At 37.6% G+C, this 57,671-nt stretch carries 52 protein-coding genes (1 of these 52 running past the window's edge); 32 read left to right on the top strand and 20 right to left on the bottom strand.

What is annotated here, in order from left to right; all coding sequences use genetic code 11:
* The 6 genes from H6F62_RS02195 to H6F62_RS02170 form a co-directional block, all read left to right on the top strand.
* On the top strand, window positions 1-739 hold the 3' portion of the coding sequence (locus H6F62_RS02195; protein WP_190371227.1) for a glycosyltransferase. The gene continues 497 nt to the left of window position 1, outside the view; only the last 739 of its 1,236 coding nucleotides appear in the window; its start codon lies off the left edge, out of view; its stop codon occupies window positions 737-739.
* 47 nt (window positions 740-786) lie between these two features.
* Window positions 787-1,941 carry a glycosyltransferase family 1 protein gene (locus H6F62_RS02190; protein WP_190371226.1) on the top strand — a complete coding sequence of 385 codons (1,155 nt, stop codon included), beginning with the start codon at window positions 787-789 and terminating at the stop codon, window positions 1,939-1,941.
* A gap of 212 nt (window positions 1,942-2,153) precedes the next feature.
* Complete coding sequence (locus tag H6F62_RS02185; protein WP_137907188.1) at window positions 2,154-2,414, top strand: hypothetical protein; 261 nt, start codon at window positions 2,154-2,156, stop codon at window positions 2,412-2,414.
* Window positions 2,415-2,546: 132 nt separating this feature from the next.
* Entirely contained in the window at window positions 2,547-3,956 is a 1,410-nt protein-coding gene (locus H6F62_RS02180; protein ID WP_137907189.1) for a hypothetical protein, read from the top strand.
* Window positions 3,953-5,215, top strand: a complete 1,263-nt coding sequence (locus H6F62_RS02175; protein ID WP_137907230.1) for a glycosyltransferase family 4 protein — start codon at window positions 3,953-3,955, stop codon at window positions 5,213-5,215. The genes H6F62_RS02180 and H6F62_RS02175 overlap by 4 nt, the downstream gene beginning before the upstream one ends.
* A 39-nt stretch (window positions 5,216-5,254) precedes the next feature.
* Window positions 5,255-6,382, top strand: a complete 1,128-nt coding sequence (locus H6F62_RS02170; protein ID WP_190371225.1) for a glycosyltransferase family 1 protein — start codon at window positions 5,255-5,257, stop codon at window positions 6,380-6,382.
* An 812-nt stretch (window positions 6,383-7,194) separates the two neighbouring features.
* On the opposite strand, the gene H6F62_RS02165 is transcribed toward H6F62_RS02170, so the two are convergent.
* Together H6F62_RS02165 and H6F62_RS02160 are read right to left on the bottom strand one after the other, a co-directional pair.
* Window positions 7,195-7,572 carry a hypothetical protein gene (locus tag H6F62_RS02165; protein WP_137907191.1) on the bottom strand — a complete coding sequence of 126 codons (378 nt, stop codon included), beginning with the start codon at window positions 7,570-7,572 and terminating at the stop codon, window positions 7,195-7,197.
* A gap of 97 nt (window positions 7,573-7,669) precedes the next feature.
* On the bottom strand, window positions 7,670-8,731 hold the full coding sequence (locus H6F62_RS02160) for a D-alanine--D-alanine ligase family protein (protein WP_137907192.1): 1,062 nt from the start codon (window positions 8,729-8,731) through the stop codon (window positions 7,670-7,672).
* 527 nt (window positions 8,732-9,258) lie between these two features.
* Between H6F62_RS02160 and rpsB the strand changes: the two genes are divergently transcribed.
* From rpsB to recG, 4 genes are all read left to right on the top strand, one after another.
* Complete coding sequence (gene rpsB, locus H6F62_RS02155) at window positions 9,259-10,032, top strand: 30S ribosomal protein S2 (protein WP_137907193.1); 774 nt, start codon at window positions 9,259-9,261, stop codon at window positions 10,030-10,032.
* Window positions 10,033-10,129: 97 nt separating this feature from the next.
* Window positions 10,130-11,074, top strand: a complete 945-nt coding sequence (gene tsf / locus H6F62_RS02150; RefSeq protein ID WP_137907194.1) for a translation elongation factor Ts — start codon at window positions 10,130-10,132, stop codon at window positions 11,072-11,074.
* A 244-nt stretch (window positions 11,075-11,318) separates the two neighbouring features.
* Window positions 11,319-12,143 carry a hypothetical protein gene (locus tag H6F62_RS02145; protein WP_190371224.1) on the top strand — a complete coding sequence of 275 codons (825 nt, stop codon included), beginning with the start codon at window positions 11,319-11,321 and terminating at the stop codon, window positions 12,141-12,143.
* A gap of 159 nt (window positions 12,144-12,302) precedes the next feature.
* On the top strand, window positions 12,303-14,768 hold the full coding sequence (gene recG / locus H6F62_RS02140) for an ATP-dependent DNA helicase RecG (RefSeq protein ID WP_137907196.1): 2,466 nt from the start codon (window positions 12,303-12,305) through the stop codon (window positions 14,766-14,768).
* A 422-nt stretch (window positions 14,769-15,190) separates the two neighbouring features.
* Here the strand turns inward: recG and H6F62_RS02135 are convergent, their stop codons facing one another.
* From H6F62_RS02135 to H6F62_RS02105, 7 genes are all read right to left on the bottom strand, one after another.
* Complete coding sequence (locus H6F62_RS02135) at window positions 15,191-16,867, bottom strand: iron uptake porin (RefSeq protein ID WP_190371223.1); 1,677 nt, start codon at window positions 16,865-16,867, stop codon at window positions 15,191-15,193.
* Window positions 16,868-17,267: 400 nt separating this feature from the next.
* Entirely contained in the window at window positions 17,268-17,936 is a 669-nt protein-coding gene (phoU, locus tag H6F62_RS02130) for a phosphate signaling complex protein PhoU (protein WP_137907231.1), read from the bottom strand.
* 41 nt (window positions 17,937-17,977) lie between these two features.
* Entirely contained in the window at window positions 17,978-19,288 is a 1,311-nt protein-coding gene (locus H6F62_RS02125; RefSeq protein ID WP_190371222.1) for an ATP-binding protein, read from the bottom strand.
* Window positions 19,289-19,341: 53 nt separating this feature from the next.
* The gene (locus tag H6F62_RS02120; protein ID WP_137907199.1) at window positions 19,342-20,094 is read right to left on the bottom strand and encodes a response regulator transcription factor; all 753 of its coding nucleotides are present in this window, start codon (window positions 20,092-20,094) and stop codon (window positions 19,342-19,344) included.
* A 165-nt stretch (window positions 20,095-20,259) separates the two neighbouring features.
* On the bottom strand, window positions 20,260-20,736 hold the full coding sequence (locus H6F62_RS02115; RefSeq protein WP_190371221.1) for an SET domain-containing protein-lysine N-methyltransferase: 477 nt from the start codon (window positions 20,734-20,736) through the stop codon (window positions 20,260-20,262).
* A gap of 21 nt (window positions 20,737-20,757) precedes the next feature.
* Window positions 20,758-21,762, bottom strand: a complete 1,005-nt coding sequence (locus H6F62_RS02110) for a DMT family transporter (protein WP_190371220.1) — start codon at window positions 21,760-21,762, stop codon at window positions 20,758-20,760.
* A 306-nt stretch (window positions 21,763-22,068) separates the two neighbouring features.
* On the bottom strand, window positions 22,069-22,638 hold the full coding sequence (locus H6F62_RS02105; RefSeq protein WP_190371219.1) for a pentapeptide repeat-containing protein: 570 nt from the start codon (window positions 22,636-22,638) through the stop codon (window positions 22,069-22,071).
* 98 nt (window positions 22,639-22,736) lie between these two features.
* On the opposite strand from H6F62_RS02105, the gene H6F62_RS02100 reads away from it, so the two are divergent.
* Window positions 22,737-23,324, top strand: a complete 588-nt coding sequence (locus H6F62_RS02100; RefSeq protein WP_190371218.1) for a hypothetical protein — start codon at window positions 22,737-22,739, stop codon at window positions 23,322-23,324.
* Between the two features lie 8 nt (window positions 23,325-23,332).
* Here the strand turns inward: H6F62_RS02100 and H6F62_RS02095 are convergent, their stop codons facing one another.
* Complete coding sequence (locus tag H6F62_RS02095) at window positions 23,333-25,477, bottom strand: DNA phosphorothioation-associated putative methyltransferase (RefSeq protein WP_190371217.1); 2,145 nt, start codon at window positions 25,475-25,477, stop codon at window positions 23,333-23,335.
* Between the two features lie 388 nt (window positions 25,478-25,865).
* Here H6F62_RS02095 and H6F62_RS02090 point away from each other — a divergent pair, with 388 nt between their 5' ends.
* The gene (locus tag H6F62_RS02090; RefSeq protein ID WP_028085144.1) at window positions 25,866-26,084 is read left to right on the top strand and encodes a hypothetical protein; all 219 of its coding nucleotides are present in this window, start codon (window positions 25,866-25,868) and stop codon (window positions 26,082-26,084) included.
* A 17-nt stretch (window positions 26,085-26,101) separates the two neighbouring features.
* On the opposite strand, the gene ribD is transcribed toward H6F62_RS02090, so the two are convergent.
* Window positions 26,102-27,280: a bifunctional diaminohydroxyphosphoribosylaminopyrimidine deaminase/5-amino-6-(5-phosphoribosylamino)uracil reductase RibD gene (ribD, locus tag H6F62_RS02085; RefSeq protein WP_137907203.1), complete on the bottom strand. Its 1,179-nt coding sequence runs from the start codon at window positions 27,278-27,280 to the stop codon at window positions 26,102-26,104.
* 5 nt (window positions 27,281-27,285) lie between these two features.
* Window positions 27,286-27,903: a rod shape-determining protein MreD gene (gene mreD / locus H6F62_RS02080; protein WP_137907204.1), complete on the bottom strand. Its 618-nt coding sequence runs from the start codon at window positions 27,901-27,903 to the stop codon at window positions 27,286-27,288.
* Window positions 27,904-28,075: 172 nt separating this feature from the next.
* Between mreD and H6F62_RS02075 the strand changes: the two genes are divergently transcribed.
* The gene (locus tag H6F62_RS02075) at window positions 28,076-29,122 is read left to right on the top strand and encodes an alcohol dehydrogenase catalytic domain-containing protein (protein WP_190371216.1); all 1,047 of its coding nucleotides are present in this window, start codon (window positions 28,076-28,078) and stop codon (window positions 29,120-29,122) included.
* Between the two features lie 239 nt (window positions 29,123-29,361).
* Window positions 29,362-29,562, top strand: coding sequence for a hypothetical protein (locus H6F62_RS02070; protein WP_137907206.1), 201 nt, complete (start codon window positions 29,362-29,364; stop codon window positions 29,560-29,562).
* A 68-nt stretch (window positions 29,563-29,630) separates the two neighbouring features.
* Here the strand turns inward: H6F62_RS02070 and glnA are convergent, their stop codons facing one another.
* The gene (gene glnA / locus H6F62_RS02065; RefSeq protein ID WP_190371215.1) at window positions 29,631-31,046 is read right to left on the bottom strand and encodes a type I glutamate--ammonia ligase; all 1,416 of its coding nucleotides are present in this window, start codon (window positions 31,044-31,046) and stop codon (window positions 29,631-29,633) included.
* 371 nt (window positions 31,047-31,417) lie between these two features.
* Here glnA and apcB point away from each other — a divergent pair, with 371 nt between their 5' ends.
* The 3 genes from apcB to H6F62_RS02050 all read left to right on the top strand — a co-directional run bounded on the left by apcB (window position 31,418) and on the right by H6F62_RS02050 (window position 33,777).
* Window positions 31,418-31,927, top strand: coding sequence for an allophycocyanin subunit beta (apcB, locus tag H6F62_RS02060; protein ID WP_137907208.1), 510 nt, complete (start codon window positions 31,418-31,420; stop codon window positions 31,925-31,927).
* 277 nt (window positions 31,928-32,204) lie between these two features.
* On the top strand, window positions 32,205-32,864 hold the full coding sequence (locus H6F62_RS02055) for a DUF1361 domain-containing protein (protein WP_190371214.1): 660 nt from the start codon (window positions 32,205-32,207) through the stop codon (window positions 32,862-32,864).
* Between the two features lie 94 nt (window positions 32,865-32,958).
* Complete coding sequence (locus H6F62_RS02050; RefSeq protein ID WP_137907210.1) at window positions 32,959-33,777, top strand: TlyA family RNA methyltransferase; 819 nt, start codon at window positions 32,959-32,961, stop codon at window positions 33,775-33,777.
* A 286-nt stretch (window positions 33,778-34,063) separates the two neighbouring features.
* Here H6F62_RS02050 and H6F62_RS02045 read toward each other — a convergent pair whose 3' ends face one another.
* On the bottom strand, window positions 34,064-34,318 hold the full coding sequence (locus tag H6F62_RS02045; protein WP_137907211.1) for a Calvin cycle protein CP12: 255 nt from the start codon (window positions 34,316-34,318) through the stop codon (window positions 34,064-34,066).
* 645 nt (window positions 34,319-34,963) lie between these two features.
* Here H6F62_RS02045 and H6F62_RS02040 point away from each other — a divergent pair.
* The 6 genes from H6F62_RS02040 to H6F62_RS02015 all read left to right on the top strand — a co-directional run bounded on the left by H6F62_RS02040 (window position 34,964) and on the right by H6F62_RS02015 (window position 39,637).
* Window positions 34,964-35,137, top strand: coding sequence for a hypothetical protein (locus H6F62_RS02040; RefSeq protein WP_162501174.1), 174 nt, complete (start codon window positions 34,964-34,966; stop codon window positions 35,135-35,137).
* Entirely contained in the window at window positions 35,134-37,206 is a 2,073-nt protein-coding gene (locus H6F62_RS02035; protein ID WP_190371213.1) for an AAA family ATPase, read from the top strand. Before H6F62_RS02040 ends, H6F62_RS02035 begins: the two co-directional genes overlap by 4 nt.
* 26 nt (window positions 37,207-37,232) lie before the next feature.
* The gene (locus H6F62_RS02030) at window positions 37,233-37,871 is read left to right on the top strand and encodes a Uma2 family endonuclease (RefSeq protein ID WP_190371212.1); all 639 of its coding nucleotides are present in this window, start codon (window positions 37,233-37,235) and stop codon (window positions 37,869-37,871) included.
* Window positions 37,872-37,916: 45 nt separating this feature from the next.
* Window positions 37,917-38,477, top strand: coding sequence for a Uma2 family endonuclease (locus tag H6F62_RS02025; RefSeq protein ID WP_137907214.1), 561 nt, complete (start codon window positions 37,917-37,919; stop codon window positions 38,475-38,477).
* 97 nt (window positions 38,478-38,574) lie between these two features.
* Entirely contained in the window at window positions 38,575-39,048 is a 474-nt protein-coding gene (locus H6F62_RS02020) for a DNA phosphorothioation-associated protein 4 (RefSeq protein ID WP_190371211.1), read from the top strand.
* A 40-nt stretch (window positions 39,049-39,088) separates the two neighbouring features.
* Window positions 39,089-39,637, top strand: coding sequence for an HNH endonuclease (locus H6F62_RS02015; protein WP_190371210.1), 549 nt, complete (start codon window positions 39,089-39,091; stop codon window positions 39,635-39,637).
* A gap of 4 nt (window positions 39,638-39,641) precedes the next feature.
* Here the strand turns inward: H6F62_RS02015 and H6F62_RS02010 are convergent, their stop codons facing one another.
* Window positions 39,642-41,246: a DGQHR domain-containing protein gene (locus H6F62_RS02010; protein WP_190371209.1), complete on the bottom strand. Its 1,605-nt coding sequence runs from the start codon at window positions 41,244-41,246 to the stop codon at window positions 39,642-39,644.
* A 184-nt stretch (window positions 41,247-41,430) separates the two neighbouring features.
* Between H6F62_RS02010 and dndC the strand changes: the two genes are divergently transcribed.
* The 8 genes from dndC to H6F62_RS01970 all read left to right on the top strand — a co-directional run bounded on the left by dndC (window position 41,431) and on the right by H6F62_RS01970 (window position 49,968).
* Entirely contained in the window at window positions 41,431-43,044 is a 1,614-nt protein-coding gene (gene dndC / locus H6F62_RS02005) for a DNA phosphorothioation system sulfurtransferase DndC (RefSeq protein ID WP_190371208.1), read from the top strand.
* Window positions 43,045-43,340: 296 nt separating this feature from the next.
* The gene (gene dndD / locus H6F62_RS02000) at window positions 43,341-45,329 is read left to right on the top strand and encodes a DNA sulfur modification protein DndD (RefSeq protein WP_137907219.1); all 1,989 of its coding nucleotides are present in this window, start codon (window positions 43,341-43,343) and stop codon (window positions 45,327-45,329) included.
* Window positions 45,330-45,377: 48 nt separating this feature from the next.
* Window positions 45,378-45,740 (top strand): four helix bundle protein, encoded by a 363-nt coding sequence (locus H6F62_RS01995; protein WP_137907220.1) that lies wholly within the window; start codon window positions 45,378-45,380, stop codon window positions 45,738-45,740.
* A 59-nt stretch (window positions 45,741-45,799) separates the two neighbouring features.
* Window positions 45,800-46,195: a DNA sulfur modification protein DndE gene (dndE, locus tag H6F62_RS01990; protein ID WP_137907221.1), complete on the top strand. Its 396-nt coding sequence runs from the start codon at window positions 45,800-45,802 to the stop codon at window positions 46,193-46,195.
* Window positions 46,196-46,754: 559 nt separating this feature from the next.
* Complete coding sequence (locus H6F62_RS01985; protein WP_190371207.1) at window positions 46,755-48,041, top strand: AmpG family muropeptide MFS transporter; 1,287 nt, start codon at window positions 46,755-46,757, stop codon at window positions 48,039-48,041.
* Window positions 48,026-48,430: an ABC transporter permease gene (locus H6F62_RS01980; RefSeq protein ID WP_190371206.1), complete on the top strand. Its 405-nt coding sequence runs from the start codon at window positions 48,026-48,028 to the stop codon at window positions 48,428-48,430. Before H6F62_RS01985 ends, H6F62_RS01980 begins: the two co-directional genes overlap by 16 nt.
* A gap of 222 nt (window positions 48,431-48,652) precedes the next feature.
* Entirely contained in the window at window positions 48,653-49,138 is a 486-nt protein-coding gene (locus H6F62_RS01975) for a GNAT family N-acetyltransferase (RefSeq protein WP_242025892.1), read from the top strand.
* A 71-nt stretch (window positions 49,139-49,209) separates the two neighbouring features.
* Entirely contained in the window at window positions 49,210-49,968 is a 759-nt protein-coding gene (locus H6F62_RS01970; protein ID WP_137907225.1) for a HEAT repeat domain-containing protein, read from the top strand.
* Window positions 49,969-50,008: 40 nt separating this feature from the next.
* Here the strand turns inward: H6F62_RS01970 and H6F62_RS01965 are convergent, their stop codons facing one another.
* Window positions 50,009-51,454 carry an addiction module component gene (locus tag H6F62_RS01965; RefSeq protein ID WP_190371205.1) on the bottom strand — a complete coding sequence of 482 codons (1,446 nt, stop codon included), beginning with the start codon at window positions 51,452-51,454 and terminating at the stop codon, window positions 50,009-50,011.
* 402 nt (window positions 51,455-51,856) lie between these two features.
* Between H6F62_RS01965 and H6F62_RS01960 the strand changes: the two genes are divergently transcribed.
* Window positions 51,857-52,711 (top strand): Uma2 family endonuclease, encoded by an 855-nt coding sequence (locus tag H6F62_RS01960; protein WP_190371204.1) that lies wholly within the window; start codon window positions 51,857-51,859, stop codon window positions 52,709-52,711.
* Window positions 52,712-52,951: 240 nt separating this feature from the next.
* Here H6F62_RS01960 and H6F62_RS01955 read toward each other — a convergent pair whose 3' ends face one another.
* The 4 genes from H6F62_RS01955 to H6F62_RS01940 all read right to left on the bottom strand — a co-directional run bounded on the left by H6F62_RS01955 (window position 52,952) and on the right by H6F62_RS01940 (window position 57,337).
* Window positions 52,952-54,103, bottom strand: a complete 1,152-nt coding sequence (locus H6F62_RS01955; RefSeq protein WP_190371203.1) for an LptF/LptG family permease — start codon at window positions 54,101-54,103, stop codon at window positions 52,952-52,954.
* 173 nt (window positions 54,104-54,276) lie between these two features.
* Window positions 54,277-54,660 carry a hypothetical protein gene (locus H6F62_RS01950; protein ID WP_190371202.1) on the bottom strand — a complete coding sequence of 128 codons (384 nt, stop codon included), beginning with the start codon at window positions 54,658-54,660 and terminating at the stop codon, window positions 54,277-54,279.
* Window positions 54,661-54,929: 269 nt separating this feature from the next.
* Window positions 54,930-56,258 (bottom strand): TIGR03279 family radical SAM protein, encoded by a 1,329-nt coding sequence (locus H6F62_RS01945; protein WP_137909667.1) that lies wholly within the window; start codon window positions 56,256-56,258, stop codon window positions 54,930-54,932.
* 152 nt (window positions 56,259-56,410) lie between these two features.
* On the bottom strand, window positions 56,411-57,337 hold the full coding sequence (locus tag H6F62_RS01940) for an undecaprenyl-diphosphate phosphatase (RefSeq protein WP_137909666.1): 927 nt from the start codon (window positions 57,335-57,337) through the stop codon (window positions 56,411-56,413).
* Window positions 57,338-57,671 lie beyond the last annotated feature (334 nt).

Genomic DNA, 57,671 nt, shown 5'->3' with positions numbered 1-57,671 from the left:
TATCTCAGGTAATCACGATGGGGCGGAAATTATGTGCCGTTGGGGTTACAAGGGTTTATTAACCGTGATGCCGCAAATGGGTGTTGATCCTGAATTTTTTGCCCCTTGCCCACACCGGATCACTAGAGGCGATAGCGAAGCGCTGCTGCAAGCAGTTCGCCCATTCCAGATTGGATTTCTGGGACGATTAACCCACAGTAAGGGAATAGACCTGATTTTTGCTGCTGCTCACCAGTTGCGGGAACAGGGTTTCAACTTCCGCATCCTGATCTGTGGATCTGGTCAACATGAAGCGGAACTAAACCAGATATCCCAAGAACAAGAGGTGGCAGATTGGGTAATCTGGCAGGGCGCTGTCCGTCATGAACAAGCACCAGAGATGATTAGTCAGTTTGATGTCCTAGTGTTACCTTCCCGTACCACTCCTGAATGGAAAGAGCAATTTGGTCACGTCCTAATTGAAGCTATGGCAATGGGAGTTCCCGTAGTTGGTTCTAACAGTGGGGAAATTCCCAATGTCATTGGACGAGAAGATTTAATTTTTCGAGAAGAAAATACTCAGGAATTGGCCGCCATATTAGCACGTCTGATTAGTGAACCCCAGTGGTGTCAAGAGATTAGTAATTATTGTATTCATCGCGTCAATCAACTTTACTCCCATGAACGGATTGCTTCTCGTCTAAATATTTTATGGCAGAAAGTATTGGGGCAAAAAAACAGTGAACTTGTTCTGAATTAAGAGGTGAAATAAATGCCACAGTATGTCTTTTGGGAGATAGATCATCAATGCGGTTAGTGATCGTTCGTAGAGAACCTGGTGTTGCCCTGAGTATGGATGTCTATGCTGACAATTTAGTTGCCGAATTAAAAACAATCCGTCCAAATTGGGAAGTTGTCGAGGTTGCACCCCAACCTTGGAGCAAAAGCCAAGAAAACCTGTGGCACTCTGGCACTGGTATCCGCAAGTTTTATGAACGCTATTGGCATCATCCCCAACAAGTTTGTCAGCTAGAAGGAGACATTTATCACATTATTGATCATACCAATGCTCATGTTGCTTATTGGTTGAAAAAGAAAGGCAAACCTATTATTATTACCTGTCATGACTTAGTGCAGTTTGTCTATCCAGAAATTCTCAAAGGACAATCCCGTTTTCCCGCTTTCAGTATGGCATCCTGGCAATTTTCAGTTAAAGGAATGTGTTATGCTAATTGTGTCATTGCTGTTTCCTCAAATACAGCTAAGGATGTTCATAAAAGGCTGGATATTGAATTAGAGAAAATTTTGGTAGTTCCTAATGGAGTTGAAGCATCGTTTCAGCGATTACCATCAGAGGAAATAAAATATTTTCGGCAAAAATATCAGAGATCCCCTGAAGAAATCTGTTTACTTAATGTTGGTTCAACTCACCAAAGAAAGAACATTATTACTGTGTTGAAAGTGCTAAAAACTCTAAAACAGAGCGGACTATCAGTGAGTCTTTGGCGTTGTGGTGGTAAATTCACACCCAAGCAAATAGACTTTATTAAAGAACATAATCTTGGGCAAGATATTCTGGATTTTGGTATTGCTGATAAAAACATTCTCATTCAACTTTACAATGCAGCCGATGTTCTCTTAGCACCATCACTTTATGAAGGTTTTGGTTTGACAGTTATCGAGGCAATGGCGTGCGGATTGCCCGTAATTACTTCTAACGTTTCATCCATCCCAGAAGTAGCTGAGAATGCTGCTATCATGCTTAATCCCATGGATATTAAAAGTATGGCTTCTGCTATCTATCATCTTCACATTAATCCTGTCTACCGCAAGCAATTAATAGATCAAGGGCTACTTAGATCAAAATCTTTAACATGGAAAAGGACATCTGAACAAATAGCTTTAAATTATGAAAAAATAATTGGCTTTTTTCCGCAAAGGTTAACTGAAACAATTTTCTAACTTTGTATTACCAGTCTAGATAAAACTTAATGGGTCAGGTTTACATTTTTATCAATAAATTGACTGCATTTAAAGGTTATCAAAATAGCTGATTAGGATTATAAACAAAATTAGGAGTAGAGATAATTTTATGATGAAACTACCTAGACTAAAGATGGTTAACCGAGATGATTGGTTAGTGGATGCCTGTCGTAAAAAACGGGTATTACATATTGGGTGTACTGATTACCCAATTACCACATACTTATGGTTTTTCAGGATATGAATATGTTCATCCTGATCATAGTGCTTATTATTCAGTCGCAACCTTGTCTTGCTTATTGTCTCGTTATGGACTAAATGCCAAAGAAATTTATATGTTTCAATGGCATAACCCAACAATCAAAAATAGGTTAGTAAATACATTCTTATGGCCTATTTTGTACTTATCTGGAGGACGTTTATGTGATGAAATTGCCTTAGTTATTGACTAGTATTACCAACTGTCAAAATCTCAAATCCTGAAAATTGTATCAATGATTACTAGCCTGCCAAATATGGATTTATCAAATCATAAAATATATTTTCAAAAATCAGAAAATTAAGGTTCTGAGGTATTCAATATCATGTATTTGCAGTCACCTACAAGTAAGAAACAGAAAAAAAATGGAGTAATTGATAATACCAGCTTAATTATCTTGGCCTTTTCTGTAGTTTTTTACTCTCGCATTTTTTGTGCAATTACTCATGCTCCCTCAATTCTTAACCTTGCTCACTTCGTAGTTGTTCCCTTTGTTTTAGGAGTTATATTATTCACAAGTCGCTCAAAAGATCACAAACAGATTGCAATTGCCTATTCTTTCTTATTGGGAATTTTCATTTTTCTCGTCGCAGTATTGGCTAGTGCTTTATGGAATAACACAGGCTTAATTAATGCCATTGTCTCTTTCATGATGCTTTGCGAACCCTTCATTTTCCTCTTGTCCATCGCGTGTATTCCCATGTCGGCTAAATCTGTTACACGCATCAAAAATTGGTTGATCTGGTCTGTTTTAATTAACTTTGTTCTCGCTGCTGTCCAAAAACCCCTAATTGATGCCGGAAAACTCTATGCTAACGGATTTAATGGCACCGATGGATGTGGTGGAGTCTTTTTCGTTTCCGGTGCGGGAAATTATGTATCGGCTTCGGTATCAGTTGTCTTTGCTCTTTACTTCTTCACTAATGAAAAAACTTTTCCATTATGGATGAGAATCGTGGCTATTATCGCCGCTTTCTGGCAGATTCTATTTTCTGACTCCAAACAAATTGTACTTGCTTATTTGATTGCCTGGGTTCTTTTAATCTTGGTGAATTCAAAGGATTTTGGTAAAACTATCAAACTTCTGAGTGCGATCGCTATCTTCGGATTTGGATTTGTTTGGTGTGTACAAAACTTAGAGGCATTTGCCGCATTTACATCTTGGGCGCGACCGGAACTTTATGGAGCAGATGGTTATGCTTGGTATACAAAATTTTACTCAGTGCGTTCCATTTTATCTCATTACCAATCCCCTCTAGATTGGTTATTTGGTCTAGGTCCAGGGCATACTGTCAGCCGCCTTGGTGTATGGTTTCTTAAAGATTATTCGTCTATACTCGGACCACTAGGTGCTACCACCAATCCAATTGGTCGGGAAGGAATGGAATTTTGTGTTAGTTCTTGGCTTTGTTCTGGTTCAAGTCTCTTCAGCCCCATTTTTGGCTGGGCTGGAATATGGGGAGATTTAGGACTTTTGGGTCTAGGAGCATACCTATTCCTATCCTATTTAGCTTGGCAACACTTTCGTTTAAATGATTCTTTAAAAGTTACTTTACTGGCTGTTTTTGTCATGGGTTTTATTTTTACTCAAATGGAAGAACCAGGCTTCATGCTTTCTATCGCTTTTATTCTAGGACTAGCATGGCAAGAACGACAATTGAAGAAAAAAATACAGACAGTCAGGAGAGAGAAAGAATTTCCCAATTACCAATTACCAATTACCAATTCCCTATGAAGATTTTAATGTCTGCTTACTCCTGTGAACCAGGTATGGGTTCTGAGCCTGGTGTGGGTTGGAATATTGCCCGCGAAGTTGCCAAATATCATGAAGTATGGGTACTTACCCGACCCGATGAGAGTCAGGATATTATTAACGCAGAATTGGCACGCCACCCCATTCCCAATCTTCACTTTGTTTACTTTACTCTCCCGTTCTGGCAGGATAGTAGACGCTGGGGACAGTCTGGGGGAATGCAGCTTCACTATTACCTCTGGCAAATTCAAGCCTATTTTGTCGCCCGTGACTTACATCAGAAAATTGGCTTTGACTTGATCCACCATGTCACCTTTGTTAAGTATTCCAGTCCTTGCTTCCTGTCACTCCTACCCATTCCCCTGGTTTGGGGTCCTGTAGGCGGTGGAGAATCAGCACCAGCGAGCTTTTGGCAGGATTTTAGCTTAAATGGCAAAATTTATGAAATTGCTCGTAGTGTTGCTCGCCGGCTAGGAGAGCAAGACCCATTTGTCCGTCTTACTGCTCAAAGAAGTGCTGTGGTCCGAGCCACAACTAAGGATACAGCCCAGCGCCTCTATAAAATGGGTGTGAAGTATATGCAGATTTTGCCGGAATCAGGGTTATCAGCAGCAGACATAGAGCATCTAAATCAATATGAAATCCCTAATGAGCCAATAGTGAAATTTATCAGTATGGGTAGACTGTTACACTGGAAAGGGTTTCATCTGGGACTACGTGCTTTTGCTCAAGCAAATCTACCAAATACAGAATACTGGATTGTGGGAGATGGACCACAATGGCATCAACTCCAAACTTTAGCATCACATTTAGGAATTGCTAAAAAAGTTAAATTTTGGGGTAGGTTGCCCCGTGAAAAGGCTTTAGATTTGTTAAAGGACTGTCATCTACTAATTCATCCCAGCTTACATGATTCTGGCGGGTGGGTGTGTATGGAAGCAATGGCAGCGGGTCGTCCCGTTATCTGTCTAGATTTAGGCGGACCTGCTGTTCAAGTTACTGAGGAAACTGGCTTTAAGATTGCTGCTGATGAACCATATCAAACTGTCCGTGACTTAGCGGCCGCAATGATTTATTTAGTTCAAAATCCAGAACTCATAGTTAGTATGGGTCAGGCTGGCCGGAAATTAGTCAATGAAAACTACAGTTGGCAAGTTGTCGGAGAACGGTTGCACAAACTTTATTTAGAGGTTGTCACCAGAAAAGTTTCAAAAAACTCAAGTTGGACTCAAGTTTTTTGAAACTACTTTTAAGTAATTAATTTTTCGGACTTTGACAATATGCACATACTAATTCCCGCTTTACATAGGCCTACAAAACCAACAGGTGTTTGCCGATATGCTGCAAATCTGGCTCAATGTCTGGCTGATAGTCCAGAGGTTAATAAAGTGACCTTAATTGTCGGAGTATGGCAAAAAGATTACTTTGAACTATTCTTTAATTCCCACAAAATTCAGTTAATTAGTATAGAGATTCAAAATAGTTCATTGGCAAGAAATCTCTGGTTTTTATTTGGTTTACCAAAATTAGCAAAACATTTTAGTCCTGATATTGTTCATTTATCATTCCCATTTCCTTTTATACGTCCACTTTTTTCTTGTCCTGTTGTTGCGACAATACACGATTTGTATCCTTATGAAAAACCAGAGGTTTTTGGATATCCAAATGTTATCTTTAATCGGTTTTTTTTAAAACAATGTATAGAAAGTAGTGATAGTCTTACCTGTATTTCTAAATCCACACTCAGCAGTCTTAAATCATACTTTCCAAATATTCAATTAATCAAACCCATGAGTGTTATTTATAATTATGTAGATTTTAGTGCTGTTATTGCTGAACCACCTACTAAGTTAGATATTAGTAATAATGATTCTTTTTTGTTATGTGTTGCACAACACCGAAAAAACAAAAACATAGATTTGTTAATTCAAGCTTTTTATTTTTTGTATAAGAATGAATCTCTAAAAAATGATACCAAACTAATTATTGTTGGTAATACAGGACCAGAAACAGAGAGGTTTTTCAAGCTAATTCATGATCTCTCTCTTCAAGATCAGGTGATATTTATTCATGCAATTAAAGATAACGAATTATGTTGGTTGTATCAAAAATGTCAACTTTTTATTGCTGCTTCCTCTCAGGAAGGATTTTGTTTGCCTTTAGCGGAAGCTCTATACTTTTCTTCTCAGGTAGTTTGTTCTGATATTCCCATATTTAGAGAAATTTGTGGTTTTAACTGTTGTTATTTTGATCTTCAAGGTAATGCTGTTAAAAATCTCTCACAAGCCATTATTTCTACTTTAGAACTGCCTTTAAATAGAACTACTGATAATTTTCATTTTTCTAAATTAGATATAGCAGATCAATATCTAAAATTTTACAGTAACACTTATCGGCTCAACAAGTAGCGGTAGTAGAGGAAAATAAGTGAAATAATGAATCCCTTAATTTTATTTTTTATATTATTTTTTATACTGCATAAAAATACATTTTTTTAGGACTTACGGACAAGTTACGGAATAAACGAACAGAGAACCCAGAGAAATGGGGGTTTAGGGAGAGATATTTTGCGTAAGTCCTGTTTTTATCAAAAATTTAAGTTTTAATACTTAATCATTAAACCCTTATTAAAAATAATTCTTGTAATTCTTGAAAAGGCTCATACTACATTGTGAAGTGCGGAATGTGGGTTTTTAGTCTAAAGTCCACTAACCACTATAAATAAAAAGAGAGTGGGAGAAGGCATACCAAAAGCCTAAAATCTCCCACTCTACATTTACTGCTGTAGCGTTCAGGAATATATAAATACTGCCAGTTATTTAGGGGGGTTGATATAATAAAGACAGTATTTATAGGGGGTGAGTAGATTCCCATTGCAGTAAATGTCAAACCTGATTATTGTTATTATTTTTGAGCCAATAAATGCCAAATTAATTATCTACAAATCATTGTTATTTATGCTTAAAAAATGTTACCATAAACTATGGTGTTGCCTAAAAAAAATCAATATGTAATAGCCTTTAATAACCACAACATTGAATTTCTTTATCTGGAATCAATGTAACTTAGGTAATTAAAACTTGGTTGCCAAGTTGGCACTTTCTCAAAAGTCTTATATTTTCAGGTTTTTAGCGGTGTGTTGAGATATATTCAACAAGTCTCTGACTGATTCCACATTGGTAATGGGGGGTATGGGATTTTCTCAGGTGGCAAAAAAAAATTATAGCGGATTTTTGCTGTCAGATGATGAAGAGGAGGAATTTCTGGATTTATGACGTTTTTGGGGGTGCAATTTTTGACTGTTGCGAGTGCGTTGAGTGGTTTTTTGTGTCTCTATTGAACTTTGAAGTGAGTAAAAAATTACAAAAGAACCCGCAGCACAACAAACAGCGATCGCTATTACCAACCATGGAGGGATAGAATTACTAGAATCGGAAAATGTGGCAATAGGGTATTTGTGAATAGATAAAAATGGGGCTTCTTCCTGTGCTTTCTGTGGCACATAGCCAACATAACTCAATTGCTGATAGGCAAAAATCGTCATTCCTATAGGAATGAGAAATAAGCTAAAGAACCAGATCCAAGGGTATTTTATCACTATATTTCCTATAGTTTTTATCCATCACCTTAATCTTAATCACACAAATCATAGTCAAAACAAGAGGAAAATAAATATTTCCCCTTGCTAGTCTTTGTTAATTAACTGGAGAATGTCTTTCAATTGCTAGTTCAATCAATTGATCTACTAATTGGGCAAATGGTATACCAGTATTAGCCCAGAGTTGGGGATACATACTTGTGGAGGTAAACCCTGGTAAGGTATTAATTTCATTGATGAAAATTTCTCCCGTAGTTTCCACATAGAAAAAGTCTACTCTAGATAAACCAGCAGCATCAACAGCAGCAAAAGCTTGTAAGGCCATTTCTTGAATTTGCTGTGCTACTAACTCTGGTAAATTTGCGGGAATGAATAAATCCGCTTTACCAGGTGTATATTTAGTTTCGTAGTCGTAAAAATCACTATCAAAAGTAATTTCACCTATGACTGACGCTTTCGGGTTATCATTACCTAAAACGGCACATTCAACCTCTCTAGCGACAACTCCAGCTTCAACGATAATGCGTCTATCATAAGTAGCAGCATTATCTAATGCTACCTCTAATTCTTGACGCGATCGCACTTTAGCAATTCCCACTGATGAACCTAGATTAGCAGGTTTGACAAAACAAGGATAGCCCAATGTGGCCTCAATTTCATCACACAATTTCGGAAATACACAAGGATTTGACCAAATTTCCGCTCTGGTGACAGTTTTATATTTTACTTGAGGTAATCCCGCTTGAGCAAAAGCCATTTTCATGGCAATTTTGTCCATTCCCGTTGCTGAACCCAATACCCCAGAACCGACAAAGGGAACTTGTGTTAAGGTTAATAAACCCTGTATTGTACCATCTTCTCCATTCGGACCATGAAGAATGGGAAACCAAAGCTCAACTTGTGCGGTTTCGGGTGGGAATTGCCATAAATTAGGGGTTGTAGATAGGATTTCTTGGGGAACACCAGATTCTAGAACTTGTTGGGCCATAACTCCAGATTGCCAAACTCCATCTTTTTGGATATAAAAAGGCAAAATTTCGTATTTATTAGCATTTGCTTCTAATTTTAGACCTTGAGCGATCGCCCTTGCAGAAATTATTGAAACTTCATGTTCCCCGGAACGTCCACCAAATAGCAAACCCACCCGTAGCTTATTCATTTTCTTATATATCTCCAAAACCCGCAATTTCCATTATTACCAAAGAAGAGCCACTGTTAATTAACCCCCCCGTCATGGATCTCTACCTCATCTATATTATCTTTTATAGATATTTATTCGCATTCGCGCTCATGATAACAGATTTTAAATCAATTGTCAACTCTCCTAAGTAGGGGAAACGCAGCTAAATTGTACAATCCTAATATAACTAAATCTTGTGGTGCGGGCATCCTGCCCGCTAAATTATACAAATTAAATGCAGTACAGCTTAATACTTTGTTCTCTATTGGAGGCAGAGCCTCAAAGTCTACTTCCCAGCCTCCGGCTGGGAAGTAGTAAATAAAGCTGTGTGACAACTAATAAAAATCTTGACTCTCACAAAAAAATCCAGGTTCAGTGGCAAAGTGAATATATTTGTGTTACCCTAGTACAGTTGTCAAAAATTCCGCACATCCAGGAATTCGGGTGTTTCTTAATTTGAGAAATGCACCTGGGTGGAGGTTTAACCCGAATAGGAGTAACAAAATATGCCAGTAGTTTCCTTGGCTCAATTGATGGAGTCTGGTGTTCACTTCGGTCATCAAACCCGACGTTGGAACCCGAAAATGGCTCCTTATATCTACACCTCACGCAATGGTGTACATATCATAGACTTGGTGCAAACAGCCCAGTTGATGGATAACGCGTATAATTATATGCGAACCCAATCAGAGCAAGGTAAAAAATTCCTGTTTGTGGGAACTAAGCGCCAAGCAGCGGGAATTATTGCTCAAGAGGCTCTGCGTTGTGGTTCTCACTATATTAACCAACGTTGGTTGGGGGGAATGCTGACGAATTGGGCAACAATTAAAACCAGAGCAGAACGTCTCAAAGATTTAGAACGGAGAGAAGAAACCGGCGCACTGGATTTATTACCCAAGAAAGAAGCTTCCATGCTACGTCGGGAAATGACGAAGCTACAAAAATACCTAGGCGGTATTAAGAATATGCGGAAAGTCCCGGATATTGTGATTATTGTTGACCAGAAACGGGAATATAACGCAGTTCAAGAATGCGAAAAATTGGGTATTCCCATTGTGTCTATGTTGGATACAAACTGTGACCCAGACGTAGTTGATATTCCTATCCCAGCCAATGATGACGCAATTAGATCCATTAAGCTAATTGTTGGTAAATTAGCAGATGCTATTTATGAAGGTCGTCACGGTCAGCTAGAAGTGGAAGAAGATTACGACGATTACGAAGATTACACTGACGAATACGACGAAAGTGATGTCACTGAGTCATCAGACGAAGAATAAACATCTGTAATCAGGATTTAAAGATTCTAAGATGAGTCCTGATCATCTTAGAATCTTAATTAATATTTGTATCTGTCAAGTTAGGAATTGAGGCAACATGGCGGAAATATCTGCAAAACTCGTCCAAGAGCTACGCCAAAAAACCGGTGCTGGCATGATGGACTGCAAAAAGGCGCTGAAGGAAAATGATGGTAATATCGAGGCGGCCACAACCTGGCTACGGCAAAAAGGTATTGCTAAAGCCGACAAAGGTAGTGATCGTATTGCCGCAGAAGGTCTGGTAGACACCTATATTCAGCCCGGTGGTCAGGTAGGTGTACTCATAGAGGTAAACTGTCAAACGGACTTTGTTGCCCGAAATGAGGCTTTTAAAGCCCTAGTGAAGAACTTGGCTCAACAAGCTGCAACTGCTGATAGTATTGAGTCTTTATTGGCTCAACCCTATACTGAGAAGCCCAGCGCCACTGTTGAGGAATTCATCAAAGAAACCATTGCTACTCTTGGTGAAAATATCCAGGTACGCCGCTTTGTCTCTTTTGCCCCAGCACAAGTCACACCCGGAATAGCAGACAGCTATATTCATACTGGTGGTCGTGTTGGTGTATTAGTGGAATTAACCGCTGAAACTGCTTCAGCAGTTGCTAATGAAGAATTCCAAGGCTTGGCCAAAAATGCTGCCATGCAAGTTGCCGCTTGTCCCAATGTGGAATATGTTAGCGTGGACAAAATTCCTGCCGAACTTGTCCAAAAGGAAAAAGACATTGAAATGGGTAAGGACGACTTGGCTAACAAACCAGAGAACATTAGGGAAAAGATTGTTCAAGGCAGAATTGAAAAGCGCTTGAAAGAAATGACTTTACTAGATCAACCTTATATTCGTGATCAGAGTATTTTGGTAGAAGATTTGGTGAAGCAAGTACAATCTCAAGTTGGTGGAGAAGTTCAAGTAAATCGCTTTGTCCGCTATGTCCTGGGTGAAGGCATTGAAAAGAAAGAAATTAGCTTTGCTGAGGAAGTTGCCGCCCAAATGGGTGCTAAGTAATTTAATCAGTATTCAGTAGTCATTAGTCAGTTGCTAAGAATATATACTTAATGGGTTGCTGTTGATGATAGACTTTTAGTTCTGATTCATGACTATTTGTATTTACAGGTCAGGGAGAATGCGCTGGCCTGTATTTTATTAAGTAATGATTATTTTCTCAGAAATACCTATATTTGTAGTAGGGGGCAATTAATTGATCGTTGACAACGGACAAAAGACAAAGGACTATTACCAGTCTAAAATTATGACGAGAGCAATTGAACGGATAGAAAAAGACATTATTGCATTAAAAGAGGCGACCAGAGCGATCGCTCAACAACTCAATTTAGCTTATGCTAGATATATAAATACCTTGGGACTGGCTTTACAAAAACAATTGATTTTAGCCAGTTATTACCTGTGTACCCAAGGACATCCTGATGAATTTCTTAACTTATCACTAAATCAGCGGCAAAAATTACAACAAAGTATTCGTAAATTAAGTCAACAAGCCGCTCAGGAATTAATTAGTTATATTCAGCCCCCAGAAGTTACCCAAACAGAAGTAGTTTTAGAAACTGAGGAAGAAGAAGAAAAGGACGAACAAGAAGAAAAGGAACAACAGCCTCAAGCTTTAGATCCTTCTAATCCTATAGAACTGGTAGAATGGCAACAAGAGGTAGAAGAAGGAATTGAAGAAACTTTAAAAAAAGTCTCCCAAGGGGCTAATATTCTCATCCAAAAAACAGGGGTTTTACCCAAAAAACTACCAGAACCGATTTTAACCGCTGCAACTGCTGCCTCAGAATCTTCTAGTGATATGATGCCCAGTCTTCCCAATATATTAAACTTAGTTATAGAAATTAGTGATCAGGAAGATTCGGAAGATTCTATCACTCAGATTATGGCTATTCACTTGCGACTGGGAGAAATAGAATTTGCTGATGTGACACTATTGACAGAGCGCAAGAGAATTCGTAATATCTTAATGCAACTGAGTAAAGTAGGAAAAGAGTATCAAAAAAGACAAAAAGAACTGAAAATTGCTGAAGCTGAAGCTGCTTGGCGTGCTAGTTGGTTCGAGGATTAGTCAGCCTTTAGGGGAATTAAAAATGTAAACTTAAAAGTTAAAAAATATATGAGAAGATCTATGAAGAAAGTCTATTTTTCAAGCCTCGATAATCTCTTAACTAATAACTAATAACCAACAAGTAATAACTAATAACCAATGACCAACAACTAATGACCAATGACTAATAAAACACCTGATTGGATAAGATTGCATAAAGCCTTAGCATTTGAAGCGGAAAATGGCTTTATAGATTTACTAGGTAAGCAACACCGCTTTAGTGAATTTTTGAGTTTGACCTTTGGTAAATTTCCTCCAGGTTTACCCCAAAAAGAACGTTCTCGTTGGCAAGAAATAGCAATACAATTTGCCAATTATCCAAATTTGGCATTAGCAGAAAAAAAGGATTTAGTAGCAGAAGTTAGAAAATATCTGAATCAACTAGAAGAAGAATTAGAAACAAAAACTCCCCCCAAAATTTACGAACTTAAAAATCAAAATCCCACCACTCCAATTGTTGCCGAAGTCAGTAAAAAACTAGTTCCCAAAATTGATCAAAAACTCAGCATTTTACCAGAAATCGGTATTAAAAAAGCTGAAAGTTTAGCCCGATTAGATTTACATACCGTCCGTGATTTATTATTTTATTATCCTCGTGATCATATTGATTATGGCCGTCAGGTAAATATTAGTGAATTAACGGGAGGGGAAACAGTAACTATCATAGCGACGGTAAAACGGTTTAATTTCTTTACCAGTCCTAAAAATAAAAAATTATCAATTTTAGAATTAATTCTCAAAGATAATACAGGACAAATTAAAGTTAGCAGATTTTTTGCAGGTGCGCGTTTTACTAGTCGTGGTTGGCAGGAAACCTTAAAACGCAACTATCCCGTAGGTAGTATGTTGGCAGCTTGTGGATTAGTCAAAGGCAGTAAATATGGATTAACTTTGGATAACCCAGAATTGGAAGTTTTAGCAAATCCTGGAGATCCTATTGATTCTTTAACTATTGGGCGAGTTGTGCCTATTTATAGCTTAACTGAAGGGGTAGTAGCTAATACTGTCAGACAGGCTGTAATGGCGGCTTTAACAGCAGTAGTTAATTTAAAAGATCCTTTGCCTAAAGGTTTACGAGAAAAATATGATTTAATGGAATTAAAAGAAGCTATTCCTAATATTCATTTTCCTAAAGATAGTGACTCTTTAAAAACTGCTCGTCGTCGCTTAGTATTTGATGAATTTTTCTATTTACAAGTTGGTTTGTTACAACGTCAAAAACAAGCTAAAGCAATTCAAACTGGTGCTGTTCTTACACCCAAGGGAAAATTATTAGAAAAATTTCAGAAAATTCTCCCCTTTAAATTTACCGGCGCACAGCAACGAGTTATTAATGAAATTCTCACCGATTTACAAAAACCTACACCCATGAATCGTTTAGTTCAAGGTGATGTTGGTTCAGGTAAAACTGTTGTTGCTGTTATGGCTATTTTAGCTGCAATTCAATCAGGTTATCAAGCGGCGTTAATGGCTCCCACGGAAGTATTAGCAGAACAGCATTATCGTAAGTTAGTTAGTTGGTTTAACCTGCTACATTTGCCTGTTGAATTATTAACAGGTTCGACAAAAATAGCTAAAAGACGAGAAATTCATTCTCAATTAGAAACCGGTGAATTACCTTTATTAGTTGGGACTCATGCCTTAATTCAAGATAAAGTTAATTTTCAAAGATTGGGTTTAGTGGTAATAGATGAACAGCATCGTTTTGGGGTACAACAAAGGGCAAAATTACAACAAAAAGGCGAACAACCTCATGTTTTAACAATGACCGCTACTCCTATTCCTCGCACTTTGGCATTAACAGTACATGGAGATTTAGATGTTAGTCAAATTGATGAATTACCACCAGGAAGACAACAAATTAAAACCACTTTATTGACTGGTCATCAAAGAACCCAAGCTTATGATTTAATCCGTCGAGAAGTTGCCCAAGGTAGACAGGTTTATGTAGTTTTGCCTTTGGTAGAAGAGTCGGAAAAATTAGATTTGCGTTCCGCTGTAGAGGAACATCAAAAATTACAAGAAAGCGTTTTTCCTGATTTTCAAGTTGGGTTATTACATGGACGCATGACTTCAGCGGAAAAAGAGGAAGCTATTCACAAATTCCGCGATAATGAAACTCAAATTATCGTTTCTACCACTGTAATTGAGGTGGGGGTAGATGTGCCTAATGCTACGGTAATGTTGATTGAACACGCGGAAAGATTCGGTTTATCACAATTACACCAATTACGGGGGCGTGTAGGAAGGGGTGCAGCGCAATCTTACTGCTTATTAATGAGTAGTTCCAGAAGTGCAGATGCCCAACAACGTTTAAAAGTATTGGAACAGTCTCAAGATGGGTTTTTTATCTCTGAAATGGATATGCGGTTTCGCGGTCCGGGGGAAGTGATGGGAACTCGCCAATCAGGTGTAGCAGATTTTACCTTAGCTAGTTTGGTGGAAGATGAGGATGTTTTGCTGTTAGCACGACAAGCAGCGGAAAAAGTGATTGATATTGATGCAAGTTTAGCCCGTTGGCCATTAATGCAGGATGAGTTAAAGTATAGGTATGGGCGGTTAATGGGTGGCGCGATTTTGACTTGATTTAGTAAGTTCAAATCATTATTTTAATTTGTGTATTGACATACTCACCGACCTAAAGGCACGATGATTTTTGACACTTCACAGAAAAAAGTAAAGTTCTCTGGTGTCGTTTCTTGTTGTTTTTCTTTTCTATACATTTTAATTGACTTTGGTGCAGGGATTTTTACTTATTTTATCCTTTTTTCTCCCACTTTATTCACTTTTTATCCTCCTGTATCTCTTCCTTTGTCTAGCTTTTCAGCTTATTCAGCAAGCCCTATTTAGCATAATTTAAAAATTGAAAAAATTAAAAAAAAATTGAAAAATTAGTGATCTTTTCTTGATCTGATCAAGAAAAGATCACTTTTCTTTTCTTCTTTACCGCCGACTTTGAAAACCCGCTGCCAAGGAGGGGGTGAGGGAGGGGTTAACCACGGCTAATTTTAGAAAGTGAAAGTGGTCCGTAAAGTACCAACGTATTCGGCGCTGTTCTTGTCGTTATGCTCAGGATTCAAGATGACTATTACACCTGGAGTAACAAGGATATTATCAGAAAGCTTCACCTTGTAAAGACCTTCTATATGATAAGAAGTGTTAAAATCTCTGGTAACATCTTTACCACCGGTCAATTTAGGTGATTGACCGACGATTAAACCCAAAGTATTACCTTCTTTAATGAAGTCCTTAATACCCAAGGTAGCAGCCCAGTACCAGATTTCTCCACTCTTGGTAGGACCGGTTAAAGTGCTGGCGGCGGTATAACCACCCCAACCACCTAGGGTGATATTCTTTGTGGGTTGGAGCGTAGCTTGTATACCGTAGTTACTTGCCTCTGCCGCAACACCACTAAAGGGATTATTTGCCCTACGGCTGCCAGTAGAACCCAAGAGATTACTAGATACATTCTCAGTTCTATTGCCGTCGTTATCAACATCATTGACATCAACAATGCTTTTTTGATAAGTGTGAGCGTAGGTCAAACCAATGTTGATAGCGGGGATAGGCTTGAAAGCTAACTGACCGAAAATAGTATTATCACCGTTGAATAGTCCATTACCAGGAGCAGGATTATTAGCAGCAGTTCTATCTGATAGCCCTTGAGCCATATAAGCTGCACTCAAGCCCAATTTACCATTAGGATTGATGTTAACAGTGATACCTGCACCGTCACCTGCTTGACGATAAATGGGGCTGAAACGTCCGTAGCGAGATAAAGCGCCCGAACCACTGCTTCTAAAGTCAGGGTTGAAAACATTGACGTTCTCGTTTAACTCAGCACCAGTAGCATCAATTTTGACACGAATGTTGTCTTTTAAATTGAAAGCGTAGTTGAGTTTGTCAATAGTTACGGCGTTCTTTTCATCTTCACTAGCATCATAACCCAAACGAGTCATGTTAGTACCAGTGATATTTCTATTACTGACAATATTCCGACCTTGCAAACGAGTTTGTAATTGGTCTGTACCAGTGAAACTGCTGTTCAAACTCAACCGCACCCGGTCAGATAAGGTTGAGCTGTTGCCTAACTTTTGATTCGGTGTGTTACCAGCAGCAGTAGATTGAACCGCTACCTTATCCCCAAAGGCTTGGGAGACGCTGAAAATAGCTTCCCCAGATAGTTTGGTGGTGGTAGAAAATTGATTAGCTTCTAGTTCGCCGGTACGAGCTTCTAAAGCATCTACTTGACCGCGCAGAGTTGCCAATTCAGTAGAAAATTCTTCTTGTAACCGCTGTAAAGTGGCTAAATCCTGCTTACTTACCATTTCAGCAGTAGCAGTAGCAATAAGTTCATTAACGCGGTCTAAGCAGGAATTTAAACCAGCGGCAAATTCATAACGAGTTAAAGAGCGATTACCACGGAAAGTACCGTTGGGATAACCAGCCGCACAACCATAACGTTCAACTAAGGATTGTAAAGCTTGAAACGCCCAATCTGTGGGCTGTACGTCGGAAAATTTAGAAACAGATGTTACTTGACTCAGGTTGTTGGACTCTTGGGACAACTCAGCAACACTTGTCACTTTACCATTAACTTCACCAGCAAAGGCGCTGTTACCGGCCAGTAAGGTTAAGGCCACAGCAGGGCTAACTTTGAGGATATTCCAGAAAGCTTTTTTCATAAATTTTAATTTCTCTCACACCTAAACGAACTAAGTTTATGGTAAAGTCCCTCTTCAGGAAGTTACACATAAGTTTTATGATTTGATTCTACATCATAAATAACACTTAACACAACTGAACATCAAAATTTTTATACGAAGTTATAATTTTTGTATTTTTTCATCTTATGATTATGATTGGGTAAACACAGGGTTATGAACCAGACTTTATTGTCAAAAATAGTCTATAACATGGGGGGGGTGAAAATCAAATCCGTAACCGATAATTATCAAGCGTTGGGTGCGTCAAGCGTTGGGTACGTTACTAATCGCTAACACACCGGACGTGATGTATAAGATTTTGGTGCGTTACTAATCGCTAACACACCCTACGTAAATTAATTTCTGCCCGAAATCCAATTTAACAACGTTGACCAGTTACAATATATGTAACTCGTTGGGCAATGTTGGTAGCGTGATCTGCCATGCGTTCTAAACACCGAATTGCTAAGGTTAAGAGTAAAATTGGTTCAATTACTCCCGGAAAATCCTGAATGTGGGCAAAAGTTTGATAAAGATGCTCATAAGCATTGTCTACAGCATCATCTAACTGATTCATCCGTTGTCCACCAGTTTCGTCCAAATCGGCTAAAGCGACTAAGCACGTTGCTAACATTGCTTGGGCGTGTTGAGACATAATAGCAATCTTTGGTAAAGAACTATGGGGGGGATAGGGAAAGATTTTAATGGCAATATCTGCTAGATCTTTGGCATAATCCCCAATGCGTTCTAAATCGCGGACTAATTGCATAAAAGCACTTAAACACCGTAAATCCTGTTCCGTGGGTGATTGATGGGTGATAATGGTGGTGCAGTCTGATTCTATTTGCCGATAAAAGCGGTCAATTTTTTTATCTAGTCGGGGTATTTGTTCCGCTGCCATTAAGTCGCGGTTAAATAGGGCTTGGTGACAGAGCCGAAATGATTGTTCTACTAAAGCACCCATACGTAATAAATCCCGCTCTAAACGCCTAATGGAACGTTTTATTTGGGGTGTTTCATGATTTGCTGTATAAAGTACAGTTTCCACGCTGATCATATTAAAAAAAGTATATATTGTCTTAACTATAGTCAAGACTGAGGTGAATTTGTGATCATTTGCGGAAATTGAACTTGTATCCAAGCACCACCAGTGTCTGGATGGTTCATGGCCTGAATTGAACCACCATGGGCAATAACTATTTGCTGGACAATGGCCAAACCTAAACCACTACCAGCAATTCCCGTGGGAGAATTTACTTTATTGACTGGTGAACGATAACGAGCTTTATCCCCTCGATAAAACCGTTCAAATACATGAGGTAAGTCACTAATAGCAAAACCAATACCGGAATCAATAATATTGATTTCCATTATATCACCATTATCAGTAGAAATTATTTTAGTCTCAATGCGAATAGTTGTCGCAGGGGGACTATATTTAATGCTATTATCTAGTAAGTTGACAAATACTTGATAAAGTCGGGATTTATCTCCTTGAATTTCAATACTTTCTAAACCAGAATAGGCTATACTTAGAGATTGAAGTTGGGCAATTGGTTCTAGGGTTTGCCATGCTGAGGCGATAAGCGATCGCATTTCCACCATTTCTAAATTTAACTGCATGGAGGGGTTATTTTCTATTTGTGTCAGTTCTAACCAACTTTGTACTAAATTAATTAGTCGGTCAACTTCTTGCATCAGCCTATTAACCCAACGATCTAAGGGTGGTTCTAACCGAGTTAAAAGGGTTTCCACTACTAGACGAATTGCAGTCAGGGGTGTTCTCAGTTCGTGAGCTAAATCGGAAAAAGAGCGATCGCGTTCTTGCTTGATATCTAACACCGGCTGGCAATTTTCCAAAAATACGCCTACTTGTCCGGTTGGTAAAGGTAAAGTAGAAGCCCGTAGGAACATAGACTTTAATTGTGTCATCACCTTAGCATCTTCACAAGGGGGATGAAAAACCCATTCTTGTACCTGCGGTTTTTGCCAATCACGAGTTTGTTCAATTAACTGATCTAATTCGTAGGATCTGACCAATTCTAATAATAACCGGACTTGTCCTGGTTGCCATCTTTGGAGATATAATATTTCCCGTGCTTGCTGGTTACACCACAGGAGTTGGTTCTCTTCGTCTACCTGTAAATATCCCAGGGGTGCAAAATCCAGCAATTCCTGATAGGTAGATAGGGACTGCTGTAGATATTGTCGCTGTCTATTGACTATAGTAATTTCCTGACGTAAGCGAGGTCTCAGCAGCAGTTTGATATTCGTCATTTTCTGGGAAGGAGAATTGAACGGTTGCAGTAATCGCTCTAGATACCAGTTCAGATGAACTAGTTGCCAAACCCAAAAACCAAGGCCGACAGCTAAACCCAGTAAAAATCCCAGTAAGAACATGGAAGTTGTTAGTTGGTGTATTATCACTCAAAGCTAACAACTATCTTGACCAATTACCCAAATCTGTAACCAAAACCTCTCACAGTAACAATACATTCTGGATGACTGGGATCTATTTCTAATTTTTCTCGTAACCAGCGGATATGAACATCAACAGTTTTGCTATCCCCAACAAAATCAGGTCCCCACACCTGATCTAGTAATTGCTCCCGTGACCATACCCGACGGGTATAATTCATAAAGAGTTCTAACAGCCGAAACTCTTTAGGAGACAAATTTACCTCCTCTCCACGCACCATAACCCGACACTCTCGAGCATTTAAAGTTATATCTTTGTGCTTGAGGATAGGGATTTGTGGTAGTATGCTTAAACGTTGGCGACGAAGTAACGCCCGACACCGCGCTACTAATTCCCGCATACTAAATGGTTTGGTGAGATAGTCGTCAGCACCGACTTCTAAACCTAGCACCCGGTCGGTTTCACTACCTTTAGCACTGAGCATTAAAATCGGTACTGAGTTACCTTGATGACGTAAAAAACGGCAAATATCGAGACCATTGATCTGGGGCAACATTAAATCTAATATCACTAAGTCTAAAGATAATTCCTCGGAATTATGTTCATAACTTTTGAGATATTCTACCGCTGCCCGGCCATCACTAGCTGTGATGATATCATATCCTTCCGCCTCTAAGGACACAACTATCATTTCTCGAATCAATTCTTCATCTTCGACTATGAAGATACGGCTGGTTTTTCCAATGTCCGCTTTCGCAGAATATTTAGCTAATTCGCTGGTATACATTAATTTTTTAAGTGTATAACAAAGCCTAGTATATGGGAAATCATGCCCAGAAGTGATTTTAATTTTTTCTATTTGGTTTATTTGTAAATTTTTGTATCACTGTCTCCCAAACCCTTCCTGAAAAATCTTCTCTTGTCAAGAAGGGTTTTAGTAAAAAACCACTATTTATTTAATAGTCAATTGTGTGACACTTTCAGGGATGTTTATTTTCAGGTAATCGGCGATATACTCACCATACTTTTTCTTGATTTCGAGAGGGAGAAACTTGAATCCTCTGATATTTAATCTACATTGAGGAGAGCCACAACAACACTCTGGAACTGCAATACTAATATACTCTGTTGTCTCATAATCCCAGGTAATCTCAGTTCCAGCAGGAATATCAACCAATGCTACAAAATCGTAGCCTCCAAATTTATTATTCCGAACTCCTGTATTTGGGTTACAAGAATGATTGAGTAATCGTCCCGGCTCATTGAATTCTACATGGAGATCAAAATCCATTTGTAAAGAGTGCATAGTTCTTTCTGACAGGATTTCCACTTTTCTTCCAACCACCACAGTCTCACCTTTGCGGAAGTATCGGTTGGCAAAAACGCTCTTGCCTTTATTTGTTACTTTTACCAAGGTATCTAAGTCCATGATCATATTTTTTAGTAGAGATTACAAATCTAAACGCGATTCTATCAGATTGCCATTGAGAAGCGACACTGGAACATTAATTGACTCAGTATCAGCAGGTGAAAGTGCGGCAACAATAGGCTCTTTAACTTCTATTCCCCTATCCTGCTCAGTTTCCTGGGATTTGGTCTGACCAAAAACCATTGCAACCAACACAAAAGTTGCGCCAATTAGACCACGTATTCCCAGTTGCTCTCCTAGTATTAGAAACGAGAAAACCGCTGCAAAAATTGGCTCAAGAGTATACATTAGAGCCGTTTCGTAAGCGTTAACCCATCTTTGAGCTAATACTTGGAGAACAATAGTAGCAGCAGTATCAATCAACCCTAGATACAAGATTACACCAAAGTTTGCACCTATTACCTCCTGCTGTCTAGCCAAATCTGGCGCTCCCCAGATTAAAGACACTATTGCTATTACCCATATCTGGATCGCCGTTAGTGGCAAAATAGGGTGGCGCAACGTAATAGACTCAAGCTTGAGAATGTAAATCGAGTAGAGAAATGCGTTGCCTAACATCAAGAAATCGCCAATTACTATCTGTTCACTCTCCCAACACATCACTCCCACGCCAAAGATGGCAATTGCTGCGGAGAGAAAGGTTTTCAGAAATACTTGCCGACCTAGTAGTTGTCCCAGTAGAGGAACTAGAATGACGTTAAAACTGGCGATAAATGCAGCATGATTGGCAGAGGTAGTCTCCAGGGCAACTGTTTGCAGGGTTAAGGTACTAAAAATTATCAGTCCCAATAAAACTCCATCCCGTAGCAGGGGAAGATTCAGAAAACGCAAATAGGGGGTGAAAGGTAATGCTGCTACTACAAAACGAGTTGCAAATATTACTGAAGGAGAAAGACTACTAAGGGCTGATTTAAGAATTGGGTAGCTCGTACCCCAGATAAGAGTGACGAAAAGCAACACTGCTATACCCCAAGCATGGAGAGTGTTTGGTGATTTCTCAGAGTAATTATTTAATCCTATGGTCATTAAGCACAACGTCGTAAAAAACTGCCCTGATCATGTTAACATACTAATTCTAAATAATACAAGAATTTCCAAAAAATCAATATTTTCTGTTTATGATTTTAAAATAATAAAACTCGCAAATATACGCAACATAAAAATACTTCGTTTATGCACTCTCATTTGCATAAACTTACGTATATCTGCGGTTACAAAACTTAATGCACTAACTCAATAGCCCGCTCAGTCAACGCTTCCGCAGTCAAGCCATTAAACACCATCAACTCACTCTCATTGAACCTAGTTTACCCACGCTTACAGACAAAAAAGTCAACTATGTATGCTACCATCAGGCATAATGGCACCTGTTAAGAATGTTTCGCTCATATCTGTAGCATTTAAATTTGCACCTGTTAAATTAACTTCGCACAAATTAGCCTCGCTTAAATCAGCACCGCTCAAGTCTGCTCCTTGTAAGTCTGCTTTCCACATTCTCACACCCCCCATTTTCGCACCACTCAAGTTTGCTCCCCGGAGATTTGCAGCAGAAATTGAGGCCATGTGTAAATTAGCATCACACAAGTTAGCACCACTTAATAATGCCCCGCTGAGGTCGGATTCGTTTAAATGTGCCATTTCCAATGTAGCTTGAGTTAAATCAGAACCACAGAGAATAATTTCAGATAAGTGCGCTCCTTTTAATTTTGCTCCTTGTAAATTTGCTTTACTCAAATTAGCTCCACTTAAAAAAGCATCTGTCAGATTTGCTCCTCTTAAATCTGCTCTACCAAAGTCCACACCACCCAAGTTGACTCCTTCTAGGTTTGCTCCTTTTAAGACAATGCCATTAAAACTTCTTTCTCCTGTCGCGTATCTAGCTAAAAGTTCTTGAACATTCATATATAGACCTTGATAAAGGGAAGAGGGAAATTAGTATACATCTTTGATTATCAATTAAATGATACAATATAACAGCTAACCTTAATGCTTCTGTATTCATGAATAATAGCAGTTTAAAACTAGGCAAATATCTAACTTTAGAAGAATTTTGTACCTGCACTCAAACTTATCATAAATACGCCCAAAATATCAATCCCTATCCACAAAATCTACCGGAAGTAATTCCGGCTTTACAGGATTTAAACAAATTTATCATTGACCCAATTATAGATTATTTTGGTAGAGATAAATTTGATCTTACCTACGGTTTTTGTTCTTCAGACTTAAAAAAGTATCTTGAGAAAAAAGACCCAGTTACAGGTCAAAAAAATGGGCGTGTAGCCCCAAATATTGACCAACATATTAGCCATGAAATTAACAAGAATGGTCAATATTACTGTCAAAGATTAGGTGCGGCTTGTGATTTTTTGATTATAGACTTACCCAGCACAGAATTAGTACAATGGATATTACAAAGTAAACTACCTTTTGATTCCCTATATTTTTATAGTAACTATCAACCAATTCACATTAGTTATGGACAACAACATAAACGGGATATTTGGACATTTAATAACTTAGGAACACCGACAAAAAAAGGAATTGAAACCTGGATAAAACTAGCAAAACAAACAAAACAAACTTAAAGAAACCTCTATTCCTCCTCTGTGCGACTCTCGGAGCGTGCGTGAGTAACATTCTTCTTTTTTTGTCGAGTTTTCAAAGCTGCTTTAAGTGCTTTTAACTTATAAGCATCCGCATCCTTGCACCAACTTAACCTATAACCGTTAATAACAGTGCAATTTTCTTTTAAGCATTTTTTCCAACCAGAAAGATGACTAATACTGTGCCAATTATCCAAAAGTCCTCTGTTTTCTTCTTGACGAGTTAATTTAGCAAATTTCTCATATTGGGGATAATCGGGAGTGACTAAAGTATCTATTTGGTGTAGTATTGGTGGGTCATCTTCTAGATCATAATCTTGATAAGTAACTTGCAAGTCTCTTAAATCAATTGTCATCACTTTTGATAACACTGGGTGGGGGTTGGTATCAAAATCAGGGTAAAATAAATAGGATATTTTCGGTGTTTTTAGATGGAATTTAATCACATTTGCGGATTCTAATCTGCCAATGGTACGACTAGCGCAGCCTTCATAAAGCCGTAATAAGGGGTCTATTGCTTGTAATGCGGAAATATGTACCAAAAGGGAATTAGGAAGTTTTTTACCTACTTTGCTTTCTTGACAACGTTTAATGATTAGTTCTGTATTTCCTAAACTACGTAACATTTGATCAGCGTCTAAACAAGCTTGTTTATAACTACTATATAAACCAATTATGTCCTCCTTTACCGCTGGTGCTAATTGTCCTAATCTGGGACGACGGCTAAAATTACACAGTGCTAAATAAACCATTAGATCTTGACGGCGTTTGTCAGCGATCGCTTGCCATTCTTCTGAGTCAGTTGCCTGTATAATGACATTAAAAGCCCGGCGTAAACTCCCAAATTCCTGAGCAATTTCCGCCTCTTGGGGTAATTCACCTTTAATCGGAAGTCTTCCCCGTTCTGTGATAAAATTCATCAGGGGAGTCAATAATTCTTGGTATTCCTGAAACTGTTTCACACAATTACGTATTCTAGGGGTAGTAGCACGAGACCGGAAACGAGAAACCCGAAATAACTCCGCGTTAGCTTCATCTCGAAAGACAAAATAAATACCCAAGTCCACGGGAATAGCATCCACTCCTAACACTTGGTCAATGTAAATTTTTAATTCTTCTTGTTCATAATATTTCTGAAATGTGTTACGATTAGTGATCACTCCGTCGCCATAGGCAATGACACCGCGTTTAATGTCGGCTATCAACACCTGAGCGGCTACTAACAGTACCCTTTGAGTGAGTTCCCAGGCTTGAATTAGGGCTTCCCGGCGCTCGCTAGTATTTTCAATGACATTGATCACAAAACCAATATTGACAATATCCGCAGCCATGCGGGGTGTGTCTGGGGAATAGTACGGGTCCCAGCCAGAACTTATATAACCTTGTTCAGCCATACGAGTCACATCTCCACCATGTCCACAACCGTAATCAAAAAAGGTGGTTTCTGGACTAAATAAGCCAGATTCCAGGGCTAAACGGACGGGACGGGATAAATCAGGACGGATAATTGCGGCTTTGTGACGCTCTATTTTTGGGACTATGGTTGTGTCTACAGAACGGCTTTCCCGTTGAATTAAGTGATGTCCCTGAATTTCCACTCCAAAAATTTGTAGCCTTTGTTCCCAACCTAACTTAGTACCAATGCCTTTAGTATGATTAAGTAGACCTAAAGCTACTTGAGTGCGAGTTAAGGCGGCGAACTCTGCATACAAAGGATATTCTGGGGTAACAAAAGTTTCTTTGCGGTGTAAAATGGGGGGATTTTCCGAATCGCTGTAATCCCGATAACCAACCTCTAGAGTTGCTAAATCCACCTGAATACTATAGTGTAAAGATGGATGAGGGTCTGTATCAAAATCAGGATAAAATAAATAGGAAATTTTCGGTTTATTGGTGCTAAATTTAACTATAGTTGCTGACTGAACTTGAGGTAAAGCCCTACGAACGCAACCTTCATATTCTTGCAGCCAAGGGTCAAGAGTATGTAATGCTAAAACATGAATGTAAAAAGCATCAGGTAAAATTTTGCCAAAGGGACTATTTTGGCAATATTGAATTATGTTACCGAGTTCAAGAGGATAAAACTTGGAGAGGTTTTCCTCAAGGGTATGGGTGATATTGTCAGGTTCAAACATGAATCTGTCATCTTGTAAAAATAGAGATAACCTGATTAAAATTACTTTAGTACAAAAAGCTGAAAATGGGAATAAAAAACGTAATAACTTAGACAAAAACCGATCAAAGCCTGATTTCTCTCCGTCCTCTGTGTCCTCTGTGTCCTAGTAGGTTCGTTCTTATATTCATCAAATATAGCAAAAAGAGCGAAAAGGCCAGAAACAAAAATTTGAGATGAGTAAAGTTTTGTTAATTCATATAAATTGACAATTCTTGATTAAAATTAAGATATTTGTCTAATTATTAAATTTTTAATAATACTTATATCTAGTTGTGGATTTATGCAGTCACTTAATATGAGAATTGTGTAATCTGAAAACAACTAACTAATGATTAAATAGAGGTCTAATGACTCCCACAATCATGCGTCAGCTTTGGTCTATAATTGAAGCTACCCACACAGTAACGCTTTTGCAGCTTGATGATGATAGTTTAGTGCAGTGGTTGGTAAAACAAATCACTAATCAAGCCTTCTTAGATGCCAGTGAGATTGATTTCCTCTGTGATTATATTCAATCTCGGCTGAGTCTGATTCGTGATTTAGCTTATGAACGTCAACAAACATGATTAAGTGTCTATGCTATTTATTTAATTACTGATGGTAAATAACCCTCTACTAAGCAGTCAGAACCAACAATTCGCCAACTTACCCGTTCCAGAGGTAAAGCTTGAGTCATACTGGTTAAACCTAAATCTCCTACAGGTGTGGGAGCATGATTTCCACCAATAATTTTGGGGGCGATAAATGCCATAATTTTTTGGACTGCGCCTTGAGCGATCGCATTAGCTGCTAAAATACCACCACATTCCCATAGCACGCTACAAAAACCGCGCTCATATAAATGAGTCATAACTTGTTCTGGAGTCAGTGATCTAAATTCCAATACCTCCACCCCTTTTTCCCGCAGCATATTTTGAAAAGTCTGTGAGCTACCAACCTCCGTAAAAACTAAAGTTGGAGCTTCCCGAGTATCCCACAAGCGAGCTTGTTCTGGTAAATTCAGACTTCGACTCATCACTACTCGCAGGGGATTGTGAGCATTACTGTTATGACTAGTTAAATAAGGGTTATCTTGTATCACAGTGTTTCCACCGACAACAACAGCATCACAAGCGGCTCTGAGGCGATGAACCTCCGTGCGGGCATCTTGATTTGTTACCCAAGTACTATGACCGGAAGTAGTAGCAATTTTGCCATCTAAGGTCATAGCATATTTCAAAATCCCTAAAGGCCGCTGATAGAGAATACGATGAATAAACCCTTCATTTAATCGCCGACAAGCTGCTTCTTCCACGCCGACGACAACTTCTATACCAGCGGCACGTAATCGCGCCATACCGCCACCAGCGACTAGGGGATTAGGATCAACCATTCCCACCACCACCTTAGACACTCCAGCATTAATTAATGCTTCTGAACAGGGGGGAGTGCGTCCATAGTGGTTGCAGGGTTCAAGACTGACATAAATAGTGCTGCCTCGCGCTCGTTCTCCCGCTGCTCTGAGGGCAAAAACTTCTGCATGAGGTTCACCTGCACGGGGATGAAACCCTTCCCCCACAACCTCCCCATTTTGAACAACTACCGCCCCGACTAAGGGATTTGGTGAAGTCTGCCCCAAGGCCATAGCAGCTAGTTCCAGACAGCGTAGCATCATCGCAGAATCAAAGTCATTAGCGATTATTTCTGTGACTACAGGCTGTTCTACAAGAGGATCTTCAGGAAAAGATAGGGATGTTGGCGAGATTTCCGGGTGCTTATCCATTGGACTTATGAGTTACGAATTAATTTTATCTGCTGCCACCAGCGATTAAGAGGATAATAAACTACCGGTGCCCACAAACTGCTAAGAATTGCCGATGCTAGGGTAACACGCTGGTAATAGATCCAAATGCTGGCTACATGACGATTTCCTGCCAAGGACAACTGCACAGCAAAAATAGTATCTGCGACCACAGCCATCCCAAATACAATTAAAGCAATAGAAATAAAGTCTTCTTGAATAAACCGCTGCTTTTGGATTAGTGCCGTTAACATCCCTATTATTCCCAAACCCAAGGCATGAGTTGGATCTGGTGATGTCATTGCGTCTTGCAATAGCCCCAAAATAATACCTGATAGTATGCCAGATAATACTGAGCGATTTACACTCCAAGATACCACCCAAATTAGTAGCCAGTTAGGAGCTATGCCTAATAACTCCATACCGGGGAGGCGAGTTGGCAACATTAGTAAACATAACAGCACTGTCCCGAATGTGATCATCCAATCTATAAATTGACACCACCAAGGATGCCATTGGACTAATGGCGGAATCAAAAAACGGGATTTTCGGGCTGGTGTTGCTGCTTTTTTGTTCCTTTCTCCAGGAAATCCGGGTATTTTCATCGTTTCGGTGATTGGTGATTATCTTTTATCAGCAGATATTGAAGCATTCCCAAGATTTGAAAAAAGCTTAGAGCAGCAATTACAAGAAGCTGAAATACAAAAGTCAAACTCCATAACCTAACTTTAACCACAAAATGTTAAATCTAGTAACGTTGAATGATAAAAAAACAACGTGAAAGCACAAGTATTTAGAGGCGTAAATCAATTATCTTACGAAGAAGTCCCAGTTCCCACACTGGAAGCAGATGAAGTTTTGGTGCAGGTGCGGGTTGTCGGTTTGTGTCAGTCAGATATTAAAAAGATTCGCTATCCTTTGTATGAACCGCCACGCATATTTGGACATGAAACTGCTGGAACTATTGCGGCTGTTGGTTCTCAGGTGCAAGGGTGGCAAGTAGGACAACGGGTAGCGGTGATGCACCATATACCATGTATGCGTTGCGCCTATTGCTTAAATGATAATTTTTCCATGTGCGATGTTTATAAAAATATCTCCACTAGCGCGGGTTTTAACCCCAGTGGCGGCGGTTTTGCTGAGTATGTGAAAGTTCCAGCCCACATTGTGGAAAATGGTGGCTTAATTCCCATTCCTGATCATATCAGTTTTGAAGAAGCTAGTTTTGTTGAACCTACTAATTGCTGTTTAAAAGCTGTTAAAAAAGCTCAAATTGCACCTGGACAAACTGTTCTGGTCACTGGTGCAGGTCCCATTGGCTTAATGTTTATGATGTTGGTGAAGTTCTTTGGGGCTAAAGCGATCGCTACAGACCTCTTACCTTCTAGAATTGAAAAAGCCCTAGCAGTAGGCGCAAAAGCAGCTTTTGATGCCCGTGATTCTAATTTAACTGCGAAAGTTCAAGCTTTGACTGGGGGTATGGGTGTCGATGTCACTTTATTAGCTGTTCCTAGCGATAAAGCGTTTTTTCAAGCTTTGGACTGTACTCGCAAAGGTGGAAAAATCCTATTTTTTGCGGAATTTCCTGATGAATTGACTATTCCCATTAATCCTAATATCCTCTATCGTCGAGAAATAGATTTAATGGGTAGTTATAGCTCATCCTACCGTTTACAAAGTCTAGCTGCGGATATTGTCTTTAATCGCCGCATTGATGTTAAAGCTTTAATTAGCGATCGCTATCCCCTACAAGATCTACCACAAGCCGTAGACCAAGCGATCGCCCCGACAGCAGAAACTTATAAAATCTTAATCTATCCCTAAGAAAACCAGGGGAGAGGGGGTTTGAAACTGAAAGCATTTATGAAGTTTTATATCATTTCTTAATTTTGTAGTTTACACTACATATTTTTATGTAATCATGTAGAGTACAAGCAGCATAGAAGAAATATAATCATATTTATTTAAGATTCTGTAGTTTACACTACAGATTTTTGTGTTATCATCAGATTGCAGGAAGTAGGAAATTATTTCTTAGTAAATAAATACAGGGAGGTAGTGTCATGTCTATTCAAGAAAAAGCTCGTCAATTGATGGTGCGTCAACATCAGCAAGCTAAAAACCGTCAACAATCCATGTTGATGCGTGCTGCACAAGAACTTGGTTTGCATGAAGGAATGTCTCACTATTGGAATCCCATTCAAGGTAAGATGGATGCAGCTACGCAGACGCTTTATGGACGTAGCCAAGCGACTATGAGTTAAGAGAAAAAGAAAGCCACCCCAGAGGGTGGCTAAAAAATTTACTACTTGTACGTTAGTAATTGTTGTAATTAGCAATCGTAATACAAGAAGAATTCATAAGGATGTGGACGCAATTGCATTTGCTTAACTTCGTTAGCGACCTTGTAATCAATCCAGTTCTGAATGAAATCTTCAGAGAAAACGCCAGTTTCAGTTAAGAAAGCGTGATCATTTTCCAAAGCTTCCAAAGCCAATTCTAAAGAACCGGGAGTAGAAGGAATCTTAGATAATTCTTCTGGGGAAAGTTCATAGATATTTTTATCTAAGGGTTCACCCGGATGAATTTTGTTTTTGATACCGTCAATACCAGCACAAAGCATAGCCGCAAAAGCCAAGTAAGGGTTAGAAGTAGCGTCTGGACAACGAAATTCTAAGCGCTTGGCTTTGGGGTTATTTCCAGAAAGAGGAATGCGGACGGAAGCCGAACGATTACCTTGGGAGTAAGCTAAGTTTACAGGTGCTTCATAACCAGGTACAAGACGCTTGTAAGAGTTTGTTGTGGGGTTAGTGATTGCCAATAATGCTGGAGCGTGTTTGAGAATACCACCAATGTAGTAAAGTCCCATTTCACTCATACCAGCGTACTTGTCACCCGCAAATAGAGGTTGACCATTTTTCCAGATAGACTGGTGACAGTGCATACCAGAACCATTATCACCAAAAATGGGTTTAGGCATGAAGGTGACAGTTTTGCCATATTTTCTAGCAACGTTCTTAATGACATATTTGTAAGTCATTAACCAGTCAGCAGCTTCAATTAACTTACCAAAACGGAAACCAAGTTCGCACTGACCACCGGTAGCCACTTCATGGTGTTGTTTTTCAATAGGTACACCACAATCTTTCATGATCAACAGCATTTCTGTCCGCATATCTTGAAAGCTGTCTGTGGGTGGTACAGGGAAGTAACCTTCCTTAACGCGGGTTTTGTAACCCAGGTTAGGTTTTTCTTCTCTACCAGTATTCCAACGACCTTCTACAGAATCCACGTAGTAGTAACCTGAGTTGGTGGTTTGGTCGTAGCGGACATCGTCAAAAATGAAAAATTCAGCTTCAGGACCGAAGAAAGCTGTATCACCAAGTCCAGTAGAAGCTAAGTAGTCTATGGCTTTTTGGGCAATAACGCGGGGACACCGATTATACCACTGGCCTGTACGAGGTTCTTTAATACTACAAATGATACTTAGAGTTGGTTCTTTCATGAAGGGATCGATCCAAGCGGTATTAGGATCAAGTACCATTGTCATGTCAGATTCTTCGATACCCTTCCAACCCCGAATACTAGAACCGTCGAAGGGAACACCGTCAGAGAATGAACTTTCATCAATTTGGTCTTGGTACATAGTCAAATGCTGCCAAGTTCCCAGTGTATCAATGAATTTCAGATCAATCATCTGAATTTTTTCGTCTTGAATCCGCTTCAAGATTTCTTTTGGGGTTGCCATTTTTACTTTACTCCTTCTGTAGCCAATTACCTAATATAAACCCAAACCATGATAAGACGTTCTCACCCTGTTACGCTAAACCAAGTTGTCACACACCACCTGAAATATCGTAAATAGTTAACTTGACATGATTTTGTCATGTTAGTTACAGATTGTCTGGATTACAGGTTATGTTAACCTTTCTTTCGTAATTTGTACAAAACTATAAACTTTATCATCAGGGGTCAACTTTGGCATAAAATCCTTAAGTAGCAGATGGATAGTTTTGTGCCAAAGTCTATTTTATGCGAATTGGCACTAAATTTTATTGGTGCGTAATTGCAGCCAATTTAATATCAAACCATAAATAGTTGACAATTGGGAGAAAAAAAATGCGCGATGCCGTTACAACTTTAATTAAGAATTATGACGTAACCGGTCGTTATTTTGACCGGAACGCCATTGATAGTCTCAAATCTTACTTTGAGAGTGGAACAGCCAGAATACAAGCCGCAGCCGCAATTAATGCTAATGCAGCCGCAATTGTTAAACAAGCTGGTGCAAAGTTATTTGCACAGTTACCAGAATTAATTCGTCCCGGTGGTAATGCTTATACAACTCGTCGTTTTGCGGCTTGTTTACGGGATATGGACTATTATCTGCGCTATGCTACCTATGCGTTAGTTGCAGGTAATATGAATGTACTTGACGAGCGTGTGTTACAAGGACTACGGGAAACTTACAATTCCTTGGGTGTACCCATTGGTTCGACAGTGCAAGGTATCCAAATTATGAAGGATCTTGTTAAAGAACAAGTAGCAGTTGCAGGTATTACCAATGCTGCTTTTGTGGATGAGCCTTTTGATTATATCACTCGTGAGTTGAGTGAGATTGATATTTAAGACTTAATTAATTGTTAGGGGTAATATGAATTACCCCTAGATTTTATTTCTCGCAAAGGTACAAAGTCGCAGAGTTAAAGATCTTCAATTTTTTAACAATTTTTTAATGTTATGATTTCATAATCAAACCTCCGTGTGATCTGCTTCTGGAGTGGTTCGTTCAATAAAATAATTTATTGGCAGTCCATTTTGATATAAAAATGATTTATAATATGAATGCTGTACAACTTGTATAACCAAAAACAGAAATTATTCTAGTTAATACTATTAAAATTGTATGAAACCAGAAATCATTGAATTAATGAAAACTGTTCTGCATATATTACAAGTAAATATGCGGTGGATGACATGGAATTTATTTTTAGCTTTTATTCCCTTAGCTTTAAGTGTTTGGTTATTTCGCAATAAACGTAGTCGTTCTTGGTTGCGTTGGCCAGTATCCCTGACTTTTTACGCTTTTTTACCAAACGCACCTTATTTATTAACTGATGTTATTCACTTAATACATGATATTCGCACAGTCCAGTCAATATGGATGATTACATTAGTCTTAATTCCTGTTTATTTTGTAGTAATTTTCTCCGGTTTTGCTGCCTATGTCATATCATTAATAAACCTGGGTTATTATTTACATCGCATTGATAAAAGTAAATGGATTTTTCCAGTTGAGTTAATTACTCACGCTCTTTGTGCTGTGGGTATTTATTGGGGAAGATTTTTGCGTTTTAATAGTTGGGATTTTGTCACTCAACCAGATGAAATAATTACAAAAGGTGTGGAGGAACTTCTTGGTAAACAACCATTAATTATCATTATACTCACTTTTATCATTCTTTGCGGTTTACATTGGTTGCTGAAAAAAATTATTTTGAATTTTGTTGATAAAGGTTTTGATCCACGTGATAAAGTTCAGGTTCGTCATATTCACAGGTTTTAATTCAGATGATAAAATTCATCGTTTTAATTAGATAATATTTTAAATGACTAAAATCTGCAATTTGGAGATTTTGTAAGCATTAAAGAAGGTAACATTGGTTAAACAAAGATTAGATACATTATTAGTTGATTTGGGATTGTCTTCTTCTCGTCAACAAGCACAAAGACTTATTCAAGCTGGAGAAGTAACTGTAAATCAACAAATAATTGATAAGGTGGGAACTGAGGTTGATATTACCGCAGAAATTCAAGTTAAAGAACGTCCTCTTTTTGTTTCCCGTGGTGGAGAAAAATTGGCTAAAGCTTTAGCACAATTTGCGATTTCTGTAAGGGGAAGAATTTGTTTAGATGGGGGAATTTCTACCGGAGGTTTTACAGATTGTTTGTTAAAATCTGGTGCGAAACAAGTTTATGGAATTGATGTCGGTTATGGACAAGTTGACTGGAAAATCAGAAATGATCAAAGGGTAATTTTAAGGGAACGCACGAATTTACGTCAATTACAACCACAGGAATTATATACTGAAAATGCTATATTTCCTGATTTGGTGGTTGTTGATGTTTCGTTTATTTCTCTCACTAAAATTTTACCTGCTGTTTGGGGATTAACACAACCTTCCAGAGAGGCTGTATTGCTGGTAAAACCTCAATTTGAAGTTGGGAGGTCTCGCATAGGGAAAAAAGGCGTTGTGCGTGATTCTGATGACCAAGCAGATGCAATTTTTCAGGTCATGCAAAAGGCTTTAGAATTAGGTTGGAAATATAAAGGTTTAACTTATTCTCCCATAACTGGACCTGCGGGAAATATTGAATATCTTTTGTGGTTAAAAATGGAAAGCGATATTATACCACCAACCTTAGCTACTATTCAAGACATTACTAAACAAGTAATTCAGGAGTTCATCAAAAAATAATCAGTAATTAAACTTTACAGTCTTTCTGTAAATATAATTATTAATTATGCAAGTTTATCCATTACTAATGTAACGCTATACATTCATAATGTAATGTCATCAAGTAAAAATAAATTTTAAAAAACTAATAATGCAATGTTTTTACCAACTAATGCAAGGTTAAACAATAGCATTGTTGTAAATTATATAAAAATCTCAATAAACTCATTTAGTATATAAATCTCCAACTTTTTCGATAAGTCGGAGATCTAAATATCTATTTTTTTTTGAAGTGTAGCTATTTAAATTAAATATCGTAAATTAAACACTCCAAAGCGTCTGGATACATTTCACAATAGTCTTCTAAGCTTGTTTTTCGATGTTTTGCTTGTTTTTGATGGGCTTTTTCTATTTGCAATTCTTCAACAATATCCCAAGCTACTGCACAATTAACAGAATTATTACCATTTTCTTCACAAGTTGTTCTGGCTTTAACAATAGCTTCAATAATTGCTTCTTCAATGGGTTTTTTACCATTAATAACTTCGTTTAAGAATGTCATGATCAGATTACCTTTGTTGAGGAAAATAAAGGTTAATTAAGAACTTTAATGATTACTAATGAATAATTTTTATTTACGTTTAAATAATAAAACGCAAATAAATATAGGAATCCAGTTTAATTTTTGAAAAGATATGTAGGCTATGCTTAACATAGCGTAACACATTAAACTTTTGATATTTTATTCAAAAATAAAATAGTAATCCTATGCAATTATTCAAAGTTAGTAAACTCTTTTTAAGATTAACAATTTAAATATTTATTTTTAGTTAATTTATATACTTTTTTATCTTATGATGATATAATCCTGACTTACTTATTCATAAGTAATAATTTATCAATGCTAAAGTATCAAATAATTAAAATATTTGACAGTAGCTTTGCGTCGTTGTTGTCAATTTTATTTTTGGTAGTAAATATTGCAATAGTGTGAAGATATCAACCATGGTTTATTTGTTGTTTTTGAGTTGTCATTTTAGAAGACTATAAATCTACTACATCAGTCCTCTTTTTATACTTTTTTTAGTGAAGCTATGATGACAAGGATAATTTATTTTTTGGAAGTCCCTGAGAAAAATTTTGTGTAGATGATATTTATCATATCAAAACTGGTTAAAATAAAAGAAACATTGATTGCAGTTTTAGGATGATACCAGAATCAAATATTGAAGATGTTCAAGAACCAATTTCCAGCGCACCACCAGAAGTAAAGCAAATTATTGAAAGAGTATGGAGATTAGAAAAAAGTAGATTAGATAGAAAAAGCAAAGGCCATATTAATGATGATATTCTCGCAATTGTTAAGGAAGCAGTGCAATGAGGCTAACTTCTATTAAATTATGTAATTTTCGTTCGTTTTATGGGAAAACTCCAGAGATAATTTTAGCTAATGGAGATATTCGCAATACAACGATGATTTATGGTAGTAATGGAGCAGGTAAAACTAGTATTTTGAATGGGTTTACTTGGGTTTTATATGAGAAATTTAGTGCTGCTTTTGCGTCAACCGAACAGTTAGTAAATAAACGTGCGATCGCAGAATCTGAACCTGGTCAACCTGTAGAATGTTCAGTAGAAATTGGTTGGGAACATGAAAATATTCGCTATCGTGCTAAACGTGGTTGTCGAGTCTATAAAAACCAAAGTGATTTAATAGAAACTGGTAAAACTCAGTTAACTATGTGGTTAGCTGGAGATGATGGTCAATGGAAAATTCCTAATCAGTTACCAGAGGAAATCATTACCCAAATTCTACCATTAAGTTTACATCAATATTTTTTCTTTGACGGTGAACGTATTGAGGAAATTGTGCGTTCTCATAATAAAGCAGAAATCGCAGAAGCAATTAGAATTTTTTTGGGTGTGGAAGTGATTGAACTTTCTATTAAACACTTGAAAGAAGCAAAAAAGTCTTTAGAAACTGAATTTAAAAATATTGGTGACTCAGAAACTAAACAATTATTGACCAATCAACAAAAGCAAGAATTAGAAATTGAGACCATTAATAAACGTCAAACGGAAATAAATCAAGAGTTAGAATATCAACAGGTATTTAAAAAGGAAGTCAGTAATAAACTAAGAGAGTTGAGTGCTGTCAAGGAATTACAGGAAAAAAGGCAAAATTTAGAATCGCAAAGAGATAGTTTACGAGCAGAATTGAAGAAAACACGGGAGAATTTAAAAAAAGTTATTTCCGCACGGGGTTATACTGTTTTGTTAACAGAAACTACCGCTAAATTTCGGGAAATATTTATAGATTTAAAAAAACGTGGTGAATTAACAGCAGGGATTTCGCGGGAATTTGTCAATGATTTACTGAATACTGGACGTTGTATTTGTGGTGCAGATTTAAGGGAAGGAACTCATACTCATTTTCATGTGAAGAATCTCATGCGAAAAGCCGGTTCTTCAACTGTAGAAGAAACCGCAATTAGAATGAGCGCCCAAGTTGACGAAATTGATAAACAAGCTGTTGCTTTTTGGGAAGAAGCGGATAGGGAACAATTAAGAATTCAACAGTTGAGGGAAAATCTCAATCAAGTGGAGTTGGAATTAACAACTATTGAAGAACAATTACGAAAAGATCCCAATGAGGAAATTAGTAATTTACAAAAACGTCTGGATGAAATTGAATCTAAAATTGATGAATTAAATCGGGAACAAGGTGCAAATCACCAGGAACTTTCTCACTTAAAAATAAGTATGGATACTTTGATCAAACAAATATCTAAGCAAAAACAAAATGAGGAAAAACAATTTTTAGCACAGCGTCGTATTAATGCTACTCAGGATGCTATTGAACGATTGTTAGAAGTGAAAAACCGTCAAGAAAATCAGTTTCGTCTGCAATTGGAACAGCGAGTACAGGAAATCTTTTCAGAGATTTCTTTTACTCCCTATATTCCCAAAATTAGCGAAAACTATGAATTAAGTTTGGTGGAAAATACCACGGGAATTGAAGCACCAGTCGCAGCTTCTACGGGAGAAAATCAAATTCTCAGTCTGTCTTTTATCGCTAGTATTATTGATAAAGTGCGCGACTGGAGTGAGAAGAAAAAAATGATGATGGTTCCCGATAGTAGCACTTTTCCGATTGTTATGGATTCTCCTTTTGGGAGTTTAGATGCTAATTCCCGTCGTCACATTGCGCGTACTATTCCTAAGTTAGCAAATCAGTTGGTTGTGTTGGTGACTAAGACTCAATGGAGGATAGAAGTTGAGGAGGAAATTGTTGATAAAATCGGGAAGGAATATGTTTTGGTTTATTATTCTTCTAAGCCTAATTGTGAACAGGATTTTATTGAGTTACATGGGGAACGATATTCTTTGGTGCGACAGAGTTTGAATGGTTTTGAATATACGGAAATTGTTGAGGTTGAACGGGTTTAGAATGTTTCACGTAAAGGAAGAAAATTATGGTTGTTAGTTCTTTAAGTTTGGTTACTGATAGTTGGGTAAAGGTAAGTTGGGATGAATTTCTAGAAGTCGCTGAACATTCTGATTATCAGCACGGAAGATTTTATTTTTATGAAAATTATATGAGGGTAGAAATGTTACCAGTTGGTTTTCGTCATGGCCGTTATAATTCTATTGTTTCTAAGGTAGTGAGTTTATTTGCTACTCTCAAAAATATCAAAATTATTGAAGCTACTAATACCAGCTTTAGGAAAATAGGTGAAAGTGAATGTCAACCTGATTTAGCTTTTTATATTGGGGATAAAATCAAATTTCCACCTTTGAATAATTCTCCTGTCAATATTAATGAGTTAGCAGCACCTACTCTAGTTGTAGAAGTTGCTGCTTCTTCTATTAATGATGATTTGGGGTTTAAGCGATTACTCTATGAACGGTTGGGTGTAAAGGAATATTGGGTAATGGATGCTAATAATCATGATATTATTGCTTTGGAAATTATTGACGGTGGGAGTAGAAGAATTGAGGAGTCAAAGGTTTTACCAGGTTTACAAATATCTACTGTTCAGGAAGCCATTCAACGTAGTTTAACTCAAGATGATGGTGAGGTTAATCGCTGGTTGTTGCAAATTTTTAGTTAATTTATTTAGTTAATTTATTTTACGGAAAATTAGGAGGTAAATGTTATGGTTGCTAATTTTGATAGAAGTTATATGAGTCCTCTTGAGTATTTGGAGTGGGAGGAAAAGCAAGATATTAAATATGAATATATCAATGGTGAAGTTTTTGCTATGACCGGGGGAACTATTCCTCATAATGATATTGCTTTTAATTTAGCTTCTGGGTTAAAAAATCATTTAAAAGGTGGTAAGTGTCGTGTTAACATTGCTGATGCTAAAGTGGGTATATCGGAAAATGGTCCGTTTACTTATCCTGATGTTGTTGTTAGTTGTCACCCTAAAGATAAAAAAGCGCTTAAGTTTATTCAATTTCCTAGTTTAGTCGTTGAGGTGCTTTCTCCGAGTACGGAGGCTTATGATAGGGGAGGTAAGTTTCAGTTATATAGACAGATTCCAACTTTGCAGGAATATGTTTTAATTAGTGCTGATAAGGTGGGTTTGGATTGTTTTCGGTTAAATGATAGGGGTTTATGGGAGTTACATCCTTTTGTTGAGGGTGATGATGTACATTTAGTTAGTGTTGATTTTACTTTTCCTCTTTCTCTGGTTTATGAGGATGTTTTTTGATTCTTTGTTTCGCGCACAGTCGCAAATAAGAGGGTAAGATTGTGGTATTAGTAAGTTAGCGTTGGTTTATGATGTTAAGGGTGTAGATTTTATAATTATGGCTGCAAATAGAATTAAAATTGCTCAAGATAAGGCTGAGTTAGTTAAATCGTTACTAGCTTCTAAGGAAACACCAGGACTTTTCCAAACTTATGTGGAGGTGATGATATTTGCAGCAGCATTAGGAGTAAAGTATAAAAAAAGTGTTCCTTTGCGAGATACTACAAAAAGAGACCCTTCTCCAATTCCACAGGAAAATTTTGCCTCGCTGGGTTATGACAAAATTATAAAATTATTAGGGATTGTTGAGACAAATGATATCCAAATACTTGCTTCTAGAGAAGATGAATATGAGGATAAACGGACTCAAATATTTGAAGAATATGCTAATGGAGGACTAGAAATATTACAAAATCAATTGCGCGGAGTTGTTGATTATGAAATACAATTTCTGCTGATTTTAAGGAAAGCAGTAGATTATCAAGAAAATAATATAGAAGAAGAATTTGATTTAAGTAGATTTTTGAAATAATTCATTTTGTTTGCATTTTTTACAAAGTAGTTAGTTAGATATGAATAATCTTGGTTTTTATTGTGAAAAGTTTTCTAAGTTAAAAGTCAGTAATAGACGCAAGCGTGGCAATGCTAAATATAAACCAATATTGCTTTTAACCGTGATAGATTTGATTATGAGAGGAGTTATTACCAACACCCCTAAATGGAGTTTTAAAAAAACACTAATTAAAAATGCGTTTTTTAGAAAAGCTGTTGTTTATGTATATGATTGTAAATGCGCTTTTTGTGGGTTGAAAGTTAATAAAACGGGTAATCAAAATATTGTTGACGGCTCACATATAAAGCCATTTTCTACATTTTATGACAGTAGAATACATAACGGAATAGCACTTTGTAAAAATCATCATTGGGCTTTTGATAGAGGTTGGTTTGCTGTTGATGAAAAATACAAAATTATCGTTAGCAAAGACTTAGAAGAAGTATCTCCCCATGGTAGAACAATAACAGAATTTCATGGGGAAATACTCATATTGCCTAAAGCAGAAAAATATTTTCCAGATATTGAACCTTTGCAATGGCATCGTTATCATATATTTCAGTCATAATTAGCTATGATAATAAAATCACTGGTAGTCCTACATCTTGTGGTTTGACAAACTTACCATCAAAACCTATAGTTTGTTCTTCTATAGTCCTAGCATTAGCTAAAGCCTTACGTAAACCAGTAACTTCTATTTTTTCAGTCATTCCCCCCAAAATGTAAATCAATAACTTCACAGCTAAATCTTTTCCTACTACTTGTACCCGCTTTTTATTCGGATCATATAAAACCCCATACCATAAAGATTGAGGATATTCCATACCACTAAAACCTCCTTGACGGTCAAATTTTTCTAACTTCTTAAAAATATCCGTCAAAGGAAAACCTTTTTTAAATACCAAATTTCCCAAAGCTTGCGCTAAAGCAATTTGAGAAACTGGACGAAATAGCATATTTCCCTCACCCCCGTCTTTTTCAAAATGGAAGCGACGTAAAACTGTTGTTTCTTCATGTTCTAATATTTTATAACTGGGAAGATTAGCTAAATGATCAAAAAGTAATCTAAAATCTGCAATTCCTTCCTGAATTTCTTCATTTTCTGGACGCATGGGAATTAACCCTTTTTCTAAAGGTTTCCAGTGAGGGAACTTTTGCCCCAAATATCTTTCAGACATATCTTGTAGGGCTTGCAGAGTGGTTAAAACCGTAGAATTAGCGGCTACAGTGGCACTATTCCAATTAACACGAGGATTGCGATTTGGCTTCTGTTCTAAAAGTGGATGTGTAACGGCAATTTTTCGCGCTACAATGGCAAAACCATCATCTTCATTTAGTTGTGCTAACTGACCTTTACTTAAAGGTGCAGCCATCAAATTTACATGAACAAAAATTGATCTGATTCGTCGTTTTGCTTCTGTATGAGTTTCTCCAGTATTCACCGCACAAATAAATTCAATACCAATTTTCTCTTTAGATAAACTTTGTAAATAAGCAGGTTCTACTTGATATTTATCGATCAAATCAGATAAAGTAATAAAACTTTCATCAGCAGTTTTATCTTTTTTATAACGTTGGAGTTTACCAGATTTAATTAATTCCATTAAACCCTGTACACCCATTAATCTATGTTGACCATCTAAAGCATAAATTGTCACATTCTCTTCAGAAATATTCAGTAAACCAACTTTACCATCTTTATCTAAGGGTATAAAATCAGTAGTCGCTTTTTTAGCCCGTCCTTGACTATCCCATTCTACTGCTTTGGGGTTATCTACCCAAGGTTGATTAATTACCACCAAAACAGCCGGAAATTTATGGTTTTTTCTCGCTGCTAAATACTGTACTAACGGGGCTTGACGCGACCAATCAACAGGTCGTTGTTGAATTTCATCAATGCTATCAGCATCAATTTCGATATTTTCCGTATCTGGGTTGTACTTTTTTTGCAGGAGGGGTAAACCTGACGCAAAATGTACCCGTCCCGCGAACCATTCCAAGGTAACAGAACCTATATAAGCCTCTGTACCACCCATTTCGGTTTTTTGGACAAGAATTTGGTCTTTTTTCTCTAAAAACCGGTTTAGCAGTAAAGCTAATACCTGTTTATCGTTATTTTCCCGTTCTAGATACTCATTAGCGAGTTGATTATTTAGTGTGTTTGTACTATCATTCATATTAATTTTTAAAAACTTATTGACTAATTGTTGCTTTATTATCCAAAAAAAATGGATACTAATGATGTTATTTTTAAAAATATTATGTTGCACTCATAGCTAGGTTGATTTATATACTAAATAATTCCATCGTCCCATAGGGAAGTATTGATTTTAGGTTCATGTATCTACAAGTAGGGGAAAAATGACTTATTCACAACAGCCAGAAAATAAAAATCAGCAAAATCGTACTGTACCGGAGTTAGTGGAGTATATCCAAGCTTTGACTACAGAAATTCAAGAATTGTATTGTTTAGACCAAATACCTTGGGTGGTAGGCTATTCCGGTGGAAAAGACAGCACTGCTACTTTACAGCTTATTTGGAATGCAATTTCTGGACTCCCACCGGAAAAAAGAACTAAACCAATTCATGTAATTACGACAGATACAGGAGTAGAAAATCCCTATGTTTCTGCTTGGGTAAAAGGCTCATTAAAACAAATGGAAGTTGCTGCTCAAGGGCAAAAAATGCCAATACAACCTCATTTGCTGCAACCAGAAACTAAACAAACATATTGGGCAGGTTTAATTGGTAAAGGCTACCCAGCACCGCGTAATAAATTTCGCTGGTGTACTGGACGATTAAAAATTGAACCTTCTAATCTTTTTATTCGTGATGTTGTGAGGGCTAGTGGTGAAACAATTGTTATTTTAGGCACTCGTAAAACCGAAAGCATAACTCGCGGTTTGATAATGATAAAACGTGAAGCAAGTCGAGTTAGAGAACGCCTGTGTCCTCATCCTAACTTAATAAATTCTCTACTTTATACACCAATTGAAGATTGGCGAACTGATGAAGTTTGGCTATATTTAATGCAGTTTTCAAACCCTTGGGGATATAGCAATAAAGATTTATTTTCTATGTATAGAGGCGCAACAGCAGATAATGAATGTCCTTTAGTTGTTGATACTTCTACTCCTAGTTGTGGTAGTTCTCGCTTTGGTTGCTGGGTTTGCACATTAGTCAATAGTGATAAATCTATGCAAGCAATGATTCAAAATGATGAAGAGAAAGAATGGTTGCAACCATTAGTTGATTTTCGTCGAGAATTAGATGTTGACCGTGACCGCGAAAAAAGAGATTTTCGCCGTATCTGGGGAGAAGTTCAATTATTTGAACGTAATATAGAGGGGGAAACGTCTATTGAACCTATACCTGGACCATATACAAAATATTGGCGAGAATATTGGTTAAGAAAATTATTAACAGCGCAAAAAGAAATGCGTCAAAACGCGCCGGAAAATATGCGGGATATTACCCTGATTTCTCAAGCAGAATTAAGTGAAATTCGCCGAATCTGGTTAGAAGAAAAACACGAATTTGATGATAGTGTTCCCCGAATATATGAAGAAGTGACAGGAGAAGTATTTAAAGATCCCCGTCCTGGTGCAGATCAAAGTATACTTGGTAGTGATGAATGGGGAGTATTAGAAGAAATTTGTGACGGTGACGGAATGCACTTAGAATTAATGGCCAGACTATTAGATACAGAAAGACAATTTAAGAAAAAAACTCGCCGTGTGGGTATTTACGAAAGCCTAGAAAAATGCTTTGATACAAGTTCCCGTTCTCCAGAAGTAGCCATTAGAAATGCCCATTTAAAAAGAGATTTACGACAAGCAGCATTAGAAGGTGATGTTGCTACAGTGCGAGAAAAAGTCAAACAATTAACATTAGGAGATAGCCCGGATAAAGAAGAGAGTAAACCACAAACTTGGGCTAACTTCAAATATGCACAGAATAACCCAGATGAATAAAATACTCCCTTCCCACTAAAAGATTAATTATCTTCTTCCTTCTTCCTTCTTCCTTCTTCCTTCGTGTTCTTCGTTCCTTCGTGGTTCATTTAATCTATATTCCTCCTTCCTGTCCCCTAGCTAGGAAAGCCAATTTTGAGATTGTATCTCAACTAATTATAACAGAGGCAGAGCCTCTTGAAAGCATTTCCTGTCAGAGCCAGGGAACGAGATAAACATCTCTTTTCTTTCTTCCTCTGCGTTCTGTGCGCCTGGAGTGGTTCGTTAAAAAAAACACAAAAAAACAACAAAAAACCATGATCTTCCTAGAATTAGTTCTGCAAAACTTTGGTCCTTATGCTGGTAAACAAATCATCAACCTCAACCCCCAAATTGATGAAGATAACGCCCGCCCAATTATCCTTTTAGGGGGAATGAATGGTGGCGGAAAAACTACGTTGATAGATGCCATTCGTCTCGCATTATATGGACAACGCGCCCAATGTTCAACTAGAGGAAATCTGAGTTATAGTGATTTTTTAACCCAATGTGTCAACAGTAAAGCTAACCCCACAGAAAAAACCAGAATTGAATTGGTTTTTGAACATATCGAAGAAGATAGACCCATACAATATCGCGTTGTGCGGACTTGGGAAAAAAATCCTAAAGACGGTAAAGACCATTTAGGGATTTTAGGTGATGATGAAACTTGGCCAATTGATTCATTAGCAAATATTTGGGATGAATATATAGAAAATATCTTACCTTTAGGTATTTCCAATTTATTTCTCTTTGACGGTGAACAAGTTAAAGAACTTGCAGAACAGGAAATACCACCACCCATAGTTGTTGACGCAATTAATGGACTTTTGGGTTTAGAATTAGCAGATAAATTAGCAATTGATTTAGAGATTTTAGTGAATCGCAAAAAACGAGAATTTGCAGACAATAAAGATTTAGGTAAATTAGAAGAAATTGAAACTAAACTGCATGAAAAACAGCAAGAATATGAAAATAATCGGCAAAGACTAGCAACTGTTAATATGAAAGTTGCAGAATTAGAAAAAATTCAGGAAGAAGCCTTAGATAAATTTGTGAATGAAGGTGGTAAAATTGCTGCTGAACGTAGTCAATTAGAAAAACAAAGAGAAGAGAAAATCAAACTTGCTAATAACGTCCGTGAGTCCTTATGTGAATTAGCAGGTGATGTTTTACCTTTAGCGTTAATTAGTCCTTTATTATCTCAAATTCAAAGACAGGGAGAAAAAGAACTGAAAACTCAACAAATTCAATTAGCTAAAGATGTCTTAATTGCGAGAGATGAAAGATTAATTAATTGGCTAAGACAATTAAATATAGAGAATACTAATATTAGTAATATTCAATCTTTTTTAGCTGAAGATATCAATAACTTATATAGCAATAACTTATCCATAGAAAATACCTGGTTAAATGCAGATGAAGAAAGTTTAAGTTTAGTTGACAATATAACCTATCGGTTGCAAATTGGTCAAAATACAGCCCAAAAACAATTAGATGAATTAACTAATTATGAAGAAGAAATACTCACCCTAGAAAGACAAGTACAAACAGCGGCCGCACCAGAGGAATATATGAAATTACAAAAAGCAGTTAAACAGGCACAAACTGGATTTAATCAAATTAGATATCAAGCAGAAATGATGAATCAAAAACTGATAGAATTAGAAGCAGAAACCAAAAAACTGAGACAAGAATTAAATGAATATACAGTAGAAAATCTCAAATATCAAAATAGTGAACATATTATTAATTCTGCCGGAAAAGTGCAACAAACATTAAAAATATTTCGAGAAAGATTAACCCTGAGAAAATTGAATAAATTAGAAGAAGAAGTAAAAAACTGCTTTCTATATTTATTACATAAATCAGACCTAGTACATCGCATAGCCATAGACAGTAAAACCTTCGGCTTATCATTATATGATTTAAATGGAAAACCGGTTCCCAAACATCGGCTTTCAGCAGGAGAAAAACAACTATTAGCGATCGCATTTTTGTGGGGATTAGCTAAAGTATCAGGAAGACGTTTACCCATAGCCATAGACACCCCCTTAGGAAGACTAGACTCCTCTCACCGTAACAACTTAGTAGAAAGATATTTTCCCTCAGCCAGCCATCAAGTAATTCTCCTTTCCACCGACACCGAAATTGCGAAAAAAGAATATCAAAACCTGCAAGAAACCGAAGCCATAGCCCGTGAATACCTACTCCAATACAACTCCAGCAAACGAGAAACCACAATCAAACCTGGTTATTTTTGGTAATGGGTAATGGGTAATGGGTAATGGGTCATGGGTAATGGGTAATGGGTAATGGGTAGACCAGATTTTGAAGAGTTACAAGTGTATAAATTATCGGAAAAATTAGCAAATGAAATTTGGAAAGTGGTTATGGGATGGGATAATTTTAGTAAAGATACAATTGGTAAGCAGATTGTGCATTCAGCAGATAGCATTGGAGCAAATATAGCAGAGGGTAGAGGACGTTATAACTTTCAAGACAATAAACGCTTTATTAAAATAGCTAGAGGTTCTCTTAATGAAACAATTCATTGGTTGCGGCTTGCTTATGCCCGTAATTTATTAACAGTTGAACAAGTAAATATTCTCAAACCGATAATTCATGAACTTCCCGCAAAGTTAAATGCTTATTTAAATTCGATTGGTAATGACTAATAGATTTTTCCAATTACCAATTACCAATTACCAATTACCAATTACCAATTACCAAAATCATGGAATCACCAATAGAAAGAATCAAACTTTCCCAAACAGCCAAAGAACAACTACTCAAACTCAAACGCAGCACCAAAATCGAACAATGGAACATATTATGTCGGTGGGCTTTTTGTCGTTCTCTTGCAGAACCCGCAGCACCGTCACCTGTACCTATTCCCCAAGATAGCAACGTGGAGATGACATGGCGGGTTTTTGGGGGAGAAATAGCGGATATTTTACTGTTGGCTCTCAAACAACGCTGTTACAATGACGGTTTAGATACAGATAGAGAGACCCTAATTACCCAATTTCGCTTACACTTACATAGAGGTATTGGCTACCTAGCAGGAGATCAGAATATTAAGAAAATTGAAGATCTAATTGAACTGTCCACAAAGAAAGTAAGATCCTGATTTTGCGATCTTTGTGCCACCCCAATGGCCGATAACTGCAAATATCCTAAGTGACGAGGAAAAGTAAATTACCCACCATTTCCCTGAGGGTAAGTGGGAGCTTTAAAAGCCCAGAGTTTACCCGACTAAGTGTTAAATCACTACGATTTTCAGGTCATCTCACCTACAAATACGCAGCCAGTTTGTAGCTGGTGAGGTTAACAGTTAAACAGGCTTATTGGGTTAATCCAGTGCTGTTGCGTAAAAAGCCTTTAAATCTTTGTCTAGGCTAACATTACCCGCAAGGAGGGACAATATGTCCAAAGTATTTGTTTTAGATACCAACTTCACGCCATTAAACCCAATTCATAAGGAATATCACATAAGTTTTGTAAACGCATTCACGCAAAGGATGGTTATTTGTATGCAGTATAAAAGATTTGTTAATTGCTCAACTGTCCCTCTCATTGTTTGTGCTGGCACACAAAATTACTCAAGGGAAGTTTCACAATTAACCCTCCATTCCTCCCATCACCAAACTGAGTACAGTTTTGGTGGGGGTCTCCTGGAGGAGGTTTAGATGAATCCAGTCAAGTCCCTACTGCGAGTTTTCGGTAGCCCAAAAATGGCGGCCTTGATCCTACTCGGATTTTCATCCGGGTTGCCCTTGTTTTTGACCAGCAAGACCTTACAAGCATGGATGACCGTTGAGAAGGTAGATTTAACCGCTATCGGCTTATTTAGCCTGGTAGGTGTGCCATATTCCTTAAAATTTCTCTGGTCACCGGTGTTAGACTGGTTTACATTACCATTTTTAGGCAGAAGACGGGGTTGGCTAATTGTAATTCAAATTGGGTTATTAATAGCGATCGCGGCCATGTCCCTACAGCAACCCAAACAAGCCCTGCAATTCCTAGCTATTAACGCTGTCGTCATTGCCTTCCTGAGTGCCACCCAAGACATCGCTGCTGATGCTTACCGTACGGATATTCTCGAACCGCTGGAAATGGGCGCAGGTGCAGCAGTATTTGTACTAGGTTATCGCATTGCTTTACTACTCACAGGCTCTTTAGCCCTGATTCTTGCTGATAGAATAGCTTGGTCATCAGTATACTTATTCATGTCCGTAGGCATGGGACTAGGGATTATTGCCACTTTGTTTGCACCAGAACCGAAAGAAATCAATCCCCCAGCATCTTTAACCGAGGCTGTAATTCTGCCCTTTGGGGAATTTATCCAGCGTCAAGGATTGGTTCAAGCTATACTTACTCTGCTATTTATTGTCCTTTATAAACTCGGTGATTCCTTTGTCAATAATATGTCCACACCGTTTTTACTGCAAACGGGCTTCACACAAACCGACATTGGCGCAATTCAAGGCGGTATGGGATTAATAGCCACAATAGTTGGTACATTGGCAGGGGGCGCGTTTTTGAGTAAAATTGGATTAAATCGCTCACTTTGGGTATTTGGTGCTTTACAAGCAGTCAGCAACCTAGCCTATCTAATTCTGGCACAAGTTGGTAAAAATTATCAGTTTCTCCTCCTGACAATTAATATAGAAAACTTTTGTGCTGGATTAGGAACAGCGGCCTTTGTGGCCTTTTTGATGAGTATGTGTAATCAACGGTATTCTGCCACACAATATGCTTTACTTTCTAGTTTTATGGCCGTAAGTCGTGATATTCTAGTTGCGCCAGCCGGTTCTTTAGCCAAAAGTACAGGATGGCCGTTATTTTTTGTAATTAGTATCTTTGCTGCTGTACCGGGACTTCTACTATTACCATTGTTTGCCCCTTGGAATCCCAAACCGTTAGCAATTAACAGACCAGGACTAGAAGAAGAAGATATATGGAACCCCAAGTAGTTATTATTGCTGGTACATTCGTTCTCATAGTCACAGGTTTATTACTGGGCTATGTCATCTCACAATTAGTTCTGCAAAATCTGGCTTTTAATTTCCTCACACTACTAGGAACAATTAGTCTGATTCTGATTTTTGGTACACTCTATTACGTCTTATTTTGGCAATTACGGAGAGAACCCCAGAAAACAGTTACTCCCACCATACTCAAGCAACCAGAGGAAGAATTTACTAGCAATTACTTAAAAAATCGCCTAATTGCTAGATTATCTGGAGATGTGGCTGCTGCGGAAAGACTCATTCAACAAGCCAAGGAAAACGCTCCGGAAATGCCAGAAAATTGGTATTGTGAAAAGGTCTTAGATGAATTAGACCAAAATCAGGAATCGTAGCCAGCCTTTACCAAATTGGAATAATTGCTAAAATCAAGATAGTCCCTATTTATTCACACGAACACCATGGCCTTTTTACGTCAATATATCGCCCCTTTGATTGCAGTCTTGATTTTTACCTTTGCTTTGGTCGCAGTCAGCGCCAGGATCTTTTTACCATCGGACATGGCTGCCCCCGCACCTATTGGGATCATAATTAAGTAATTGGGGAATCAGTCCATTTTGAATTTACTCCCAGGCTATGCTATTGAGCAAGGTTCTACCGTAGATCAAGCCCTCTTGGTAAAATTCATGGAGCGGACTTACCAAGAACAATTCCCCAATCAAAACTTTTCTCACCTAACCCGTACCGTTGAACAATATTTGTCCCGTGATACCCCTTTATGGTGGGTATATGATGAACAGGAAACAAAAAATCAGCACCAATCACCCATAGGCTGTCTTTGGGTGGGAAATGCTATAGATCAGGTCAGCGGCGATCGCCATCCTCATATTTTTCTTCTCTATGTGATGCCAGAATATCGCCATAGAGGTATTGGCAAAGCATTAATGAATTATATAGAAAATTGGGCTAAACAAAGGGGATACAGACAAATCGGACTACAAGTATTTCAAACAAACACACCCGCATTAGATCTTTATCATCAACTCGGTTATCAAGAACAATCCCTCTGGATGGTAAAATCACTTCAGTCGCGTGAGAATTGACAATTGACAATTGACAATTAGTAATTCATGAATTACCGCCATCCAGGAATAGGGGTTACAGTGGAATCATTATGTACGACGAATACGAACTAAGCCTACTTGATACCGAAGGGGAGCTTATTACCCCCCTAGACCAAATAGAACCACTTACTGATGAATCAGAAGTAGAAAAACCTGATGTAGAATTAATGCTGGTACTCCTGAAAAATCCCCAGCCCCAACAGCGGATGTTAGCAGCGCGTGCTTTTTGCGATCTTCAGGATCAACGAGCAACACCCCATCTCATCCACCTATTAACAGATAACTGTCCCCTGGTGCGAGTCAGCGCCGCTTATGGTATCGGCCGCAACCCGTCCTCGGAAGCCGTAGCACCATTAATTACTCAACTCAACCGCGATGGGAATGGTTATGTTCGCAAAGGAGTAGTATGGGCTTTAGGAAACTGTCGTGATTTTCGTTCCTTAGCACCCCTCACAGATGCCCTCAGAACCGATATTTCCGCAGTTCGTCTCTGGTCTGCCAGCGCCCTAGCACAGATGACAGAAGTAGGTTATGAAGCCATTGTAGGTGCTATTCCTGCCCTGATTGAAGCCTTGGTTAAAGACCCTGTAGCCGCTGTGCGTAGTAACTCCGCTTGGACAATCGGCCAGCTTTGTAAAGAACTACCTTCCAATGTCGTCTATGCTACAGCAATAGACGCGCTAATTCAAGCTTTTGCTGAAGACAAAGACTTAGGAGTCAGAGAAGACACTAAAGCCGCGCTTCTGGGAGTAGGAGATCCTCGCGGTTTACAATTAATTGAAACCCTGGAACAAGAAGGATGGTTTTAGAGATACACAACTAACGTAGTTAAACCTTGGTCAAACAGTGTCAATTGCTGATAATTCGCTCTCTGATTGACCTGACTTCAGGTTCTAGAGTCTGGGGCTTATCCTGGCCCGTTATCGCTTCGGTCTCCATCAAGGAATCCCGAAACTTCTGACTTCTTTCTAACAAGATTTTCTTCACATCGGAATGTTTCATGTATCGAGTGATTTCAACATCACTCATTCTTGCTAGAATATTGTCAGCAGCATTAGTATCTGAGTGCATTACGACCCCATCGTGTCCGGTAAACTTGTCACCATTTCTACTGCCTGTTAAGGTAGCAAATCTGGAGTCAAGTTGTGACGTATATGCACTATTAACACTAACAACGGCACAACCTGTGCGGGTTGAAACTTGTTTGAGAGCATCCGCAACTACCCCCTTGCACCATGAAGAAACATTTCTCTTCATGCGTTTTCGCAAGGGCTTTTTGCTTTTTATTGCTTCCGTCAGATCTTCAAAAGCTACCTTGATTGCATCAGTCATCAAGTGATATGTAGCTGTAAAAACTATTGTTTGAATCCTACCTTTAAATGATGTTTCTCGGTTGTTCCACTTGATTTTACCGAGGTTATTCCGTTTGATTCTATCGGCTTTGGCACTATTCCCTTTGGCAATAGACTTGTCAAAAACTGATTTGATTTTGTTGCGTTTAACTTGTTTCGCTGTTCTGTAATCAGTTTCTTCTGTTTGGATTTTACCGAAATTATTACCCAAAAATCTAGCACCATCGTTAGATGATGTAGCATAAACTTCTGTATAACCTCTGTCACAGCCAATTATTTTACCTTCGGTCTTTTTTTCGGCTTTTTGAATATCGGTTGTGTAATGTATTTCCCATCTACCATTGCGCTTGATTAACCTTAACTGACATTTTACTTCTGTCGGTAAAGTCGTTGGCAACTTCAGATTTTTACCCTTTGTGAGTCCGCCAAAACGCAGCCACACCACGCCTTTATTATCTAATTTAGTATCAAAAGCCCTAAGAATAATTTGGTTGCCAACTTTCGTATGACCTCGATACCAAAACTTTCTCACTAAGGTGCAAAGTTTGGGATGATCCAACCATTCACGACTTTCTAATGTAAGTTGTAAAACCCCTTTTTTAGACTGGAAGGATTGGAATGATTGACCTAGGGATTTCATCACTTTTTCAACACAAGCAGCCTGAACCAAATGGATATCATCAATTACATCATAAAGGGTTGAATCCCATAATTTAGCAGGTAATTGGTACTTGTCTTTCGACGTGCGTAGCTGTTTGTCTATTTCAAATTTAGAAATACCCCAAGCCTTTAACGAGCCGAACTCATTCCACAAGTCAGAGCGTAGTTGTCCTAAACGCAAAGCAATTAAATCAAGTTCGTTAGATTTCCACGTATTTAGTTTTTTAGTCCCTAAAATAGCGATTCTGGTAACGGTTAACTGATTTTTAACTTTGAGTTTCATGGTCTAGACTCAGTACGTCTCTTGTTATTATACTTCTATTGAATCACATTGGCTACTATTTGGCTCATAAATATTTTGTTTTTCGGCTATTTTTTCCTTGTCAGCCCCCACAAGCGATTGTCTTGGAGTGATAGCTGAATTGTTTATAAACTTGTTCTGGGGTTAGGTATTTTATCTTGCGTTTAAATGCGATTAACCCAATTATACTACGTTATTCTGAGATTAAATGACCAGACCATGAATCATCTATTGAATAGTTGAATATAATAAGTCTTGATTAATTCCTCTACTCCCGCTACAGGGAAAATACTGGCATTCAACAGATATTTAATTAATCAATATTCTTCTTAAAGAGTCATATCATCTGATAAAATCAGAATAAATCAATAAAAGGTGGCGCTTATGGCAACCCTACTCAGTGAAATTAAATCACAGACTGGACTGGTAATCTCCTGGGAAGCCTTACCCGATGATTTTCAGTTAGAGGACGAACCAGTGGAAAATACAGGACAACCACTTTTAGCGGGGGCTTTGCGTGAAAGTTTAGAAATCAGTGGATTTATACAACCACAGATGTTAATTGCCGCCAATTTTGGGCTATGTGCCACATTAAATGGGCAATTTGTGGCTAAAGCACCAGATTGGGTATACATACCTTCAGTGAAAGAGATATTACCAGAAAGGAAAAGTTATACACCCAACTTAGAAGGGGATATACCGACAATAGTAATAGAGTTTTTATCAGATCAAGACGGTGGGGAATATTCAGTTAAACGTATCTATCCACCGGGAAAATGGTTTTTTTATGAACAAATTTTACAAATCACCACTTATATAATTTTTGAGCCAGAGGGGGGATTATTAGAATATTATCAATTGGAAAATGGACGTTATGAATTAAAGCAACCAGATGAGAATGGTCGTCATTGGGTTGATACCATGGGACTATTTTTAGGAACATGGAGAGGTGCAAAGGAAGGTCGTACTGGCTATTGGTTGCGATGGTGGGATAAAACAGGTAATTTGTTACCTTGGGCTGTAGAATTGATTCAACAGGAACGTCAACGGGCTGAACAGGAACGTCAACGGGCTGAACAGGAACACCAACGGGCTGAACAGGAACACCAACGGGCTGAACAGGAACGTCAACGGGCTGAACAGGAACACCAACGGGCTGAACAAGAACGTCAGGAAAAAGAACGGCTAATAGCTTATTTGCGATCTCAGGGGATTGATCCTAATAACGTAAGTTGCTAAGTAGGTTGGCGTTAGAAATTGTTGTTATGACAAGGGAACAGGGAACTCTTAACTGGGAACAGAAAAGAGGTTTCCGGCAACTTTACTTTTCGTTACTTATGTTGGTTTTTTTCCGTTCACCTATTTAGTTAGGCACAACGTCAGAATCAGGATGTCCAGGATTAAAGGATAAACAGGATGAAAACGGGATTTTATCACCAATTACCAATTACCCATTACCCATTACCCATTACCCATTACCTAAATTTTTTTAATTAATATATAGAAGCCAAAAACTGTAGCCAAAATATTTGGTAGCCACATTACATAAATTGAGATATTTTCTGATATAATCAAAGCATGAATAATCGCCTCAAATATTTTTATTAACCAGACAATTACTAAAGTAATTGTCAAACTATTATATTTAATTCTTGGTTGTAAATTAATTCCTATACCTGCACCCAAGAAAGCCAATACAGCACAGGAAGATGGTAGGGTAAATCTTTTTTGAAAATTAACTTGTAATTTGATTATATTCGGAATATCCCCGGCTTTTTTCGCAACTAACAATCGTTGATAAATTTGTAATATATTCATTTCTCTGTCATCTAATTTTTCCCTATCGAGTTGAAATTGTGAAGATATATGAGAAAGATCAAGAGGAATTTTATCAAATTTAATTCCCTGACCATAAGAACCATCTGGATTAATTATACTCTTGATACCGTCATAGAAATACCAATATTTTTCTCTTTGATTCCATTCAGCAAATTTAGATTTTATAATTACCTTTAATCCTTGGGTATCTCTAATTAATAAGGTAACTTCTTTCATTTTTCCATTGCTAAATCTTTCCGCGTAAAAGAAGTATTTAAGATAATTATCTTCATCTGATATTTGTTCATGATTCCTGTTAGCTAATTCCTTATAAACAATGTCATTATTTTTAATATCCCATCTATTTATATTCATCGCTTTTTCTAAAGTAATAGCAGCTTGATAGTTAGAGACAGGAACAATAAATTCATTAACAATAAATAGGATTAATGAGAGAATAAGACTGAGATTAATAGCTGGATATATTAACTTATATAAACTTATTCCACAACTTTGTAAAGCAATAATTTCCCTGGTACTTGATAATTTATCATAAACGAATATTGTGGTCATTAAAATAGCAATTGGTACAGCAAAAACAATAAATTCAGGTAGTTTAAGAATGTGTAAATATATTAAAGTACCCAAAGATATTTGTTCCGTCAGGAGAAAACTACATTGCTCGAATGATATACCAATTGATTCCGCAACAACAGTAACAATAACGATGGTAAATAGTAAAATTGGGATAATTTCTGAGATTAAATAGTGATCTAGTAATGATATGTCAGGAAAAATATTTATTTTTTTCATTTATCATTTTGCAGGTTATGTAGTTACAGCAGTTGACGATATTTTGATATACAGATATTAGTGATAAAAATTTTGTGGTGCGCTTATTAATCTTATTTTTGTTTTTCGCAAACTTGGTTGAAGTTATTTTTAGAAATGTTGGGTTTCGCTGTCACTCTACCCAACCTACGACTTTAATTCCTGATAAAAGCAACTGCTTGATTATATGCTGCTTCAACCTCTGCATTGCAAACTTGAACCACAGAACCAAAAGGGTTTAAATTTATTGCTAGGGAAGTACACTGCGTAGCTAAATCCCTCCTTGCGGCTGTAATATCATTAATGGTTGTACTCTTAGTAATGGTTTGTGTATAATTTAATGAGGGAACACTAACAGTCAAAGTTTGAGGGGTAGTACCTCCACCTCCACTATTAGTACCTCCACTATTAGTACCTCCACTATTAGTACCTCCACCTCCACTAGAAGTATTACTTGATGTACCTCCACCACAGGAGGTAATCATTAAACCAGTGAGTAGAAATGCAAAAAGCCTGTGGGTTGAAAAGATTCTTAACATAAAGTAGTTATTACACCTAGATTTACTTATTTCATTGTAAATCTAGAAATCTCAACTCCTGTGTAAGTAATAACTATCTTTTGTTTATTTTATGATTAACTTATGGGAAAATAAATAACGTTGTCGGTATTTGTGCATTCGTTTTAGACAATTTAGACAGATAAGATACCCGTTTTGCACAAGTTTCATTCAAAAATGACCTGCAAACTACAGTAGTTACTGATATTCACAAAATACAGATATTAATTTTATTGAAAAGTCCAAATTTATTACCGACGAATACAAGTTTTAATTAATTCCTCCACTCCTGACACAGGGAAAATGCTGACATTTAATTGTTGAGATACTTCTTCAACCGTCATATCATCTAGAAATACTAGTTCCCCGTGTTTAAGCATAACACTAGGTAATAAAATTCCCTCTCCTAAATCTTGTCCTTTGAGGTTTAAAAGTAAATCATGTCCTGTTAATAAACCAGTCACACTGATACTTTGACCCCAATAATCACTACACAAAGCTTGCATATTTACCTCTAAACCCTCCACAGTGTTTAATTGCTGTAATAGTGGTTTAAATGCTGTTTCCACCGCATTACCGACGACCCAAGTTAATCTACGTCGGTGTGTAATTTTCGGTGGTAATAGTATTTTTGCAGTTTGGGTAAATTGTTTAATAAATAAGCGAATTGAACCCACACCATTATCAATTTGGGGGTACTCTTCATATTCAGCTTCCGTAGGTAATTCTTCCCCCGCAATTAAAAACCATTCATCAGCTAACCATACCACACTAGAAGCATATTTTTGGCGAAATTCCGCAGCTAGTAATTTAACTTGACAAATTACCTCCCTCGCTTTTTCCCGCGTTACAGGGATTAATTCATCTTCTTGGGGACGAAACCGCGTTAAACCCACGGGAACAACTGCTACTGATGCTACTGTTGGTAATTCTCCAGTATAAAAAGATGTGAGGTCTTTTAATGTCCTTTCGAGATGTTCACTGTCATTTATACCCGGACAAACAACGACTTGGGCATGAATTTGTAATCTTCGTTCTTGAAACCAGCGAATTTGTGATAATATTTCACCAGCGCGGTGATTTTTTAAAAGTTTAATTCTTACCTCTGGTTCTGTGGAATGTACAGAAACATATAGAGGTGATAATCGCATTTGTTCAATTCTTTGCCATTCTTTAGCGGTTAAATTCGTTAAAGTCAGATAAGAACCATAGAGAAAGCTTAATCTATAATCATCATCTTTTAAATACAAGCTGGTGCGTTTACCCGGTGGTTGTTGATCAATAAAGCAAAAAGGACAACGGTTATTACACTGAATTAAACTATCAAATAAAGCTGTGGCAAATTCTACACCTAAATCATCATCATAATCTTTTTCAATTTCTACATGATGGGTTTTCCCTGTCGTATCTAAAACTTCTAATTCTAGAATTTCCTCAGCACATAAAAACTGATAATCAATTAAATCACGGGGTTTTATGCCATTAATACTAACAATCATATCACCAACCTCAAAGCCAATTTCGTCAGCAATTGAGTCAGGAAGCACCTTAGTAATTTTAGCAGGTTGAATAGTAGTCATGAGTCAGTGGTCAGTGGTCAGTGGTCAGTTGTCAGTTGTCAATTGACTAAATCTATATTATTCTAATAGTAGGGGAGTAGGAATTAATTTAAGACAAGTAAAATCTAAAATTTAATACCCAATTCCCAACTACCGTAAATATTCTAACAGAGTTATCCCGGCCAACCTGCGGCAATAGCTAATAAGATGGAAATACCAAAAGCCAATCTATACCAAACAAAAACCAAGGTATTTTTAGTTTGTAAGTATTTGATTAAAAAGGCAATTGATAAATAAGAGAAAATAAAGGTAGAAATGATACCAATAATTAAGAAAATCACAATATTATCTGGTAACTCATGAGCTTGGAACATTTTGAAGATTTTCAAACTTTTGTACAAAGTCGCAATTGTCAAAGTTGGAAATCCTAATAAAAATGAAAATTTCGCTGCTGCTTCCCTTTTTAACCCTAAAAATAAGCTTGTGGTTAAGGTTGAACCAGAACGGGAAACTCCCGGAACTAAAGCTAAAGTTTGTCCCAACCCTACCAAAATACCATCTCGAATCTCCAAAGCATCAAAACCCCGTTTCCGAGTCCCAATTTTTTCGGCTAAACCCAGTAAAAATGCCATAATAATTGACATGATCGCAATAATTAAGGAACTTTCTGGAATTACATCTTTGAAAACAAAACCAATTGTTAAAGCTGGAATTGTCCCCGCAGCAATTCCCACAACAATTTTCCAATCTTCCCTTTCCCAGTCTTTATTTTTAAAAGCTTTAATTGCACCTTTAACTAAACTAGAAATCACAGACCAAAAATACCATAAAATGGCAATTACACTACCAAATTGAATAGCATCAACAAAATCTTTATCACCAAGTTCTTTCCAACCAAATACTTTTGTAAAAATTATTAAATGTGCTGTACTACTAATTGGTAAAAACTCTGTAATTCCCTGGACAATACCTAGAATAAATGCCTGTATGATTCCTTGAACTAAATCAACTTGACTACTGACTGCTTCACTAGGTGATGTTATTTGTGATATTTGTAGCAAAATTATATTTATACTACTTGTTTCTAAGATTGTTGTCATTAACCAGACTCCTAAAATCAATGCGTAATTCTAGCAAACTATCCAACTTTACTTGGTTGTGGTCAGTCTTGTTAGACAAAATCTGATCAGAAAGGTAGATTGAGTTAACAGCAGAAAACCCAAGATCATAAATCCCCATGTTTAAATACCCAAAGTAACGCATCATTATTATTAAATAATTTTCATAAAACAAATTCAGAGTTGCGGAGATTTATTTTGGAAATAATAATCTTAGTAATTCAAAACTCTATATATATGGACGCACTATTTTCCACCAATAACATCATCATACCCGAAACTCAAAACACTGTCAAGCCCTCCGGCTGAAATTACC

It is taken from the genome of Anabaena sp. FACHB-1391 (genome assembly GCF_014696755.1).
GTDB classification, from domain to species: Bacteria; Cyanobacteriota; Cyanobacteriia; order Cyanobacteriales; family Nostocaceae; genus Dolichospermum; species Dolichospermum planctonicum.
The sequence above is the reverse complement of the archived record's forward strand: the minus strand, read 5'-3'. Positions and strand labels throughout refer to the sequence as shown.

What these genes read in the sequence shown, in the direction of transcription:
- H6F62_RS02190 (WP_190371226.1), top strand. Translation starts at nt 787, where the DNA reads ATGCGGTTAGTGATCGTTCGTAGAGAACCTGGTGTTGCCCTGAGTATG.
- H6F62_RS02180 (WP_137907189.1), top strand. Translation starts at nt 2,547, where the DNA reads ATGTATTTGCAGTCACCTACAAGTAAGAAACAGAAAAAAAATGGAGTA.
- H6F62_RS02175 (WP_137907230.1), top strand. Translation starts at nt 3,953, where the DNA reads ATGAAGATTTTAATGTCTGCTTACTCCTGTGAACCAGGTATGGGTTCT.
- H6F62_RS02170 (WP_190371225.1), top strand. Translation starts at nt 5,255, where the DNA reads ATGCACATACTAATTCCCGCTTTACATAGGCCTACAAAACCAACAGGT.
- H6F62_RS02160 (WP_137907192.1), bottom strand. Translation starts at nt 8,731, where the DNA reads ATGAATAAGCTACGGGTGGGTTTGCTATTTGGTGGACGTTCCGGGGAA.
- rpsB (WP_137907193.1), top strand. Translation starts at nt 9,259, where the DNA reads ATGCCAGTAGTTTCCTTGGCTCAATTGATGGAGTCTGGTGTTCACTTC.
- tsf (WP_137907194.1), top strand. Translation starts at nt 10,130, where the DNA reads ATGGCGGAAATATCTGCAAAACTCGTCCAAGAGCTACGCCAAAAAACC.
- H6F62_RS02145 (WP_190371224.1), top strand. Translation starts at nt 11,319, where the DNA reads ATGACGAGAGCAATTGAACGGATAGAAAAAGACATTATTGCATTAAAA.
- recG (WP_137907196.1), top strand. Translation starts at nt 12,303, where the DNA reads ATGACTAATAAAACACCTGATTGGATAAGATTGCATAAAGCCTTAGCA.
- H6F62_RS02135 (WP_190371223.1), bottom strand. Translation starts at nt 16,867, where the DNA reads ATGAAAAAAGCTTTCTGGAATATCCTCAAAGTTAGCCCTGCTGTGGCC.
- H6F62_RS02125 (WP_190371222.1), bottom strand. Translation starts at nt 19,288, where the DNA reads ATGTTCTTACTGGGATTTTTACTGGGTTTAGCTGTCGGCCTTGGTTTT.
- H6F62_RS02120 (WP_137907199.1), bottom strand. Translation starts at nt 20,094, where the DNA reads ATGTATACCAGCGAATTAGCTAAATATTCTGCGAAAGCGGACATTGGA.
- H6F62_RS02115 (WP_190371221.1), bottom strand. Translation starts at nt 20,736, where the DNA reads ATGGACTTAGATACCTTGGTAAAAGTAACAAATAAAGGCAAGAGCGTT.
- H6F62_RS02110 (WP_190371220.1), bottom strand. Translation starts at nt 21,762, where the DNA reads ATGACCATAGGATTAAATAATTACTCTGAGAAATCACCAAACACTCTC.
- H6F62_RS02105 (WP_190371219.1), bottom strand. Translation starts at nt 22,638, where the DNA reads ATGAATGTTCAAGAACTTTTAGCTAGATACGCGACAGGAGAAAGAAGT.
- H6F62_RS02100 (WP_190371218.1), top strand. Translation starts at nt 22,737, where the DNA reads ATGAATAATAGCAGTTTAAAACTAGGCAAATATCTAACTTTAGAAGAA.
- H6F62_RS02095 (WP_190371217.1), bottom strand. Translation starts at nt 25,477, where the DNA reads ATGTTTGAACCTGACAATATCACCCATACCCTTGAGGAAAACCTCTCC.
- H6F62_RS02090 (WP_028085144.1), top strand. Translation starts at nt 25,866, where the DNA reads ATGACTCCCACAATCATGCGTCAGCTTTGGTCTATAATTGAAGCTACC.
- ribD (WP_137907203.1), bottom strand. Translation starts at nt 27,280, where the DNA reads ATGGATAAGCACCCGGAAATCTCGCCAACATCCCTATCTTTTCCTGAA.
- mreD (WP_137907204.1), bottom strand. Translation starts at nt 27,903, where the DNA reads ATGAAAATACCCGGATTTCCTGGAGAAAGGAACAAAAAAGCAGCAACA.
- H6F62_RS02070 (WP_137907206.1), top strand. Translation starts at nt 29,362, where the DNA reads ATGTCTATTCAAGAAAAAGCTCGTCAATTGATGGTGCGTCAACATCAG.
- glnA (WP_190371215.1), bottom strand. Translation starts at nt 31,046, where the DNA reads ATGGCAACCCCAAAAGAAATCTTGAAGCGGATTCAAGACGAAAAAATT.
- apcB (WP_137907208.1), top strand. Translation starts at nt 31,418, where the DNA reads ATGCGCGATGCCGTTACAACTTTAATTAAGAATTATGACGTAACCGGT.
- H6F62_RS02055 (WP_190371214.1), top strand. Translation starts at nt 32,205, where the DNA reads ATGAAACCAGAAATCATTGAATTAATGAAAACTGTTCTGCATATATTA.
- H6F62_RS02045 (WP_137907211.1), bottom strand. Translation starts at nt 34,318, where the DNA reads ATGACATTCTTAAACGAAGTTATTAATGGTAAAAAACCCATTGAAGAA.
- H6F62_RS02040 (WP_162501174.1), top strand. Translation starts at nt 34,964, where the DNA reads ATGATACCAGAATCAAATATTGAAGATGTTCAAGAACCAATTTCCAGC.
- H6F62_RS02035 (WP_190371213.1), top strand. Translation starts at nt 35,134, where the DNA reads ATGAGGCTAACTTCTATTAAATTATGTAATTTTCGTTCGTTTTATGGG.
- H6F62_RS02030 (WP_190371212.1), top strand. Translation starts at nt 37,233, where the DNA reads ATGGTTGTTAGTTCTTTAAGTTTGGTTACTGATAGTTGGGTAAAGGTA.
- H6F62_RS02025 (WP_137907214.1), top strand. Translation starts at nt 37,917, where the DNA reads ATGGTTGCTAATTTTGATAGAAGTTATATGAGTCCTCTTGAGTATTTG.
- H6F62_RS02020 (WP_190371211.1), top strand. Translation starts at nt 38,575, where the DNA reads ATGGCTGCAAATAGAATTAAAATTGCTCAAGATAAGGCTGAGTTAGTT.
- H6F62_RS02015 (WP_190371210.1), top strand. Translation starts at nt 39,089, where the DNA reads ATGAATAATCTTGGTTTTTATTGTGAAAAGTTTTCTAAGTTAAAAGTC.
- H6F62_RS02010 (WP_190371209.1), bottom strand. Translation starts at nt 41,246, where the DNA reads ATGAATGATAGTACAAACACACTAAATAATCAACTCGCTAATGAGTAT.
- dndC (WP_190371208.1), top strand. Translation starts at nt 41,431, where the DNA reads ATGACTTATTCACAACAGCCAGAAAATAAAAATCAGCAAAATCGTACT.
- dndD (WP_137907219.1), top strand. Translation starts at nt 43,341, where the DNA reads ATGATCTTCCTAGAATTAGTTCTGCAAAACTTTGGTCCTTATGCTGGT.
- H6F62_RS01995 (WP_137907220.1), top strand. Translation starts at nt 45,378, where the DNA reads ATGGGTAGACCAGATTTTGAAGAGTTACAAGTGTATAAATTATCGGAA.
- dndE (WP_137907221.1), top strand. Translation starts at nt 45,800, where the DNA reads ATGGAATCACCAATAGAAAGAATCAAACTTTCCCAAACAGCCAAAGAA.
- H6F62_RS01985 (WP_190371207.1), top strand. Translation starts at nt 46,755, where the DNA reads ATGAATCCAGTCAAGTCCCTACTGCGAGTTTTCGGTAGCCCAAAAATG.
- H6F62_RS01980 (WP_190371206.1), top strand. Translation starts at nt 48,026, where the DNA reads ATGGAACCCCAAGTAGTTATTATTGCTGGTACATTCGTTCTCATAGTC.
- H6F62_RS01970 (WP_137907225.1), top strand. Translation starts at nt 49,210, where the DNA reads ATGTACGACGAATACGAACTAAGCCTACTTGATACCGAAGGGGAGCTT.
- H6F62_RS01965 (WP_190371205.1), bottom strand. Translation starts at nt 51,454, where the DNA reads ATGAAACTCAAAGTTAAAAATCAGTTAACCGTTACCAGAATCGCTATT.
- H6F62_RS01960 (WP_190371204.1), top strand. Translation starts at nt 51,857, where the DNA reads ATGGCAACCCTACTCAGTGAAATTAAATCACAGACTGGACTGGTAATC.
- H6F62_RS01955 (WP_190371203.1), bottom strand. Translation starts at nt 54,103, where the DNA reads ATGAAAAAAATAAATATTTTTCCTGACATATCATTACTAGATCACTAT.
- H6F62_RS01950 (WP_190371202.1), bottom strand. Translation starts at nt 54,660, where the DNA reads ATGTTAAGAATCTTTTCAACCCACAGGCTTTTTGCATTTCTACTCACT.
- H6F62_RS01945 (WP_137909667.1), bottom strand. Translation starts at nt 56,258, where the DNA reads ATGACTACTATTCAACCTGCTAAAATTACTAAGGTGCTTCCTGACTCA.
- H6F62_RS01940 (WP_137909666.1), bottom strand. Translation starts at nt 57,337, where the DNA reads ATGACAACAATCTTAGAAACAAGTAGTATAAATATAATTTTGCTACAA.